General features: G+C 40.3%; 49 protein-coding genes and 1 pseudogene (1 of these 50 only partly in view). 19 read left to right on the forward strand and 31 right to left on the reverse strand.

From position 1 onward, the window contains the following. The 5 genes from DZC72_RS09040 to DZC72_RS09060 form a co-directional block, all read right to left on the reverse strand. Positions 1–576: the 5' portion of a TPM domain-containing protein gene (locus DZC72_RS09040; RefSeq protein WP_125222497.1), read on the reverse strand. Its footprint begins 288 nt before the window's first position; the window shows 576 of its 864 coding nt (coding positions 1–576); the start codon lies at positions 574–576; its stop codon lies beyond the left edge, outside the window. Continuing rightward, the gene (locus DZC72_RS09045) at positions 557–994 is read right to left on the reverse strand and encodes a TPM domain-containing protein (RefSeq protein WP_125222498.1); all 438 of its coding nucleotides are present in this window, start codon (positions 992–994) and stop codon (positions 557–559) included. Before DZC72_RS09045 ends, DZC72_RS09040 begins: the two co-directional genes overlap by 20 nt. Positions 995–1,001: 7 nt before the next feature. Then, the gene (locus DZC72_RS09050) at positions 1,002–1,601 is read right to left on the reverse strand and encodes a LemA family protein (protein ID WP_125222499.1); all 600 of its coding nucleotides are present in this window, start codon (positions 1,599–1,601) and stop codon (positions 1,002–1,004) included. 67 nt (positions 1,602–1,668) lie between these two features. Continuing rightward, positions 1,669–1,998: a MerR family transcriptional regulator gene (locus DZC72_RS09055; RefSeq protein ID WP_125222500.1), complete on the reverse strand. Its 330-nt coding sequence runs from the start codon at positions 1,996–1,998 to the stop codon at positions 1,669–1,671. After that, positions 1,998–2,975 carry a M23 family metallopeptidase gene (locus DZC72_RS09060; RefSeq protein WP_125222501.1) on the reverse strand — a complete coding sequence of 326 codons (978 nt, stop codon included), beginning with the start codon at positions 2,973–2,975 and terminating at the stop codon, positions 1,998–2,000. Before DZC72_RS09060 ends, DZC72_RS09055 begins: the two co-directional genes overlap by 1 nt. 104 nt (positions 2,976–3,079) lie before the next feature. Between DZC72_RS09060 and alaS the strand changes: the two genes are divergently transcribed. The 3 genes from alaS (at position 3,080) to DZC72_RS09075 (ending at position 7,369) form a co-directional block, all read left to right on the forward strand. Continuing rightward, a complete protein-coding gene (alaS, locus tag DZC72_RS09065; protein WP_125222502.1) occupies positions 3,080–5,692 on the forward strand; it encodes an alanine--tRNA ligase in 2,613 nt (870 codons plus the stop codon). 97 nt (positions 5,693–5,789) lie between these two features. After that, the gene (locus DZC72_RS09070) at positions 5,790–6,761 is read left to right on the forward strand and encodes a GSCFA domain-containing protein (protein ID WP_125222503.1); all 972 of its coding nucleotides are present in this window, start codon (positions 5,790–5,792) and stop codon (positions 6,759–6,761) included. Further along, positions 6,758–7,369, forward strand: coding sequence for a DUF4230 domain-containing protein (locus DZC72_RS09075; protein ID WP_125222504.1), 612 nt, complete (start codon positions 6,758–6,760; stop codon positions 7,367–7,369). Before DZC72_RS09070 ends, DZC72_RS09075 begins: the two co-directional genes overlap by 4 nt. On the opposite strand, the gene DZC72_RS09080 is transcribed toward DZC72_RS09075, so the two are convergent. Then, the gene (locus DZC72_RS09080; protein ID WP_125222505.1) at positions 7,356–9,110 is read right to left on the reverse strand and encodes an aromatic amino acid hydroxylase; all 1,755 of its coding nucleotides are present in this window, start codon (positions 9,108–9,110) and stop codon (positions 7,356–7,358) included. The two genes, DZC72_RS09075 and DZC72_RS09080, sit on opposite strands and share 14 nt — an antisense overlap. A gap of 176 nt (positions 9,111–9,286) precedes the next feature. Here DZC72_RS09080 and DZC72_RS09085 point away from each other — a divergent pair, with 176 nt between their 5' ends. Then, positions 9,287–9,751 carry an Lrp/AsnC family transcriptional regulator gene (locus tag DZC72_RS09085; RefSeq protein WP_125222506.1) on the forward strand — a complete coding sequence of 155 codons (465 nt, stop codon included), beginning with the start codon at positions 9,287–9,289 and terminating at the stop codon, positions 9,749–9,751. A 59-nt stretch (positions 9,752–9,810) separates the two neighbouring features. On the opposite strand, the gene DZC72_RS09090 is transcribed toward DZC72_RS09085, so the two are convergent. Beyond that, positions 9,811–10,395, reverse strand: coding sequence for a DUF4136 domain-containing protein (locus DZC72_RS09090; protein WP_125222507.1), 585 nt, complete (start codon positions 10,393–10,395; stop codon positions 9,811–9,813). Between the two features lie 71 nt (positions 10,396–10,466). After that, positions 10,467–10,625, reverse strand: a complete 159-nt coding sequence (locus DZC72_RS17765; protein ID WP_165869293.1) for a DUF5522 domain-containing protein — start codon at positions 10,623–10,625, stop codon at positions 10,467–10,469. 228 nt (positions 10,626–10,853) lie between these two features. On the opposite strand from DZC72_RS17765, the gene DZC72_RS09095 reads away from it, so the two are divergent. The 4 genes from DZC72_RS09095 to hemL all read left to right on the forward strand — a co-directional run bounded on the left by DZC72_RS09095 (position 10,854) and on the right by hemL (position 14,332). Then, positions 10,854–11,189: a hypothetical protein gene (locus DZC72_RS09095; protein WP_125222508.1), complete on the forward strand. Its 336-nt coding sequence runs from the start codon at positions 10,854–10,856 to the stop codon at positions 11,187–11,189. Between the two features lie 5 nt (positions 11,190–11,194). Next, complete coding sequence (locus DZC72_RS09100; protein ID WP_125222509.1) at positions 11,195–12,100, forward strand: 1-aminocyclopropane-1-carboxylate deaminase/D-cysteine desulfhydrase; 906 nt, start codon at positions 11,195–11,197, stop codon at positions 12,098–12,100. A 99-nt stretch (positions 12,101–12,199) separates the two neighbouring features. Then, positions 12,200–13,045 (forward strand): glucosaminidase domain-containing protein, encoded by an 846-nt coding sequence (locus DZC72_RS09105; RefSeq protein WP_125222510.1) that lies wholly within the window; start codon positions 12,200–12,202, stop codon positions 13,043–13,045. Positions 13,046–13,048: 3 nt separating this feature from the next. Next, positions 13,049–14,332, forward strand: coding sequence for a glutamate-1-semialdehyde 2,1-aminomutase (gene hemL, locus DZC72_RS09110; RefSeq protein ID WP_125222511.1), 1,284 nt, complete (start codon positions 13,049–13,051; stop codon positions 14,330–14,332). A gap of 2 nt (positions 14,333–14,334) precedes the next feature. Here the strand turns inward: hemL and DZC72_RS09115 are convergent, their stop codons facing one another. The 12 genes from DZC72_RS09115 to DZC72_RS09170 all read right to left on the reverse strand — a co-directional run bounded on the left by DZC72_RS09115 (position 14,335) and on the right by DZC72_RS09170 (position 26,373). Next, entirely contained in the window at positions 14,335–14,571 is a 237-nt protein-coding gene (locus DZC72_RS09115; protein WP_094997610.1) for a DUF1059 domain-containing protein, read from the reverse strand. Between the two features lie 28 nt (positions 14,572–14,599). Then, entirely contained in the window at positions 14,600–14,842 is a 243-nt protein-coding gene (locus DZC72_RS09120) for a hypothetical protein (RefSeq protein ID WP_243641686.1), read from the reverse strand. A 152-nt stretch (positions 14,843–14,994) separates the two neighbouring features. Continuing rightward, on the reverse strand, positions 14,995–15,759 hold the full coding sequence (locus DZC72_RS09125; protein ID WP_125222513.1) for a DUF6090 family protein: 765 nt from the start codon (positions 15,757–15,759) through the stop codon (positions 14,995–14,997). Between the two features lie 6 nt (positions 15,760–15,765). Beyond that, positions 15,766–16,866, reverse strand: coding sequence for an adenylate/guanylate cyclase domain-containing protein (locus DZC72_RS09130; protein ID WP_125222514.1), 1,101 nt, complete (start codon positions 16,864–16,866; stop codon positions 15,766–15,768). A 110-nt stretch (positions 16,867–16,976) separates the two neighbouring features. Then, on the reverse strand, positions 16,977–17,894 hold the full coding sequence (locus tag DZC72_RS09135; RefSeq protein ID WP_125222515.1) for an NAD(P)-dependent alcohol dehydrogenase: 918 nt from the start codon (positions 17,892–17,894) through the stop codon (positions 16,977–16,979). 44 nt (positions 17,895–17,938) lie between these two features. Next, the gene (locus DZC72_RS09140; protein WP_125222516.1) at positions 17,939–18,448 is read right to left on the reverse strand and encodes a hypothetical protein; all 510 of its coding nucleotides are present in this window, start codon (positions 18,446–18,448) and stop codon (positions 17,939–17,941) included. Positions 18,449–18,701: 253 nt separating this feature from the next. Further along, complete coding sequence (locus DZC72_RS09145) at positions 18,702–19,142, reverse strand: hypothetical protein (protein ID WP_125222517.1); 441 nt, start codon at positions 19,140–19,142, stop codon at positions 18,702–18,704. Positions 19,143–19,302: 160 nt separating this feature from the next. Beyond that, a complete protein-coding gene (locus DZC72_RS09150) occupies positions 19,303–19,482 on the reverse strand; it encodes a hypothetical protein (protein ID WP_125222518.1) in 180 nt (59 codons plus the stop codon). 173 nt (positions 19,483–19,655) lie between these two features. After that, positions 19,656–22,145: a zinc-dependent metalloprotease gene (locus DZC72_RS09155; protein ID WP_125222519.1), complete on the reverse strand. Its 2,490-nt coding sequence runs from the start codon at positions 22,143–22,145 to the stop codon at positions 19,656–19,658. A gap of 241 nt (positions 22,146–22,386) precedes the next feature. After that, on the reverse strand, positions 22,387–23,817 hold the full coding sequence (locus DZC72_RS09160; RefSeq protein ID WP_125222520.1) for an SLC13 family permease: 1,431 nt from the start codon (positions 23,815–23,817) through the stop codon (positions 22,387–22,389). Positions 23,818–23,910: 93 nt separating this feature from the next. Then, positions 23,911–25,602: a lysine--tRNA ligase gene (lysS, locus tag DZC72_RS09165; RefSeq protein WP_125222521.1), complete on the reverse strand. Its 1,692-nt coding sequence runs from the start codon at positions 25,600–25,602 to the stop codon at positions 23,911–23,913. 39 nt (positions 25,603–25,641) lie between these two features. Beyond that, on the reverse strand, positions 25,642–26,373 hold the full coding sequence (locus tag DZC72_RS09170) for an SGNH/GDSL hydrolase family protein (RefSeq protein ID WP_243641687.1): 732 nt from the start codon (positions 26,371–26,373) through the stop codon (positions 25,642–25,644). 152 nt (positions 26,374–26,525) lie between these two features. On the opposite strand from DZC72_RS09170, the gene DZC72_RS09175 reads away from it, so the two are divergent. The 3 genes from DZC72_RS09175 to lipB are packed head-to-tail and all read left to right on the forward strand — an operon-like array spanning position 26,526 to position 28,177. Further along, positions 26,526–26,681 carry a YqaE/Pmp3 family membrane protein gene (locus DZC72_RS09175; RefSeq protein ID WP_010518549.1) on the forward strand — a complete coding sequence of 52 codons (156 nt, stop codon included), beginning with the start codon at positions 26,526–26,528 and terminating at the stop codon, positions 26,679–26,681. Positions 26,682–26,692: 11 nt separating this feature from the next. Then, a complete protein-coding gene (locus DZC72_RS09180; RefSeq protein WP_165869294.1) occupies positions 26,693–27,430 on the forward strand; it encodes a hypothetical protein in 738 nt (245 codons plus the stop codon). A 33-nt stretch (positions 27,431–27,463) separates the two neighbouring features. Continuing rightward, entirely contained in the window at positions 27,464–28,177 is a 714-nt protein-coding gene (lipB, locus tag DZC72_RS09185; protein ID WP_125222522.1) for a lipoyl(octanoyl) transferase LipB, read from the forward strand. A 32-nt stretch (positions 28,178–28,209) separates the two neighbouring features. Here lipB and DZC72_RS18030 read toward each other — a convergent pair whose 3' ends face one another. The 4 genes and pseudogenes from DZC72_RS18030 to DZC72_RS09205 form a co-directional block, all read right to left on the reverse strand. After that, positions 28,210–28,902: a collagen-like protein gene (locus DZC72_RS18030; RefSeq protein ID WP_165869295.1), complete on the reverse strand. Its 693-nt coding sequence runs from the start codon at positions 28,900–28,902 to the stop codon at positions 28,210–28,212. A gap of 123 nt (positions 28,903–29,025) precedes the next feature. Beyond that, positions 29,026–29,574, reverse strand: a complete 549-nt coding sequence (locus tag DZC72_RS09195; RefSeq protein WP_125222523.1) for a collagen-like protein — start codon at positions 29,572–29,574, stop codon at positions 29,026–29,028. Between the two features lie 779 nt (positions 29,575–30,353). Further along, a pseudogene (locus DZC72_RS18105) lies at positions 30,354–30,773 on the reverse strand (hypothetical protein); the annotation flags it as partial. Between the two features lie 11 nt (positions 30,774–30,784). Then, positions 30,785–31,138, reverse strand: coding sequence for a hypothetical protein (locus DZC72_RS09205; RefSeq protein ID WP_125222525.1), 354 nt, complete (start codon positions 31,136–31,138; stop codon positions 30,785–30,787). A gap of 228 nt (positions 31,139–31,366) precedes the next feature. Between DZC72_RS09205 and DZC72_RS09210 the strand changes: the two genes are divergently transcribed. The 5 genes from DZC72_RS09210 (at position 31,367) to DZC72_RS09225 (ending at position 35,708) form a co-directional block, all read left to right on the forward strand. Beyond that, positions 31,367–31,936, forward strand: coding sequence for an RNA polymerase sigma factor (locus DZC72_RS09210; RefSeq protein WP_125222526.1), 570 nt, complete (start codon positions 31,367–31,369; stop codon positions 31,934–31,936). A 2-nt stretch (positions 31,937–31,938) separates the two neighbouring features. Next, positions 31,939–32,655: a tetratricopeptide repeat protein gene (locus DZC72_RS09215; protein ID WP_125222527.1), complete on the forward strand. Its 717-nt coding sequence runs from the start codon at positions 31,939–31,941 to the stop codon at positions 32,653–32,655. 98 nt (positions 32,656–32,753) lie between these two features. Next, a complete protein-coding gene (locus DZC72_RS09220; protein ID WP_165869296.1) occupies positions 32,754–33,224 on the forward strand; it encodes a T9SS type A sorting domain-containing protein in 471 nt (156 codons plus the stop codon). A 66-nt stretch (positions 33,225–33,290) separates the two neighbouring features. Further along, positions 33,291–33,458 (forward strand): hypothetical protein, encoded by a 168-nt coding sequence (locus tag DZC72_RS17775; RefSeq protein ID WP_165869297.1) that lies wholly within the window; start codon positions 33,291–33,293, stop codon positions 33,456–33,458. Between the two features lie 159 nt (positions 33,459–33,617). Then, a complete protein-coding gene (locus tag DZC72_RS09225) occupies positions 33,618–35,708 on the forward strand; it encodes a hypothetical protein (RefSeq protein WP_125222529.1) in 2,091 nt (696 codons plus the stop codon). On the opposite strand, the gene DZC72_RS09230 is transcribed toward DZC72_RS09225, so the two are convergent. The 6 genes from DZC72_RS09230 to DZC72_RS09255 all read right to left on the reverse strand — a co-directional run bounded on the left by DZC72_RS09230 (position 35,705) and on the right by DZC72_RS09255 (position 44,364). Next, positions 35,705–38,473: a CHAT domain-containing protein gene (locus DZC72_RS09230; RefSeq protein ID WP_125222530.1), complete on the reverse strand. Its 2,769-nt coding sequence runs from the start codon at positions 38,471–38,473 to the stop codon at positions 35,705–35,707. The two genes, DZC72_RS09225 and DZC72_RS09230, sit on opposite strands and share 4 nt — an antisense overlap. A gap of 33 nt (positions 38,474–38,506) precedes the next feature. Beyond that, complete coding sequence (locus DZC72_RS09235) at positions 38,507–39,085, reverse strand: hypothetical protein (RefSeq protein WP_125222531.1); 579 nt, start codon at positions 39,083–39,085, stop codon at positions 38,507–38,509. A gap of 20 nt (positions 39,086–39,105) precedes the next feature. Next, a complete protein-coding gene (locus tag DZC72_RS09240; RefSeq protein WP_125222532.1) occupies positions 39,106–39,804 on the reverse strand; it encodes a TapB family protein in 699 nt (232 codons plus the stop codon). 14 nt (positions 39,805–39,818) lie between these two features. Beyond that, the gene (locus DZC72_RS09245) at positions 39,819–41,144 is read right to left on the reverse strand and encodes an OmpA family protein (protein ID WP_243641688.1); all 1,326 of its coding nucleotides are present in this window, start codon (positions 41,142–41,144) and stop codon (positions 39,819–39,821) included. Positions 41,145–41,273: 129 nt separating this feature from the next. Next, on the reverse strand, positions 41,274–43,742 hold the full coding sequence (locus DZC72_RS09250; RefSeq protein WP_125222533.1) for a ribonuclease HII: 2,469 nt from the start codon (positions 43,740–43,742) through the stop codon (positions 41,274–41,276). A gap of 28 nt (positions 43,743–43,770) precedes the next feature. Further along, positions 43,771–44,364: a ribonuclease HII gene (locus tag DZC72_RS09255; RefSeq protein WP_125222534.1), complete on the reverse strand. Its 594-nt coding sequence runs from the start codon at positions 44,362–44,364 to the stop codon at positions 43,771–43,773. Positions 44,365–44,577: 213 nt separating this feature from the next. Here DZC72_RS09255 and DZC72_RS09260 point away from each other — a divergent pair, with 213 nt between their 5' ends. From DZC72_RS09260 to DZC72_RS09270, 3 genes are all read left to right on the forward strand, one after another. Beyond that, on the forward strand, positions 44,578–47,391 hold the full coding sequence (locus DZC72_RS09260; protein ID WP_125222535.1) for a TonB-dependent receptor domain-containing protein: 2,814 nt from the start codon (positions 44,578–44,580) through the stop codon (positions 47,389–47,391). A 15-nt stretch (positions 47,392–47,406) separates the two neighbouring features. Continuing rightward, positions 47,407–48,825 carry a hypothetical protein gene (locus DZC72_RS09265; RefSeq protein WP_125222536.1) on the forward strand — a complete coding sequence of 473 codons (1,419 nt, stop codon included), beginning with the start codon at positions 47,407–47,409 and terminating at the stop codon, positions 48,823–48,825. A gap of 111 nt (positions 48,826–48,936) precedes the next feature. Continuing rightward, complete coding sequence (locus DZC72_RS09270; protein ID WP_125222537.1) at positions 48,937–50,943, forward strand: putative porin; 2,007 nt, start codon at positions 48,937–48,939, stop codon at positions 50,941–50,943. A gap of 201 nt (positions 50,944–51,144) precedes the next feature. Here the strand turns inward: DZC72_RS09270 and DZC72_RS17885 are convergent. Then, positions 51,145–51,342: hypothetical protein (locus tag DZC72_RS17885; RefSeq protein ID WP_207891721.1), on the reverse strand; the 198-nt coding region annotated here is incomplete at its 5' end.

Genomic DNA, 51,342 nt, shown 5'->3' on the forward strand with positions numbered 1-51,342 from the left:
CTTGAATTCACCTGTAAGAACATCGAAAATAGCATCCGCTCCAAGATTAAGACCACTATAATAATCCCCTTTTTTAAACTCAGGAATGATGACATTTTGAATAATTCTTCGAGACATGGCATCCGTTAAGGAACTTTCCACACCATAACCCGTATTTATCGCAATTTTTCGATCGTCACGGGCTAGTATAACCAAAATTCCGTTGTCCTTTCCACTTTGTCCAATACCCCATTTTTGGCCCCATTGTGCACCTAAGTAATTAATGTTTTCGCCCTCTGTACTGGCAATTATGGCCATCACGATTTGTGTGGACGTACTGTCTGAATACCGTATCAGTTTCTGCTCCAATGCCTTTTTCCGGCCTTCGGGCAACAGGTTCACATAATCATAAACACTCGTTTGCAAGGAAGGTTTCGGCGGAATCTCAAATTGCCCCCAGCCTAAATGGGTAATAAGGAATATAAAAAGGACGGATAAAATTTTTCTCGAATCCGTAAGGATTAGGCGATTGAGGCCCTTCAATATTCTCCTCTCCTTTGGGGAGGCCGGGAGGGGATTATCCTTTTGAAACCTCATTGCTCAGTTCGTTTGTGTCATTGGCATGCCATGGAAAATGTACCTTGAGTTCTCTTCCGGCCTCCAGGATTCCGGCTACCAACCCTTCTTTAAAATGCCCTTTTTTAAAGTGTGTTTCAATGATGTGCTTGGTAGAGTCCCAAAAGCCTTTGGGAACAACATCGTTGATGCCTTTGTCCCCACAGATGACAAATTTCCTATCGTGTACGGCAACGTAAATTAAAACCCCGTTGCTTTCCCTGGTATTGTCCATCTTTAGTAAATGGAAAATTTCCCTGGCACGGTCATAATGGTTTTCCCGTGTATGTGCTTCTATGTGTACACGGATTTCCCCGGAAGTATTTCTTTCCGCTTCCAGAATGGCCTCAACAATTTCTTGTTCTTCGGCCTGGGTCAAAAAATCCTCTACTCTGGACATTGGGTTATCAATCAAATTCGAAATTTACATCGGGAGCTTGTTCCGAACCTGCTTCGGATTTAAAATAGGCCAGTTCATCAAAATTGAAGAACCCTGCTAAAATAGAGTTTGGAAATTTTTTGATATGAAGATTGTAAGGTTCTACGGTCGCATTGAAACGGTCTCTCGCTACGTTGATCCTATTTTCCGTTCCTTCCAATTGGGATTGTAGTTCCAAAAAGTTTTGGTTCGCTTTTAAATCTGGATACCGTTCTACGGTAACCAACAATCGGCTTAAGGCACTACTAAGGCCACTCTGTGCTTGGTTGAAATTCGCCAATTGTTCAGGAGTGATATTTGTTGGGTCGATATTTACCGAGGTTGCTTTCGCCCTTGCCTCAATAACATCAGTTAAGGTGCCGCGTTCAAAGTCTGCCGCGCCTTGTACGGTTTTCACCAAATTTCCTATGAGGTCGTTTCTTCTTTGGTAGGCGCTTTCTACATTCGCCCACGTTTTTGTGGAAGTTTCCTTTAGGGCAATGGCCGTGTTGTTAAAACCTACGGCCCATTGATAAATCCCAAGAGCGAGTACGCCCAGTACTATTAAAGCAATTATTCCTTTTTTCATTGTCAATAGTTTTAGTGTTTATTATGGTTATCCAGTTAGTATGCCAAAGAAGCCTTTTGTTACGTTTTTAGAGCTGTTCCTTTATTTTGATAAGCTCTGCCTTTACGCGCTCCAATTTTTGAATGATTTCAAAATTGGACAGGGTCTTTTGTTTTTCTTCCTTCAAGTGGATTTTGGCCCCATCCAATGTGAACCCCCGTTCTTTTACCAAATGGTAGATCAATTGCAGGTTTTTGATGTCCTGTGGAGTGAATTTCCTGTTTCCCTTGGCATTTTTTTTGGGCTGTAGCACGTCAAATTCCTTTTCCCAAAACCGAATAAGGGAGGTGTTGACCCCAAAGGCGCGGGCCACTTCGCCAATCCCATAATATCTTTTTTCAGGAAGTTCTACTTGCATTAATCCAGGGATTGGTTTTCTTGGTTGGCGTATTTCAACATGTTCTCAAATTCCTCTGGAGATAAACTTCCGTAGTAGAAATTAATAGGGTTGATACGGTCACCGTCCTTCCAAACCTCGTAATGAAGGTGAGGTGCTTCTGAACGGCCAGTACTACCAACGAAACCAATTAGGTCCCCTCTTTTTACCTTTTGTCCCACCTTAACATTATACTGACTTAAATGTCCATAAAGACTTATGTATCCATAGCCATGATCGATACGTATATGTTTTCCATATCCGGATGAATTATTGTCAGCCCTTGTAACTTCTCCGTTCCCGGATGCATAAATGGGCGTTCCCTTAGGTGCGGTAAAATCCATACCGTAATGCATTTTTCGGGCCTTGGTAAAGGGATCTGAGCGCCATCCGTAACCGGATGCCATACGGGTAAGATCCTCATTGTTAATGGGCTGTATGGCAGGTATGGACATCAATAATTTTTCCTTTTCTTCCGCCAATTTGGTAATCTCGTCCAAGGATTTGGACTGGATGGCCATTTGTTTTTTAATAATGTCCAATCGCTGCGTGGTAGCTATTACCATTTCGGAATTATTGAAGCCTTCCAAGGATTTATAGCGGTTAATACCTCCAAAACCTGCGCGTCGTTGCTCCTCTGGAATTGGATTGGCTTCAAAATACAAACGGTATATATTATTGTCTCTATCCTCAATATTGGCCAGAACATCCTCAATCTGTTCCATTTTTTTGTTCAGGAGCTCAAATTGAAGTTCGTAGTTTTTCACCTCCCTTTGTAAGGAAAGTTCACGGGGTGTATTGATGATATTCGTATTCAAAAGCAAAACCAATCCGAGCAGGCCAAAAAGTAAAGACCCCAAAAAGAAAAAGGCGATATTTCTGTATCGCTTGGATTTTTCGGGCTCGATTTTTCGATAGGAAAGCGTATCCGGATCGTAATAGTACTTTACTTTAGACATGAAGGGATTTTATCCTATTTTTGTGGTTTATTTTTAACATAACAAACAAATATAAAAATTGTTTTCCACAAACAGTTAAAATTTGTAAAAGCTTAGCATTTTAGATGAATTCCAAGGAAATACGAAAGCAGTTCTTAGCATTTTTTGAAGGTAAAAAACATAAAGTTGTACCCTCCGCCCCCATGGTCATAAAAGATGACCCCACCTTGCTTTTTACCAATGCGGGAATGAACCAATTTAAAGAGTTTTTCCTGGGTATCAACCAACCCAAAAATACCAGGGTGGTAGATACGCAAAAATGTCTTCGTGTGAGTGGAAAACACAATGATTTGGAAGAGGTGGGGAAAGATACTTATCACCATACCATGTTCGAGATGCTGGGTAATTGGAGCTTTGGGGATTACTTTAAGGAAGAGGCCATCACCTGGGCATGGGAATTATTGACCGAAGTATTCAAAATAGACAAGGACAGTCTATACGTTTCCGTTTTTGAGGGAAGCGATGATGCGGATACCTTGGAAAAGGATACCGAAGCTTATGCCATATGGAACAAAATAGTTCCTGCGGATCGAATTATCATGGGCAACAAAAAGGACAATTTCTGGGAAATGGGCGATCAAGGACCCTGCGGACCTTGTTCCGAAATCCATGTGGATTTGCGTTCCGATGCCGATAAAAAGAAAGTTTCAGGGGCAAGTCTGGTGAATAAGGATCATCCGTTGGTGGTTGAAATCTGGAATTTGGTATTTATGCAGTATAACCGAAAGGCAGACGGTTCCTTGGAACCCCTACCGGCCAAGCATGTGGACACGGGAATGGGTTTTGAGCGTCTTTGTATGGCCTTGCAAGGTGTAAAATCCAATTACGATACGGATGTATTTACACCATTGATCAGGGAAATAGAAATAATTACGGATGCAAAATATGGGAAAACCGAACAAACGGATATTGCCATACGTGTCATCGCGGACCACATACGTGCGGTCGCTTTTTCCATTGCAGACGGTCAATTGCCTAGCAATACGGGGGCCGGCTATGTCATCAGAAGAATATTACGCCGTGCGGTTCGGTATGGGTTTACCTTTTTAGAAACCAAAGAGCCTTTTATGTACCGCTTGGTAAATGTGCTTACCCAAAATATGGGAGAGGCCTTTCCGGAGCTAAGGGAGCAAAAGCAACTCATTGAAAATGTCATCAAGGAGGAGGAACACAGCTTTTTAAAAACCTTGGACCAAGGATTGGTCCTGCTGGATTCCATCATTGAAAGAACAAAAGGGAATATGGTGGATGGAAGAAAGGCCTTTGAACTCTATGATACCTACGGATTTCCTATAGATCTCACCGCATTGATATTAAGCGAGAAAGGACTTTCCTTGGACGAGAATGGTTTTAATGTTGCCATGCAGGAACAAAAAAATCGTTCCAAAATGGCTTCGGAAACTTCCAAGGGAGATTGGGAAATTTTGTATTCCGATTTAGAACAGGAGTTTGTGGGATATGACCGATTGGAGGCCGATGTAAAAATAGTAAAGTATAGAAGCGTCGAGTCCAAAAAGCAAGGGTTGCAATATCAACTGGTTTTTAACCTGACGCCATTCTATGCAGAAGGTGGTGGACAAGTAGGTGACAAGGGTTATTTGGAATCCCCCGATGGTGATGTGGTCTACATCATCGACACCAAAAGGGAAAATAACGAGATCATTCATTTTTCGAAAAACCTGCCTAAAAAATTGGAAGGTACCTTTAAGGCTGTTGTGGATAGTGAACAACGCCGAAGAACCGAGGCAAACCACTCGGCTACCCATTTACTGCATCAGGCGCTGAGAGAGGTTTTGGGAACCCATGTGGAGCAAAAGGGATCTGCGGTGCATTCCAAATATCTACGTTTCGATTTTTCCCATTTTTCAAAAATGACAAAAGAGGAACTGGAAGCCGTGGAATCCTTTGTGAATTCCCGTATTTCAGGACAATTACCCTTGGAGGAGCATCGCAATGTACCTGTGAAGGAAGCTTTGGATAATGGGGCAATGGCCCTTTTTGGTGAAAAATATGGGGATGCTGTAAGGACTATCCGGTTTGGAAAATCCATTGAATTATGCGGCGGGACCCACGTAAAGAACACCTCGGATATTTGGCATTTTAAAATCAGGTCGGAGGGAGCCGTGGCGGCCGGGATTCGTAGAATAGAGGCAATTACCAGTGATGCCGTAAAAGACTTTTATGCCGAGAGCAATAAATCATTGACCGATATTACCGAAGCGCTGGGAAATCCGCAAGATGCCGTGAAAGCTGTAAAGAGTCTGCAAGATGAAAATTCAGATTTAAGAAAACAGATTGCCGCGCTTTTAAAGGACAAGGCAAAAAACCTAAAAGGTGATTTGCAGAACGAATTACAGGAGAAAAACGGGGTACGATATCTAATCAAGAAACTCGATTTGGATGCCGCTGGCATCAAGGACCTCAGTTTTGAAATGGGACAAAACCAATCCGACCTCTTTTTACTTTTTGCCACCGAACAGGATGGAAAGGCACTGCTTTCCTGTTATATTTCCAAAGAATTGGTATCGAACAGAAATCTGAATGCAGGTACTATTGTTCGGGAATTGGGCAAGTTCATCCAGGGAGGCGGTGGCGGTCAACCTTTCTTTGCCACGGCTGGAGGGAAAAATCCCGCTGGAATACCGGAGGCTTTGGAGAAGGCTGTGGAGTATTTATAAATAGGCAGGGTGTTGAAAATTAAAGAACCCTAAAGGTTTTTTAAAGCCTTTGGGGTCTCGATTACCGATTAAAATACTGGAAATCAAACTATAAAAAATGAAACTCCAGACCCAAATACCTTTATCAAAAGCAAATAATCCCATTGATTATTACAGCAAGATCTTGATGTTAGGGTCCTGTTTTTCCCATAATATGGGAGATAAATTGGCGTATTTCAAGTTTCAGATTTTGCAAAATCCCTTTGGGATTCTATTTCATCCCTTGGCCATTGAAAATTTGGTCCAAAAGGCGGTCGACCAATTTGAATACACGGAAAGGGATATCTTTCAGCTTTATGGACGCTGGCATTGCTACGATGCACATTCTGAATTAAGTTCTGGAAAGAAGGAAGAACTTTTGATACGTTTGAATTCGGCCGTGTATGAGACCAACAAACTTATAAGGGAAGCGACCCACATTGCGATTACCTTGGGTACCGCTTGGGTCTATCGGCATATAAAAAGGGATATGTTCGTGGCCAATTGTCATAAAGTACCTCAAGGCGAATTTCAAAAAATTCTGCTCACAGAAAAGGACATAACAACCTCGCTTATCTCAACAGTCAATAATATCAAAGCCTTAAATCCGGAAGCACAGATTGTTTTCACCATTTCCCCCGTACGCCATTTAAAGGATGGTTTTGTTGAAAACCAACGAAGTAAATCGGTACTCATATCAGCCATTCACGCAACGCTTCAAGTTCCCCCTTTGGGGGCTAGGGGACTTTATTTTCCAAGCTACGAAATCATGATGGACGAACTTAGGGACTATCGATTTTATACTGCGGATATGATACACCCCAATGAAATTGCGATCGATTATATCTGGGAAAAATTTCGGAACGCTTGGATTTCCGATGAGGTTGAGGAAACGATGAACAAAGTGGAGGAAATTCAACGAAGTTTGTCCCATAGGCCTTTTGATGCCGAGTCGCCAGCACATCAAAAATTCCTGAAAACCCTCGGTCAAAAAATTGCGTATATTAAGGAGAGATATCCCTTTATGAATTTTGAAAGCACCTCTTCATGAAACGTTTTTTTGCAGGTATTCTGATTACTTTGGCCGTTGTTTTCATCTTTAGGTCCTGCAGGGACGAAAAGAGCTCCAAAGCTATTTTGGAAGAGAATTCCATGCTTATACAAAAACAAATTGAAAATGTTTCCAAGCTCATTGTTACAGAAGGTCACTTTGCGGAAGTGTACAACTATAGGGATTCAAAAGAGCTTTTTGGCCCTTTGCTTACCGCTGAAAAGAAAGCATTGGTCGTAGTAAATGCAGATGTGAGTATTTCCTATGACTTGAGTAAGGTTTCATTTGAAATGGACGAACCCAATAAAACCCTCAAAATAACAAGCATCCCGGAACCCGAAATTAAACTAAACCCCGATTTTGAATATTACGATGTTACCGCCGATTATTTAAATCAGTTCGATGCCGGGGATTACAACACCATAAAACGAAATGTGAGGAACTCCTTGCTCAAAAAAGTGGAAGCTTCCACGTTGCGGACCAATGCCAAGAACAGGTTGTTGAGCGAGCTTGAAAAATTTTATGTGCTAACGAATAGTTTGGGTTGGACCTTGGAGTATCAGGATACGAAAATTGAATTCGCAAACGATATCCCTATTTTACCCTAGCAAATTCCTTTTCCGTCAGCCCAATGCCGTCATCGATCAGATGGCCAAACTTCGGATTTTCCAATTTAACCGAATTCAAATGGGCCTTTATATCACTGGCAAAATCCAAATCCTGGTTTCCTACTGCCAGTTCATATAATTCCACAGAAAGCAGCCAATCCAAAGGATATTTCTCAGTAAGTACCTTAAAAACCTTATTCCTTGAAATGGTCGTGTTTTTGCCGTTTCTATAATCCCTAATTTGTTGGTAAAGATTTTCCAGTTCCCCATCTTTGGAACTTGTCGCTTTTGGATTGGAACTGCTTAGTTCATGGTCCAGCAGATCAAAGCTCTTTAAATCTGCAGGGCCATGAAAAGCGGAAACGATTCGCTCCCCAATGGCCATGTTGTAAAGGGAATCATTGGACTCGAATAAAACCTTTTCATTATACGTTACTTGACAGTTTTCAAAGGTAATCAGGATAATTTGTCCTTGCAGGTTTCGGGTACCGGTTACGATTTTACCGCTGATATTGATACCGCCTTCAAAGTCTAGAGAGACCTCATTTCCCTCATAAATATTATATGCCTTTAAATCCCTTGGGCTCATATCCTCTATGGCTAGATTGATTCCTTTTAACCTGCCAACAGGTGAACCAAAACCAGTAACGTGTTGATGAATGTCCTGACCTACCAATTCTTTTTCCCTGAATGCCAAGGCCGATTTTCCTTTGGTCTGAAAATAAATAGGTTCTCCATTGTGTGAAATGACACTTTCAAAATTACCTGATACCTGCAATCCTGTACTAAGTTCAATCGTACCTAAATCTTTTGAATCAATAAGTTTTTGTAGTCCGCTCAGGCCCCCGGTCCTAAGTGCCATCGTGTTGGCAAAATCCTCCAAAACCTGACTTAGAAAGGCAAAATCTGGTGTTACATATAGTTGGGGTTGAGGTTTTGTAATATCAAATGAGGTATGTGCCGCTTCGATGGAGTAAGGTACCTTTTTAACCTTGTCCGTCATACACCAGGCACTCTCCCCTATACTGGATAAAAGCCCTGCGCCATATATCTTTGGATTTTCCAAGCTGCCGATAAGCCCGTATTCCACGGTCCACCAATGCAGGTTCCGTATTAAGGCCATTTCACTGGGTTCACCCATATTTTGTTGGAGTTCGTCCACCCGTTTTTCCGCTTTCTCGATTTCTTTGCTCGTTGTTCCTTTTGCCTCCTTTATAATGGACAAATGCCTAACGGCCTGATAAAGTTCAAAATCCTTGGCGTTCGAGATGGCCTTGCTACCAATTTCCCCAAATCTTCTGAGGTAGGCCGCATATTCCGGATTGGCAATAATGGGAGCGTGTCCAGCGCCTTCATGGATGATATCCGGGGCAGGGGTGTATTCAATGTTTTCCAGTTGCCTGATGTCCGAGGCAATGACCAAAACATTATACGCCTGAAATTCCATAAAGGCTGCAGGAGGAATGAAGCCATCTACGGCCACTGCGGCCCATCCCAAATCCTTTAGAATCCTGTTCATTCCGTACATGTTGGGTATGCTATCTATGGAAATCCCGGTTTTTTTCAATCCCTGAGTATAGGAATCATGGGCTACCTTACTTAGGTAGTCCACATTCTTTCGCATTACATACCGCCAGACAGCTTGATTGATGGCCGTGTAGTGTTCATAATTTTGTGGCTTTATGTACTGCTTTAAATGTTTGGGCAGTTTGTCCAGTATGGGATTGCTTTCGTAGCTCATTTCTATATCCTTTAGGTAATTGTTTCGTAAACTAAGGTGTCTTATAAATTTAAGGATAATAGTCTATATTTCTATTAAAATTTAATTATAGGTAAATAATTCCTTCAAATTGTATATTTGATAGGAATTAGTGTTTTTATAGTAGTCTATTTAGGACAATAAAAGGAAAAAATAAAATGGAAAATTTGGACGAGGTTGACAGAAAGATTTTAAGAATATTGGAAAGGGATGCCAAAACTGTGGCCAAATCCATTGCCGATCAATTGGGAATGACCAAAACGCCTGTGTATGAGCGTATAAAACGGTTGGAATCAGACGGATTCATCAAAAATTACAAAGCGGTGCTGGATACGTCTAAAATTGAACCCAGCATTACGGTTTTCAGTTTTGTGTCCCTGGATGCCCAGAAGGGTAGTTTAATGGATGATTTTCTGGATAACATTGCGCTTTTCAATGAGGTTACGGAATGCTACGTTGTAGGCGGCGAGTTCGATTTTCTTCTAAAAGTAACCGTAAAGAATTTGGATGCCTATTATGATTTTGCAAAAATGAGGATTGCGACTTTGCCAAATATTGGTGCTGTAAAAAGTGCCTTTGTTTTAAATGAGGCAAAGAACAGTCAGCATTTTCCCCTGTTATGAAAAAACCCTTTCAAATACTTTTATTTGAAAGGGCCTTGGTTTTAAAAATGAAATAATTCCTATCTAACTGCCACCGAATTAGGTGGATATTGTTCCAAAATCTGTGAAACAAACTCTTTAATTCGCTGTTCTTTCTTTTCGATGTTTTTGGTATTAGACAATGTTCCTTCGCCTTTGCCCTGCCATACCAATTCCCTGTTTTTGGTATCTATAAGATCTATGTATAAGGAGCCTTGGGTTCTTGTACTTACATTTGGGCCCCAGCCTCCCCAGCCCCAGCCCCATCCTGGACCCCAGGCCCATGCAGGTCCCCAGCCCCAGGCACCGCCCCAACCCCAACCAAAGTTGTTGTTGTAGACATCAACGCGTTCCTCTTCCTTGGTGAAGATGCTTATCAGTAAATCGGGATTTTCGGATTTTACGAAGCCTCGTGAGGCCATTTCATCCTCAATGGCATATAGAATTCTTTTTTTATCCAAGTCCGATATTTGGGCCTTATCTATCCCGGTCTTATAGAAAGCATAGGATTTATATTGGTTGAAATTGGCTTCCTGGTTATAGTCCGAGAGTACCCTAACCGAAGAGCATGAGGTCAAGACCACCGAAGCTAGCGCTATCAGCGATAATATTTTAAAATTTTTCATAGCTGTCAATTTATATATTTTAGGAATTATTCATCAATTTTAAATTCTCAAAAATCATGCCGAAGAGCCTGTTATTGACTGTTCGTTTTTACATCATATCCGTAGGGACAGTGCCTGCAACCACTTTCGCAGCAATAGCCCCTCTTTAAATGGTACTGGCGCGTAAAAACCCTATAGCCTTCGTCCGTCCAATAATAATCACCATCTTCAATAGGAATAATTTTTTTCATTCAATGGGTAAAAATTAGCTTATCAATGTCTGATTAGTAATAAACTATCTATCATAAAATTAGAATATTTCTGTTGATAACCGGAGTCATTAGAATTTATATGTCCTAGTTTAACGGGGATTTGGCTTAAACCCATTGAATCGTATGGTTGTTGGCAACAAAATTCCGTATACTTTATAATTTAAAATTTTAACGGCTATCTTTGAGTATAGAAGATTTGAATTGCCTATGATATTGGTTTTTAAGCATTTGTTTTATAGAAATTATGTGGGTCTCTCCCTTTGGCCCTTCATTATCCTCAAAACGCATACGCTTAAAAAGGACAAGGAGTTGATTAATCATGAAAAAATACACTTGAGACAGCAACAGGAACTTTTAATTCTACCTTTTTACGTATTGTATGTTTTGGAATGGGTTGTAAGGTCGCTTCTTTATTTGGACACCTATAAGGCCTATCAAAATCTTAGTTTTGAAAGGGAGGCGTACAGGAATGAGGGAACATCGGATTACTTGAAAAACCGAAGGCCCTTTAGTTTTATGAAATACCTTTTTCATAACAAATAGCCACTTTGCATAGTGAAAACCAATATCTGGAACTTCCGCTTCTAAAAGAAAAGGATGTTCGTATTGCCCTAAAGCGCGAGGATTTGCTTCACCCAATGGTTTCCGGGAACAAGTATAGAAAATTAAAGTACAATTTAAAGGAGGCCCAACAATCAGGATACCGCAATGTATTGACTTTTGGTGGCGCCTACTCCAACCATATTGCCGCTACAGCCTCCGCCTGTAAAATGCATAAACTAGGTTCAATTGGAATCATTAGGGGTGATGAACTATCTGGTCGTTGGCAAGAAAATCCCACTTTAAAAATGGCTCATGAAAACGGCATGCGTTTCAAGTTTGTAGACCGGGAAACCTATAGAAAAAGAGAGGAATTGGATTTTTTGGTTTCCCTGCGTGAAGAGTTTGGTGAATTTTTCTTAGTTCCGGAAGGTGGCACCAATGCTTTGGCCATTAAGGGCTGTGGGGAAATTCTTGAAGAGGAGGATAAAGTATTCGATATAATCTGTGTTTGTGTGGGTACCGGCGGTACCATTGCAGGATTAATCAACACCGCGAACAATAATCAACAGGTTTTGGGGTTCCCTGTTTTAAAGGGGGATTTTTTGGAAAACGATATAAAGGAACTTACCGAAAAACGAAATTGGAGTCTTGATTTGAACTACCATTTTGGGGGTTATGGTAAGATTAATGAAGAACTTGTTGCGTTTATAAATCAATTTAAGCAGCAAACCGCTATCCCCCTAGATCCAGTCTATACCGGAAAAATGATGTACGGGTTGTTAGATAGGGTCAAGAATGATAATTTTGTACCCGGAACACAAATACTGGCCATACATACTGGAGGAATTCAGGGAGTACACGGCATGAATAAGGTGTTGTTAAAGAAAAAATTACCTTTGTTGGATATATGAAATTGGCCATAAAATTAGAGGTTTCCTGCCGAGATGTCCCGATAGCTATCGGGATGGCGAATTGCATCTAACCTGTTTAAAAGAAATGATTTTGAGTAGATGAAAAAGAAAATTTTAGTGCTTTTGTTGTTGGCCATTGGTGTCGTTGGATGTAAATCCAAAAAAGCATATTCCGATAGACTCCGCACCGAAAATGTAAGGGCAGAGAGCAGAAAATCCAATGGGGAAACCAAATCCTCCATAACGAAAGGAGATACTTCCATGCCCGAAGATTCCGGGAAATTTATAAAGTTTAGGATAGAGACTATTGAGGAATATATAGATACGTTTTCGGAAATTGCGCAGCTTGAAATGAAGGCCTATGGTATCCCCGCCAGTATTACCTTGGCCCAAGGACTACTTGAAAGCGGTTATGGTAAAGGGGAATTGGCACTTAAGACCAATAACCACTTCGGGATCAAATGCCATACGGGATGGGAAGGAGATTATGATTTTCATGATGATGATGCCAAAGGAGAGTGTTTTAGAAAGTATAACCACCCAATGTATTCCTTTAGGGACCACAGTATTTTTTTAACGACTCGAAGTCGGTATGCCTTTCTTTTTGACTACAAGCCCACGGATTATAAAAGTTGGGCACATGGACTTAAAAAGGCAGGATATGCTACCGATAAAAGATACCCCCATAAATTGATCTATTTGATAGAAAAACACCAACTTTATACCTATGACGGTGGCAAATTGGATACAGGTTATGTTGATGATAGGGTCGTTGTAACCGATTCCGATGCAGTCCACATCGTTAAAAAGGGCGATACCCTCTATTCCCTTTCTAGAAGGTATTACGTATCCGTGGACGAATTGATGCGGATGAACAATCTAAGGGATGCTGGACTATCCATTGGTCAAAAGCTATTGGTAAAATCCACTTCCATAAACAAATAACAGATGATTTACAAAAGAAGTAGTGCACTCTTTGCGGAGGCAAAACAATATATACCAGGTGGAGTAAACTCACCGGTTAGGGCCTTTAAGGCGGTAGGGGGCGAACCTATTTTTGTAAAGGAAGCCAAAGGTGCCTATTTGTACGATGAGGACGGAAATAGATTGATAGATTATATCGCTTCTTGGGGACCCCTAATTTTGGGACATGCCTATGAGCCGGTTTTAAATGCCATTATCGATAAGGCCAAGAAGGGAACTTCCTTTGGTATGCCTACGGAAATTGAGACCGAACTGGCAAAGTTGGCCGTTTCCATGGTACCCAATATCGATAAAATCCGATTTGTGAACAGTGGAACGGAAGCCTGTATGAGTGCCGTACGATTGGCAAGGGGGTACACAGGTAAGGATAAAATTATAAAATTTGCCGGATGTTACCATGGGCATTCAGACTCCTTTTTGATTCAGGCAGGTAGTGGGGCGGTAACCTTCGGTAGCCCAAACAGTCCTGGGGTTACCCAAGGCACTGCAAAGGATACCTTGTTGGCCGTTTACAATGATTTGGAAAGTGTTTCACAACTTATAAAAGCCAATAAAGGCGAAATTGCTGCGGTTATCATAGAGCCGGTTGCCGGAAACATGGGCTGTATTATTCCTACTGATGGATTTATCCACGGCCTTAGGGCACTTTGTGATGAAAACGATATCCTTTTGATTTTCGATGAGGTCATGACCGGATTCCGATTAGGAAGGGGAGGGGCTCAGGAGGTCCTGGGCATAAAAGCGGATATTTTATGTTTTGGAAAGGTTATTGGTGGCGGACTTCCCGTAGGCGCGTTTGCCGCTAATAATGAGATAATGGGATATTTGGCACCCGATGGACCAGTATATCAGGCCGGAACTTTAAGTGGTAACCCATTAGCCATGAGTGCCGGGTTGGCCATGTTGACCGAACTCAATAACAATCCGGAGATATTTACCAGCCTTCAGGAAAAAACGGCCCATTTGCACATTGGCCTTTCCAAAGCTCTTGATAAAAAAGGAATTCCGTATCAAATTAACCGATTTGGAAGTATGATTTCAGTTCACTTTACAGATGAACCTGTTATGGACTTTGCTACTTCGGCAAAAGGGAATAACGATACATTTAAGAAGTATTTCCACGGTATGTTAGATCAGGGAATCTATTTGCCTCCATCCGCTTTTGAAAGCTATTTCCTCAATGACGCTTTATCCTATGAAGATTTGGACGCAACTATTGAGGTGGTGGACAATTTGGACCTAAGTTAGTATTATTCCTCAGGAAGTGCGTTAAATTCCTCTCGTTTACTTTTAAACCAGTTTTGCATAGCTTCGGGAGATTGCATCATGGACTTCATATTCTCCATGGCCTTCAGGTGTGGTTCATCACCCTTCAGAAACATTTCTGTTCCATGTTTTTTGCTCAGTTCAGCCATTTCCTCAAAATTTTCAGCTTGGAATTTTTGCTCACAAGCGCCTCCCAATTGTCTGCATGTCATAGTTTTCATAGCAATAGATTTACGTATTAAAAAAGGTCTAACTTCCTGCGAAAGGTGTACCAAAAACACCCACGGCCAACTCTGCCCAAACCATAAGAAAAAGTACGAGTAGGGCTATTATAAAAGCAACACGAAATTTTGGTCCTATTTTCAGAAGAATAAAATTGATTCCTAGTCCTACGGCGAATAAAAGTAGGCCACCTATTACAAAATCACTCAGGCTCCAAGTAACTTCGTTGGAAAATTGCATACCAACAAAAGGAACTAAGAGTAAAGTCAATGGGGCTAGCATGTTTAGGAGTTGTTTTTTTGGAAGCGTCATCTTAGATTACTTTATATCTAAAGTATAAATTTTTTCTTTTGGTCAGTTTGTCTGGTGCACAAAACTATTTAATAAAATTATTGAAAATCAATTAGATACAATAATATTCTCTAGTCCAATTCCTTTGAAATAGTATCCAAAATAGAATCCAAGTACTGCAGTAGGGGTTGATAGTGGATATCCCCAGTGGCACGACTTGTAACTATAAACATTAAGAGTTTATTTTCAAATTCCCTGGAGGACAGTAAACCTAGATTGGACTTAGGTTCGTCTCCTAGGGCCAAACCCATTTCAGCATAAATACCGACGTCCTTAAAAACGGTCTCCAGACTATATTGGTTGGTCCTGAACATATCCAGCAAATTTTCCCGCTGTAGCAATAAGTCCTTTTCTTGCCTAGAAATATCCTCAAGGGTAGCAAACCAATTGGTAAGCATAATTCTTAGGTCGGTATTCTTGATATTTTTTAGATTCCCAGAGTTGATAATTTCGTTTAGCAGTGAGTTGTTAGGGTTAAAGGCAATATCAGAAACAAATGTTTGAAACAGAAGTTTGGAAAATTCCTGTTCTGAAGGAAGCGAGTCCTTCAAATTCGTTAGGGCCAATAGTTTTTTAGCGCCTTCAATATTCTGTTCGTTAATGGTCAGGAGTTCCGTTAACTTGGACTTACTGGTCAAAAATTCTTCTTTTAAGCCTTGAAGGTAAGTCTGTTCCGTTTTTTTCTCTAGGTTTTTTTGGTTTTTATTATTGATGGCCAGAGCAATAAGTATCCCAATGACCACAAGTACAATTTCCCCCAAAGCATAGGCCAGATATCGACCTACCTTCTTTTCTGTCAATAGTTTTTGTCTGGTTTTTCTAAAGAATTTTATCATAAGTAATTACTTCGGATTAATTTTTTGGACCTTGACCAAGGTTAAGGATTCATTCTTTCCTTTTAAGGAAACTTCCCCAATTTCCGAAAAAACAAAGCCTTTATCAAAATCAAGAAGTTTCGCCAATTCCTGGGAAAGCAATAAATCTGAATTATAGGTATTGCAGGCATCTTGTATTCTTGCCGTTGTATTCAAAACATCCCCTGAAAAAACGATTTCCTTTTTTAAAGCCCCTATTTCCCCTGTGGTTACTTCCCCATAGTGCATACCTCCCTTAAAACTAGGGATATAACCATAGTTTTCAAGAAAGAATTCGGTATTTGCCTGAAGAGCCTTTTTCATTTCAAAAAAGGTACGAAGGCAGTTATTTTCCTTAATTCCTGTTTTATACGCCCAGGTTATTACGATTTCATCACCAATATACTGATACACATCCCCGCCAAATTTTATAATGGGGTCTTCCAGGCAATCATAATAGTCCCTTAAAAAGGAAAAGTACTTCTTAGTCCCCAGTTTTTCTGCTATGGCAGTGGAGTCCTTCATATCCGTAAACAAAAATATGCGATGCTCTTCCTTTGGCCTATGGTATTTTCCTATTATGAAGTTTTGCAATACTCCATGGCCTAAGTTGTCACTTATCTCGGCATAAATTAGCGAAATAAATAAGGAGGCCGATAGTTGGACCAAAGTACTTAAATGCACCGTGCTGAATAGGAAATCCATATAGCGTTGCCAAATCGTAGCTGAAAATAAATGCACACCAAGCTCTATACTCGACGCAATGGGGTATAATACCAACATGATCAGTGAGAATAATATCAGGTAAAAAAATAATTTGAACAAGACCTTTTTGTAGAAGGGTTTTCTAATAAATAGTTTGTTCAAAAAGGTCAGTTCCAGATACCCAACGACCATCCCGACCAAGAAAACGGCCAAACTAGCAAATAAAAAAATTTTCGGGGTTACCTCAATAGCCTCTTGTTGCGAAGCCTTGGCATCAATGAGTGCCGTTTGTTCAATAAATAGAAATAGCCACCCCAATAGTGTCCAGATAATACCAAAGGATAGAATTTTTCTAGATTTTCGTTTGGTTTTATAGGAAAGCAAATCTGGTAATTTAGGATGATGTTGGTAAAACTGAAATCCCTTTCAATTTAATGATTCTTTTGGAATAGGATATATGGAGCCTTAGGGTATGAGTAGGAAGTTTTACTATTTCACCCTATTAACAGCACAACATTTCCCTTTTTGCGACCTTGTTCCACATAACGGTGAGCTTCTATAACTTGGTCCATGGGAAATACTTTATCTATTGTGGCATCGTACTGTTCCATTTCAAATAGCTCTTTCAGTTTTTCCAATTGGCTTCTAGCCTCTGAAGCAACTTCCATACCTTCAACGGTCTTGAAAACCCCATCCTTCTCCAACAAGGACCTACACTTTTTCTTTGAGGCCTTTCCAACTGCATCAAAAACAATATCGTATTTGGATGTATGTTCCTCGAACTCCCCTTGGTCGTAGAAAAGCACTTTGTTCACGCCCAATTTTTCTATGAATGCTATACCCCGGGTGCTGCACACCGCGGTAATATCGGCATTGTGAGATTGTGCAATTTGAACGGCCGCTGTTCCAACAGAGCCGGTCGCCCCATAAATTAGGACTTTTATGTTAGACTTTTTTGCTATTCCCGCTTTCTCCAAAAAATAAATGGCAGATTGCCCGCCAAAAATAATGGCAGCGGACTCTTCATGCGTCGCATTCATGGGGGCCAGGGTTATATTGGCTTTTTCATTTATGACGATATACTCCGCATTGGTGCCAAACTTTAATCCAGTCATTCCAAAGACATTTTCGCCAATCTTAAAGTGGGTGACCTTACTACCAACCGCTTCAACCCTACCCGAAAAAACGGTTCCTAAAATAGGTTTTCTGGGTTTGGTGAAACCAATGACCATTCGCATGACCAGTTTCATGATCCCTTTTACTTTGAGCCCTCGTATCCTAACATCTGCCGAATTGATTGCAGTTGCCATTATTTTGACCAGAACTTCATCGTCCTTGGGAACAGGTTTGGGTAAGGTAACTGTTTTTAATACCTCCGGCGGTCCATATTTTTGACAGATTATCGCTTTCATCCTGTTGTCATTTTTTATATAGGTATTTTTTGGCTCTCCATTTTTCAGAACAAGAGTTTTAAGATTCGCACGAATTTGTAAATCAAAAAACATAGAAGCATTAAAACCAAACCGACAATAATAGGCAGTATACCTCCAAACGTAAAAAGCATTCCAATTACAAAACCCAACAGGTATTCCGGTAAATGGAGCCGTTTAAAAAGAGCAATGGGAAGGGGCAAAAGAATATAGTATTGGAGGAATTCATCCAACTTGAATTCCCATAACAAGGAAGCTAGAGCCCCAAAAAGGAAGGCTGCCAGAAAACGACGTATTACCGTATTTTCGATTCCTTGGTTCTTGTTCTGTCTTTCTAATATTACGGAAAGGGAAATCCATGCTAAGGTAGGCAGGGTCAATAAACCCCACCAATTGGAAATACCTGGCAAATCCTTCCTTGCCAGCAAATGGTGCGTAATCACTCCGCCATTGTACTTTTCCCAAAGTATACAAAGTAATGCGAGAAGACCTGTGCCCAATACTACTTTGAACTTGTTTTTTCGTAAAAGAATCATGTTTGTTTGATTGTTTGATTGTTTGATTGATTGATTGATGAATTTCTTATAGGACGTAAACAGGGCCTTTTTGTTACGTTTTTGTATTAAATCCTTGGCTTATATTTAAGCGCACCTTTACGGCCAGGTTCTTTTGAACAATGATTTGAAAAAGAGTTTCAAAATATCATAAACTTTTGTTTTTGTATATCCACAAAAAAAGACCCTGCTATTAAAACAAGGTCTTTTCCTAACAATCAACTAACTAAACAACCTATTTTTTCTCCGCCCTATATTTGCGGTCCTTTCCTTTTGCATGTTTTCCCCTTTTGGCACGTATTTTTTCCCATTTGGCATATTGTGCGTCATCAAGGATCGCTTTCATTTCCTCCTTATGGGCGATCTGATTATCCAGACGTTCGTTTTGTAGGGCGAACTTCTCATCATCTGATAAAGATTCCCCGCTTTCCCTTCGGGCTTTGTGGGCCTCCATCTTGGCCTTCCTCTCGGCCGCATTTTTGGCGAACATTTCCTGTAATTTGGATTGCTGGTCTTCGGTAAGGTCCAAGGCCAAAGTCATTCTTTTGGTCTGAAGTGTTGCCATTTGCTGAGGAGTTAAATCCGCCATATGTCTCCTACCTTCTTTTCTGTTCTGTTCTTGCGCCATGGCAGTAATGCCTACCAATAAAAGGGCCGCTAATACAACTTTTCTCATCACGTTATTTTTTATGGATTTTGTAGATAGGACAAATTGCAACTCGAAAGGTTTAAAATGTGGTCACCATTTAAGAGGAATTTAACTACACTTGTACGATTGGGGCAAAAAAAAAGCGCGACAAATAAAGTCGCGCTTTTATATATTTTAGTTGATGTTCTTATTGGACAGCTTCGTTGCTGATATTTTCAGAAAAAGGTTCTACAACGATATCAGCTTTGGCCATTTCTTCATTTTGAGGTACCAATTGACCGGATTCACCATTAATTTGAAAATGATAGAACACGGCAGCGATGATAAAACAACTTAGGTAGATTAGGCTTTTGATTTTATTATTCATGATTTGGGGGTTTTGATAATTTTGATTCTAAACTATAAAATAAGAACGTACAAAAAAGCCCATTGTTGTGAAACGGGCTTTTTTTGATGGCAAATACAATTCTAATGTGGTAAAACGAATATTTTCGTCGGATTTTTTGGTATTTGGTCGATGATGGCAAAAAACACCATTTTTTATTCCGGGTCTAAAATGTGGTCAATTCGCTCGGTAACATCCTCTAAATGATACCTGCTCATTCTATCGGAAGTTTTGCCAATGGCATTTCTAATATTTCTTTTTAACAGGTTCAATTCTGCCCTTGCAACGGAACGTATATCGGACTGACTGGTATTCACTTCGGTAGATTTTCTATAGCCGCCAAAGTCCGATAACTTTTTCTGGTTCTCGGCCGTCATCAAATAGGCCAAACGGTCCACATGGGCCTTTTGTAGGTTTCTTCGATACGTATCTATGGATCTTCCCGAAGATAATTCAGACCAAATTCCCTTTCTTATATCGTCCATCATTTCCACCAAGGTATACGCATCGTCCCCATTGGCCAACTCGTTTTCGACCAAGCGCGCCATTTTACCAAGACTCATAATGTTGTTCAAGGTACGTTCCTGTAAGGAGCGGATACGTTCCACGAATCCGGAATACTGTATCCTTCCAAAAATATCCTGATCTAATAACCATTCAGGGGTTTGGAACAATTCCTCCTGTAGGAACTCCATACAGTTTTCCTGATGCTCCGCAGCTACATGGGTATACACCACGCCCTCTTGGTCGTAGGTTTTATGATATTCATAGACCCCACCAATGTTGTTCGAAACATGGCCCATGTACCTGTTGTATTGAGCGATGACCTGTCCGTAGAGTATTTCTAGGTCGTCATAGTTCTTACCGTCTTCTTGGGTCCACTCGATCAATTTTGGAACGATTCTTTGCAAATTGGCTATGCCATATTGGCTCGCCTTGATGGCATTATCGCCCAAATCCTCCGTTTGGGAACTGGGATCTACGATATCGCCCACCTGCTGATGGCCAAACCTGTACAGAGGGTCACCTGCATGCTCCAAAATCCATTTGTCCAAGATGGGTTTTTCCTCGGTCGCTGATTTATCCATAATAGGCCTATAACCCCATTTAATGGCATATTTGTCATAGACACCAATGCCCGGCATTAGTGCAACGCCCTCATCACCGGGTTGGGCCACATAATTAAAACGGGCATAATCCATTATGGATGGTGCCGTTCCAAATTTTTTAGTAAAACTTGCTGAACGTAATGAATCCACCGGATAGGCAACACTACTACCCATATTATGGGGCAAACCTAATGTATGACCGACTTCATGCGAAGAGACAAAACGGATCAACCTGCCCATCACTTCCTCATCGAACTGCACTCCTTGTGCGGACGGATTTATCGCCGCTGTCTGTACAAAGAACCAGTTGCGTAAAAGGCTCATAACGTTGTGATACCAGTTGATGTCAGATTCCAAGATTTCACCACTACGCGGATCGCTAACATGCGGGCCATTTGCATTGGGAATGGGAGAAGCTAAATACCGAACCACGGAATAACGCACATCCTCCGGGGACCAATCCGGGTCCTCTTCGGGTGTTGGAGGGTCCTTTGCTATGATGGCATTTTTAAAGCCTGCTTCTTCAAAGGCCACTTGCCAGTCTTCTATACCCTTTTTTATAAAAGGTACCCATTGCTTGGGTGTTGCCCTATCCACATAATACACAATCTGTTTTTTAGGTTCTACTAGCTCCCCTCTCTTGAATTTTTCCATGTCCTCGTCTTTCACTTCCAAACGCCATCGGTCCAAAAAGGTGATGGTTTTGCTCTCTTGGGCATTCAGTCCATAATCCACCTGTCCCCTTGCGAACCAACCAACCCTTCGGTCAAAATATCGCCTTTTCATAGGTTCCTTTGGCAGTAGTATCATGGAATTGTTTATTTCTATGGATATGGAACCCAGACTTCCATTGCTGGGAGGTTCTCCTGCCAAGTATGTTTTTACATGTCTGGCCTCCACGTTCAAGGGATAACTTTTTATGCTTTCGATAAAACTTCGACTATCATCCAAGCGAGAAACTTTATAGCGTTTTCTATAGGATTCCGGCATTCCAAAGGCCTTGGTATCTTTGGTAAAGATGTCATTCACTTCGATTACGGTTGCAGGGTTAAGGGAATCTTTCTTGAAGGCCTTGATATCAAAAGCATACAAAACAGGTTCAAAGTTTGAATTTACGACGGCTTCATGTACGGGTAGGGAATCGGCCGCAACTACGTCGTGGGATACGACACGTAGGAGCACTTTTTTGTCCTTTTTCTCCCATCTCAGTACTTGGGTATTTATCTTTCCACCGCCAAAACCTATTTCAGAAGCGGTTTTTGCAATACGGCTAACCATCAACATTTCCCTATTGAACAGGGAATCTGGGATTTCATAGTAATGCTTGTCGTCAACTATATGGACATCGAAGAGCCCTGTATCCGTTTTCGCCTCCTTTGTAATGACTTTATCATAGGGTTGTATTTTGTCCTTGCTGGGCTTCTCTGCCGGTGTATCAGTATTCTTGTTTTTCTTTTTGAAAATTTGTGCCTCGGAAGTTTGAAAACTAAGCAAACAGAACGCTGCGAGCAGTGGAAACAGTAATTTTTTATGCATTTATTTTTGGAATTTGGTCAACTTTTCAAAGAACCGAAAAATTAATTTAAGGTCTTGTTAACAAAATCATAAGCCTATTTTGTAACAATCTTGATTTTTCAGCGTCTGTTATATAGGCAATATCATTTTTAACCCGATAGCCATCGGGACTGAATTAGTTAGGTATAAAGCCTTTGCGCCAGCAAGGGCTTTATCTTTTTGGAGTATTTTCAAAAGTTTCAGGTTCTTTTAGGTCAAGTTCCTAAAAAAGCATGGGAAGGATAAATTGAAACAAACCAACTAATAGTAGCACTGCGATTAGGTTTAGAACGATGCCTGCTTTGGCCATTTCATGGACCTTAATATATCCACTGGCAAAAACAATGGCATTGGGTGGCGTAGCCATGGGTAGCATAAAGGCGCAACTACTTGCCATCGTAATAGGTATCAACAAATAAACAATGGGTAGTCCCAGACCTATGGCGATTCCAGCAACTACCGGAGCCAATACGGCCACCAGTGCTACGTTGCTCATTAGTTCCGTCATGAATAACATCAAAAATATCAAAAGGGCGGCGGTAAATAGCACACTTACCTCACTTTCTGCGATGGTTCCCGCGACAAGGTCAACAATCCCCGTAACGGACATGGCCTCCGCCAGGGCCAATCCCCCACCAAAAAGTATGAGTATGCCCCAAGCCAGTTTCTGGGTATCCTTCCATTCCAAGATGAAATCGCCTTTTCTTAGATTAAAAGGAAGTGCAAAAAGCGCGATTGCGGCGAAGATACTGATCATGGCATCGGACAAGCCCAGAAACGGAAAAATGGAGTTGATGACGGTCCTGAAAACCCAAAGGAAAACGGTAATCCCAAAAATGACCAATACCATTTTTTCCTTTGCCGATGTAGGTCCCAGCTTTTTCAATTCACTGTCTATAATACTTTTGGAAGCATTGAATTTCAGGGCACCGTTGGGGAACATGAATTTTACCAAAACGAAATAGCAAAGGGCTATCATAATCACCGAAAAGGGTAGCCCGATGACCATCCATTTCAAAAAGGATATTTCAATATCGTATTCATTTTCCAACAACCCGATGAGTACCGAATTGGGTGGGGTTCCAATGACCGTTGCGATGCCGCCTGCATTTGCGGAGAATGCAATGCCCAACATCACGCTTAGGGCAAAATTGCGGTCGCTCTTGGTGAATCCATCGGCATCATCTATCAATAATTGTATGACGGACATGGCAATGGGCAGCATGACCACCGTACTCGCCGTATTACTGATCCACATGCTCAACGTGGCAGTGGCGATCATAAATCCCAAAATGACCTTGTTGGGTGTAGTACCCGTAATGCGAATGATAGAGAGTGCTATACGTTTGTGGAGGTTTACTTTTTCCAGAGCCAGAGCCATGACAAATCCCCCAAAAAACAGGAAAACGATCGGACTTCCATAATTGGCCCCAACATCCTCCATGGGCATGATTTTTAGGATAGGAAACAGTAACAACGGGAGTAAGGCCGTAACGGATATGGAAACAGCTTCCGTAATCCACCAAACAATCATCCAGAGGGCAACGGCGATTACCGCATCCGCTTGTTCCGAAATTAAAACAACGGGTAGGTTAATCACAAGTAAAAATAGAATGGGGCCCAGAATAAGCCCCCATTTTTTGCCTAGTCCCATGGGTTTTTTCAAATTGGGTCTAAACTATGATTTTTTTATGTGAATTTTTAAGAATAATTGTTCCGAAGAATTTACATGATAAAATAAAAACACTTATTCCATTAATAACACCAATAACTCATCATTTTCCTTTTGGACCTTCGCCAATTTTTGACTTGTCAAACCCTTGATTCCCTTATCCCAAGCTTTGTTGCTTAACCCGGATTGGGTTTTTAGGCTATCCAGGGACATGCTTTTTTCTTTTTTGAGAATGTCGAAAATGGCCTTCTCATTATCCGAAAGTTGAATGGGTTTTTTCTCCGGCCGCATCTGCGGAAAGAACAATACCTCTTGGATGGATGAGTTGTTGGTCATCAACATCACCAAACGGTCTATGCCAATTCCTATACCCGAAGTAGGTGGCATTCCATATTCCAAGGCCCTTAGAAAATCCTGGTCAATGAACATAGCCTCATCGTCCCCTTTTTCTGAGAGTCGCAATTGATCTTCAAAACGTTCTCGTTGATCAATAGGGTCGTTCAGCTCAGAATAGGCATTGGCCAATTCCTTACCGTTTACCATCAGCTCAAAACGCTCCGTAAGTCTAGGATTTGTTCTATGTTCCTTGGTCAACGGGCTCATTTCCTTGGGATAATCCGTAATAAAAGTGGGTTGTATATAGTGGTGCTCACATTTTTCGCCAAAAATCTCATCGATCAATTTACCAACACCCATGGTGTCATCCACTTCAATGCCCATTTTTTTGGCCGTTTCCCTCAATTCGTTCTCCTCCATTTGGGAAACATCGACTCCTGTGTGGATTTTTATCGCTTCCAAAATAGGCACTCTGGGATACGGCGCCTTAAATTCGATTTCGTGATTACCCACTGTAACTTTTGTGGACCCGTTGGCATCCATGGCTACTTTTTCCAGCAATTGCTCCGTGGTAGCCATCATCCAATTGTAATCCTTGTAGGCCACATACAATTCCATTACCGTAAATTCCGGGTTGTGGGTACGGTCCATACCCTCGTTCCTGAAATCCTTGGAAAACTCATATACCCCGTCAAAACCACCAACGATCAATCTTTTTAAATACAATTCGTTCGCGATTCTTAAATATAGAGGGATGTTCAATGCATTGTGATGGGTCAAAAAAGGCCTGGCGGCTGCACCGCCCGGAATGGGCTGTAAAATGGGCGTTTCAACCTCCAAATACCCTCGGCTGTTATAAAACTCCCGAATGCTGTTGGTAATCTTGGTCCGTTTAATAAAGGTTTCCTTTACTTTTGGATTTACTACCAAATCAACATATCGCTGGCGGTAGCGCAATTCGGGATCATTGAATTCGTCGTACACCTTTCCTTCGGAATCCTGTTTTGGAAGGGGAAGGGGTCTAAGGGCCTTGCTCAACATTTTAAAGTTCTTGACCATGACCGTTTTTTCTCCCACTTGGGTGGTAAACAGTTCCCCTTCTATACCAATGATATCACCTATGTCCAACAGTTTCTTGTAAACCTCGTTGTATAGGGTCTTGTCCTCACCGGTACAAATCTCATCCCGATTGAAATAAACCTGTACACGGCCCTCACTGTCCTGAATTTCCGCAAAGGATGCTTTTCCCTGTATCCGCCGCGACATCAGCCTTCCTGCAATGGTAACCTTTTTGCCTTCTTTAAAGCCATTTTTGATTCCTTTTGATGTGGTATCAACAGGATACAATTCGGCGGGATAGGGATTGATGCCCAATTCCCTTAATTTCCCCAGCTTTTCTCTTCGTATTACCTCTTGTTCGGATAATTGCATGTTGTTTTATTTAAAGGCGCAAATATAGGTAAGAATGCGCTAATCTTTAAAATGTTCCAATAGCAAAGGAAGGATGCGGTCCACAAATTTACCGTATGCTTCCCCCGATGGATGTAGACCGTCACTGGCTACAAGTTGGGGCTGCTCCAAGCCCATTCTGGTAATATCCGTAATTTCAACAAAGCGAACCTCATTTTCAACTGCAATGGACCTGGCAAACTCGTTATACCTATCTATTTCCCTTGATATTTTGTCCACATCCCTAGATTGGCCAAATGGGGTAAACGCATAATCCGGGATGGAGATGACCAACACCTTTTCAGCATTACCTTCCACAAAGTCAAGGGCAATGCCCAGTAGTTCTGGAAACTCCTTTTCATATTGTTCAAAAGGTTTGTCTTGGTATTGATTGTTGACGCCAATCAAGAGGGTGACCAAATCTTGAGGTTTGTCTATTCTTGTATTCGAAATACCGTTTTGAAGGTCATCTGTTCTCCAACCGGTTCTTGCAATTATCTTTGTTTCGACACTTGTATTTAATTCACTTTCAATTCTTTCAGATAGTTGCATAGGAAAGTTTTGATTTGAAGAAACGCTTTCTCCAACCGTATAACTATCGCCCAATGCCAGATAATTGAATACTTTCTGCTCTTTTGAACCTATCTCTCCAGAGCCCACTAAAAATTCGTTCTCATTTGCCGTGCAATTAAGAAATAATAAAATGAGGGCTATAATCTTAAAAGTGTTCATTTTCCAAACTTCTATTTTCATATACTAGTTACGAAATATATGGATTATGGTTTCATTTTTATTGGTATATAATAAATAAAAGGTGTCATTTTTTGGTTTAAGAAAAGACTTGGTTGTAACAAATCATATACTTTAGCAACTAATAGGTACATCAATCAAAATCAAAAATCAAAATGAGTTTAATACGGGTCTTATTGGCTATCTTGTTTCCTCCCTTGGCTGTAATCGGCAAAGGGTGTGGATCCTTTCTAATTGTATTGCTTTTAACTTTTTGTGGTTGGGTGCCCGGGGTTATCGCTGCATTGGTTATCTTGAACAATCCAAACTAAACAAGATTAATATGGGATATAAAAGTGTATTATGGGCCATTTTGCTTACGGTGTTTTTGGTGTCGTGCAATTTTACCGAGGAAATTTATTTTAATGGGGACGGCTCAGGGAAATTGAGTATTGGTTTTGACGGCAGTGAAATGATGTCAATGATACCGGAATCCGATAGCCTTGAAACAGAAAAGGTTATTGATTCCACGTTGGTTTTTAGGGAACTTTTACGTGAGAAAAAAGATAGTATTGCCCAATTACCCTTGGAGGAACAGGAAAAGCTCAAAAAATTGGAGCCTTTTAGCTTGCACATGGTGGTAGATGCTCCCAATGGAATCATGAATTTTGAAATGTTCTCTGATTTCAAGAATGTTTCCGATGTTAATGATGCTTTCAACGCATTTCAAAATGCCAGTACCATGGGTCCTTCGGCAGGTAATCAACCTGTTCCAAGCAACACAGGAAATGATGCTACCGAGGTTTCCTATTCCTTTAGCGGTAGCCGCTTCTTTAGAAATACAAAAATCAGGGATAAGGAAATGTTTCAAAAAAGTTTGGATAGCCTGCAAAGCGCAGAAATGTTTTTGGGAGGTTCCACCTACACTTTTAAATATCATTTTCCGCGAAGGGTAAAATCCACCAATGTGGAGGATGCCACTTTTTCCATGGACGGGAAGACCATGATCTATGAGGTGAATTTTTTGGATATGCTAAAAGACCCGGAATCCATCAATATTGAAGTGGAGCTGGAAAAATAGGATCGAACCTATTCCTATTCGTATCTTTGCACCATGAACAAAACTGTATTTTTGGAGGACTTGGGCGTCAAGGATTACAAGGAGACTTGGGACTACCAAGAACATTTGTTTCAGCAAATATTGGATTTGAAAATCAAGAACAGGAGGGAGGAAGCCGCATTGGAAACCCCCAACCATTTCATTTTTGTGGAGCATCCCCATGTATATACGCTGGGGAAAAGTGGAGATATCCAAAACCTTTTGGTAAACGAGGAGGACCTCAATGAAAAAGGTGCAAAATTCTATAAAATAAATAGGGGCGGGGATATTACCTATCATGGCCCGGGACAGATTGTGGGCTATCCTATTCTTGATTTGGACAATTTCTTTACCGATATACACAAATATCTAAGACTTCTTGAGGAGATGGTCATTCTCACTTTGGCGGAGTATGGTTTGAAGGCCGAACGTTCCAAAGGTGAAACAGGGGTATGGTTGGATGTTGGAACGCCCTTCGCCCGAAAAATCTGTGCCATGGGCGTTCGTGCCAGTAGGTGGGTGACCATGCACGGATTTGCATTGAATATAAATGCGGACCTAGGCTATTTTGATTTGATGATTCCCTGCGGCATTAAAGATAAAGCCGTAACTTCCTTAAACGTAGAGTTGGGAAAGGTAGAAGTCGATATGGATGAGGTTAAGGGGAAATTGCTAAAACATTTTGCTGCACTTTTTGAAGCTGAGATAACAAAAAAAACCGAGGTTTAAGCCTCGGTTTTTAGCAAATTCAGATTTGAATCTTAGTATTCTAATCCAAAATAGTCCATGACGGCACGGTAGTCATTGATATCGACTCCGTTTGTCTTTAGTTCTTCCCTAAGACTTTGTCTTTTTGATTTCCCGGCAATTGTACTATTTGATTCGGCCACGACAACTTTTAGGTCGCCCAGTTCAACGGAAGAAATGGGGTTAAAAGTTTGGGTGCCTACTTGGTAAAAATGAACCCAAAATTTTCCTACGGCAATGTCAACGGCAACATCATAGTATCCGCCTGTTCCATTGGGCCAAACACTTGCCGGTATTGCATAGTATGTATTGCTCTGTGAGTTTCGCAAATACCCGATGATCAAATCGTTGTCAACGACATCTTGCGTTAATGCTGAAATATTTATTGGTATTGAATTACCAGATTTGGATGACATGTCAAAGGTATAGGTCGTAACATTGGCATTTCCGTCGGCGCCGTCAGCACCGTTCGCTCCAGTTGGTCCTTGAGGCCCTGCGGGTCCCTGCTCTCCCTGTGGTCCTGGCACGCCCAAAGCTTCTCCGTCTTCACCAGCGGGCCCCTGTGGTCCAACAGGCCCTTGAATACCTTGCTCGCCTTGCGGTCCTTGTGGTCCGATCGGGCCTTCGATACTATCCTTGTCACAAGAGACAAATAATATGGCTAGGGTCATCAATGAAATTGTCAAAAAATTAGTCTTGGTTTTCATAATTTTAATTTTTAATAATTGTTTTTCAATTGATGTAATCAGTTAAAAAAGGTTAACACCGTCATATAAAAAAACCTCGGTGAAGCCGAGGTTTTTTTATATGTAATGATTTTTAAATCTCTTTCAATAGTTCAGTCCTAGATATTCCATGGCTTCCCTGTATTCCATTTTCGTAATATCTTGCATAATCGCTTTGCCGGAAAGGGTGCCCTGTGGTACTATTACATATCTTATTTCGACAAAAGTATTGAAGACAAGGTTATTACCGCTGCCCGAGGTGCCTTGACATACAAAATCGTAAGACCCGTCCCCTTCTTCATCTTCTGCATAAAACTGATAGGTCCGTTCGCCTATGGTTACCGGTAGTAAATAGATTCTTTCTGTTGAACCTCCATTGACCAAGCGTTTGCCATAGGCCATGATTAATGCACTGTTCGCCATTTCATCAGTCAGTTCGGTCATCGGAACACTGAAACTGGTTAGAGTTGTGGGGGAGGAACTGAATTGGGTAGGGAACCAATCAGAGGCGATTACATTGGCATTGCCATCCTCACCATCTTGTCCCGAAGTCCCTTGAATTCCTTGTTCTCCTTGAGGTCCTTGTGGGCCAATGGCTCCGTCTTCGCCATCTTCAGCGGAACAAGAAATTACCAATGCCGCACTAAGTGTCATTATCAAAAGTTTAAAATTTAAAAATATTGTTTGCATAATATTATTTTTTAAGGATTATTTTCATTTTATGTAATCAGTTAAAAGAGGTTAACACCTTTTCAAAAAAAAGTGGTGAAATAATTTTTTAATCTACCTGCATATTATCTCATACTCCATATAGAACTACTGAGGACTGACGAACGGTCAGATTGTTGATGGTACCCGCCCAAAATCCAAAGTTCATCCCCATATAGTAAACTAGCATGAGAGCTTAGTGTAGCTGATTTAGGTAGATTCCGATGTTTTTTCCAATATTTCATATTGCTGGTGGACCATATCTCGTTTGAAAAATTGTTTCCCTCCTCCTTACCGCCAATAATCCAGACCCTGCCATTGTATTCAGTCATGGTATGTTCAATTCTAGGTGAAAAAATACGTTCTTGAGAGGGGTCGGGACTTGGTCCAGGAAGGTTTTTTCGCCAAAATATGCCATCATGACTAGCCCAAACATCATTGGAATACGAACCACTATCGCGATCCAATCCCCCAACAACGTATAAATAGTCTTTAAAAGCAATGGCTCTTGTATAATTGCGAACCGGGAATGCATTTGATGTTTCTAACCTCCAAATAGAACCGTCACTCGACGACCAAACCTTGGTTGTGACTTCACCCGAACCAATAAAAATATAAATCCTATCCTTAAAGATAACGGAGCTGTTGTTGGCAATGGAACCTATGGAGGTCCATCTTGAAATTCTTCTCCAGTTGATTCCATCGTTAGAGTTCCAAATATCGTTCAATTCATTACCTAGGTCATCTACACCTCCAATGACCCATACTTTGTTCTTGTAGACAAGGACCGAATGGTTTTGACGCGCTGGAAACGCATTATTTCGGACAAAATCCCAGTTGATACCATCTGAACTTGACCAAATATCGGAACCAGGGGTATAGGGTGGGGTACCAGAATTATCGCCTCCTATGGACCATATTTTACCTTTGAACAATACCACTTCGTGATTGGCAAAGCCACCCATTTCTGTATTCCTGCTCTCCAGGATAAAACCAGGTTCTCCATTTTTTATGATTTTTTGACTGATTAATGAAGTCGATTCAATTTGAACATCTTCTTCATATGAAAATGGTTCTTCCTTTTCACACGAATAGCAAGTGCAAAGAAGTATAAAACTAATGGCTATCAATTTTAAATTTTTCATCGTCTTAAGTTTTAATTGTTGTTAATCATTGCCTTTTGCATCTTTTTGTGAAGTGCTAGTGACAAGGAATCTTTTTGTTTTTGGGTAAGCTCCTTGGACTGCAGATAATAATAGTTCCTCCATTCCTTTTTTTGCTCTTCAGGCAAGTCCGATTGTTCCAGCAATTCTAAGAAGTTAAGTTGCTTACCATCTGGCGTTCCCGAGAGATCAGACCCAAAGAGGTCGGTCAAGGTATTCGTCTGGAGATCCATAAAATTTTCGGATTTAGGTGCCTCCTTTTTGGTTTCGTCCTTCTTGTTTTGCGACATTGCTGTGTATGCGATTAAAAAAGCAGAAATAGCAAACAGTGTATTGAGTGTTTTCATTATTCAATAATTTTTTGGATTATAGTAATTGATGTTACAAAACCATGAAGGTTAACAGGAACTAAAAAAAATTTCAGATAAAAAATGGGTAACGGGAACGCACTTGTAAGGCAAGTATTACATGGGTTTTTAAGGATATTGTTTTACCATAAAAGGCAAACTATTCTTTCATAAAAAGGTTAAATTAGCCATTGAAGGTGTTAACCTTTTTACTCATAGGTTATTAAAGTGCAGGAAACAGAGGGAAACAAAATACTCGTTCATTTACGTAGCGGTTCAGAGAAACTGTTACGTGAGATATATACGGACAATCGGGAGAAGTTCTTGAATTTTGCACGTAAATATCAATTGTCCGAAGATGATAACATAGACATTTATCAAGATGCTTATGTGATTTTTTACGACAACGTTATGCAGGGCAAGCTTACGGAATTGAATAGTAGTGTTTCCACCTATTTGTTCAGTATTGGTAAATACTTAATTTTTGACCGAATGAGAAAAAATAAGAAAACAGTCGGTTCGCATTTTCCAATGGAGGTTGTTGGGAAAGCTGATGTATCATTGGAGGAGCTGAGTTTGGGTGCAGAAGAACTTTCTGCCGAACAAAAACTACTTCAAAAATATTTTGCGACGTTGGGAACTCAATGTAAGGAACTACTGAACCTGTTTTATTATCGTGGGTTTACCATCCAGGAGATTGTAGAATCTGGAGGTTATAACAACGAGAATGTTGTAAAAGCGGCCAAGTCCCGCTGTATGAAAACTTTAAAGGAACGTATCAAAGCTGATGCAGATTGATTATGGAAAAAGAACTATTAATACAGCGCTATTTTTCAAATTCCTTGACCCAAGAAGAGAAGGCATTCTTCGATGACCTTATACAAAACGACAAGGAATTTAAAAATCAATTTGATTTTGAACTGGATCTTCAAAAAGTCATTGGTGAATCGCATCGAACTGAATTGAAATCCAAACTAAAGGGTTTTGAGAAAGAAGTTACCACTAGTTCCAAAAGTACCAAGAGTATTAAAACTTATAGAAAATGGTTGGTTGCCGCATCTATACTTATTTTAATTGGCTTTGGATATTTGCAGTTTTCCAATCCCAATTTGAATACCTTGTATGATGAAAATTTCCAAGTCTACCCCAATGCCGAAGTTTCCATAACCAGGGGCGAAGAAGCCGAGTCCTTGGAGCGCAAGGCTTTTATCGCTTATGAAACAGAGGATTATGAGCAGGCACTACAACTTTTTTCTGAAATGCCCGAGCAATTGTACATTGATTTTTACAAAGCGCAGTGCCATTTAAAATTGGAACAATATAGCAAGGCAATCGAACTTTTGAATTTGAACATCTCTAATAAGGCAAAATACATACCGGAGTCTTACTGGTACATGTCAATGGCCTACTTAAAAATGGGCGATAGGGAAAATGCCAAAAACTCACTCATGTATCTAGTGGCACATTTTGATTATCGTAAAGAAAGGGCCAAGGAACTTATCTCTCGTTTGGATTAGTCTAACCTTAGGTCTTAAACTTCATTTTCAATTACTAAATTTCCATATTCTCCTTGTTAACCTTTATTCGGGTTTTTCATTAAATGAAAAACCTGAGAATGAGAACACTTATTTATAGCCTCTTATTTATTGTTCAGGGAACAATAGCCCAAGAAATCACAAAAGCTGTCCTGGGCGCTAGTGGCCAACCAGTATCCGGCGCTTCAATTCAGATTAATTATACCATGGGCGAACCTATAGTAGGCACTATTGGTAAATCCCAGGAATGGCAACAGGGTTTTTGGTCGGGTTCACTGCAAGTAATCCCGATCAATGAAACACAAAGTTTGAACGGGCTCATGGTTTATCCGAATCCTGTACAAAGTGAGATTAATATTTCCACAGGCGGTTTACCTGTATTTGGAGCTGCCATATTCGCCATGGACCATAGAAAAATTATGGATACCGCCTTGCCCAAAAATCAATCATTGCATCAAATGAATCTGGAAACCTTGAGTAAAGGGTTTTATGTACTTCAAGTTTATGTTGAGGGTACGGAACCCCATTTGTTTAAAGTCATCAAAAAATAAGAGAAAAAGAAGAAAAACACTTTTCATAACAATAGTCAAATAAAACATTTTTAAAACCACAAAGTCATGAACACAATCACCGAAGTTTTTAAAATGTTCCCCATTCAAATAAGTCGTGTTTCCAAATCGGAAAGGCGGATAAAACAAAAATCGAAAACCATTACCTCGTGCTTTTCGGAAGGAATCGAAGAGGGTTGCATGGCCTTTACCAAAGAAATGGGCCATGATAGATAAGATGAAGAGAAAAAGGTAATGGCCCCCGCACGGGATCGGCCTATTGTGAGGGCCTATAAGTGCCCCATAATAAGGGTTGCGTACTTAGAATACACCTGAAAATACAGAAACCAAAATAGTTTCAACGCATAAAAAAAATAAATAGAAAATAGCACGATTATGAAAAATTACTACACACTTTTTATGCACGCCTTGCTTATGGCATTCCTTTTTATGGGCACTGTGGTCAAGGCGCAAGAAATGCCCCAACAGGGTTTTAACTACCAAGGGGTTGCCCGAGATGCCGATGGAGAGTTGCTGGTCAACACGTCAATGTCGGTAACCATTGCTTTGCGTTTTGGAGGAATGGGCGCACCGATTGCCTATTCAGAAGTTCATGATCTTACCACCGACCCGCAGGGCGTTTTTAGCATGGCGATTGGTCAAGGGGCTACCTTACAGGGTGGTTTTGACAACCTGCCCTGGGGCAGCACTTCGGCGTATTTGGAGACTTCCTTAAATGGTGAGTCCATGGGTATTACCCCGATCAGAGGGGTGCCTTTTGCCATGGCCGCAGGTAATGTACATTGGCAACGAAACGGAAACGAATTAATACATTCCCCCGTGGAAAAAGTACATGTAAATGGGTCGATACAAATCAATGATGGAGCCATTGTTGAAGATATATCTACTGATGGTACTTTCGCCTTAAACAGTGATGCAATTTTACCCACCCAAAAGGCCGTAAAAACCTATGTGGATGCCCATGCCGGTGTTGGGGGCGGAACGGACGACCAAAATCTGGTCCTTACGGGCGACCAATTGAGTATTGAAAATGGCTTGGGTACGGTAGATTTGGCGGCCTATATTAATGACGCAGATGCCGATCCCACCAACGAATTTCAGACCTTGAGTTTTGATGCGGCTACGAACGAATTGAGTCTTTCCGACGGCAATACTGTGACGATCCCCAGTGGGGGTACCGATGCCGATGCCGACCCGACTAATGAAATTGACGTGACCAATGAAACGGGCATCTTGTTGGGCGATGGCAGCGTGGTCACAGGTCTTGTGGGCACCGCCGACGGGCAGGTACCCAAATGGAATGCGACTATGAGTTTGTGGGAGCCGGGTACTGACGAATCAGGAATTGGGGGAGGAGTCTCTCTTTGGAGCCAAACAGGAAGTGATGTTTATTATAGCTCCGGAAAGGTAGGAATAGGAATTGAACCGTCGTCAATTTTTCATGTGCACGGACCAGCTTCGGCAAGCACACAGTATACTACCTTCAACTCGGGATCCGATTTATTTGATGGTGTTAAAGTTGGCATTACAAACGATTTGGACGGCTCGCCCATTGCATTTTTTGAAAACTTAGGGGATGGTCCTTTATTTTTAGGAACAAATGATATCACCAGAATGATGATATCCAGGACGGGTAATGTTGGTGTTGGAGTATTTCAGGCCGAAGAAAAACTACACGTTGACGGTACCATCCGCTCCAACAGTCTTTCTGGTGCCGGGGAACGTAATGTGGTAGCCGATGCCGATGGTAATCTGGTGATTGGAGCGGGAGGAGTTGGCAGTTCATTGTGGAGTGAAAACGGTGAAAATGTTTATTACGATTCAGGCAATGTTGGCATTGGTACCACAGCACCAAACAATACATTACATATTTCAAGTGATAACGTCAGCCCGGTAAGAATAGAGTCCACAACCACTGATAATTTTACATCATTTTATACAAGTAGTGGATATAAAGGTTACCTAGGTATTTTTTCTGGAGACGATGATATGGAGATAGGAACGGGTTTTGGAAATAGTACGGGCAAGACGCACTTGACCACCTTTGCTTTACCTAGATTAACTGTAGCCGCAAATGGTGATATAGGAATTGGTACAACAAGTCCAACTGAAAAATTGGAAGTGCACGGAAACATAAAAACAATTGGCGAAGTTCATTCCGCAAATACCGGAGCCGCCAATATGATACCCATTGCTTACGGAATTGTCGCAGATGATGGTACTATACTATCGGGCACTGGCAATTTCACCGCTTCTAGAGTAGATATTGGCAATTTTACCATTAGAATTCTTGGTGAAACGGAGAATGACGATTTTATAATAACGGCAAATTCATATACAACAGGGGGGGTGATGTGTACCATAGGTAGATATCCCAATGGTCAAGGTAGATTCGCAGTCAATCTGTGGAATTTCTCAGGAAGCCGTGTAGATTCTAGATTCTCTTTCGTTGCTTATCGCAATTAGGCTAACCCCGTTTGACCTTTTTTTTTGCCAAAAGTAAAAACAGCTACAGCCAAAAGAATAATAATGGGTAATACTAAAAACCACCATGCGCCCCCAGAAGCAATTTTAACCGGGTTGCCATGTAAAATAAAACCTGACCAATAATAAGGGTGGGCCAAGGCGTTTTCACGATTTAGGTTAAGAAAATCCTTTTGCGCCATCTGAAGGGCAACGGCCTTGTTCTCGCCCCGGGCCAGATATTGGTAATAATCGCCCATCATTTTGGTGGTCGATGCGTCGTTTACGTTCCAAAGAGAACTGGTAATACTTTTGGCACCGCTATAGAAAAAACCACGTGTCAAGCCAATGAGTCCTTCACCCTTTTTTAAATCGCCCAAAGCGGTTTCACAGGCACTCAAAGTGACCAAATTCGCATTGATCTGTAAATTGTACAAGTCCTTGACGTATAGCAGAAAACTATCGGTATTTGGGCTAAAGGCCAAATAAGAAAAATCTGGCTGGTCGTTATTATAGACGGCGTGGGTGGCCAAATGTAAAATTTCATAGCTCTCGGCTTGATCTAGAAAATTTTGAAGACTGGCCTCATTCTGTACAAATATGGAACCGTCAAATAATTGGCTCAAGGCCATTACCTCGTCCTTATTGTGGGGCAAGGGTGAAAGACTGTTTCGAGTGATTCCGGGCTCTATGGTCTGCCCTTGAAAACTGGGGGCAAAGGCCAACAGTTTGCCATTGTTTACATTTCGTTTCAACAATTGCATGAATAAAGTGGCACTATTGATATGCGAAACAGCTTTGGACAGAACTAAAAAAGAATCCGGTTTTTCAGGATCAATAAGCGCACTAAAGGGAATATAGTTCAAGGGTCCATCTGGGGCAATGATCAATTTTTTACTTCTTTTTGGAAGTACCGGTGCCAAAAGACTTGCATATAGTCCTGTCGCAACTTTTTTAAGGGCATCAATATCCGACTTGGGGTCCGCAACCATCTTTCTGAATTCTTCAATGGATTTTTCTAGTGTTTGATCCAATTCAATTTTAGCCAATTGGGCCTGGTTTTTACTAATGGATATTCCATAAATAGCCCGTTCCCCATAGAAGTAGGAAATAAATGCTTGATCAAGATCAAGTACCTTTTGCAGAACATCAATAGAAGTGGTTTGAGTATTATATTTTAACTGATGGTATTTGGGATACTCTTTTTCCACTCTTGCAATCAATTGCTGGTATTCTTCTTTGCGCTGGAAAAGTTCTTGAGTGCTTTCAGAGGAAGAATCCGTATTTCTTTGTACGGCTTTTTCTAAAATTAGAATTTGTCCTTTCAATAATTCCTCCTGTTCGATCAACTGTTCCGGGATTTGTCCAAATCGGGTTGCATTGGTCGCCATCAATGATTCTAAAGAAACCACGGATTTGCTTTTTTCCATCAGGTGGAACATGTTACTTGCTAAAGAATCACTTGGTGCCAAAACGGTCAATTGGTAATAAGCCTCCAATCCAGATTCAAATAAGGGAAAGGCATTTTCAATGAGCTGAAATTTATCTTCGCTTCCCGTAAAACTGGGCCTCAAGGAATCAATTAGATTTGCTCCCCTCCAAGCGGTCTCTATACTTTTTTGATAGCCGTCAGCAGATTTCTGTTCGTTATATATTTCTGCTATTCTCTTGTAGATAGCCAAAGCATTAATGGCCTCGGCTCCTGATGTTTTAAGCGTTTTTAGGGAAAGTTTATAATTTTCAAGGGCACTTTCTTTCTTGCCAATTTGTCGATTTAGATCACCAATTTTTAGATAAATTTCATGTTCCCTAGTGAAGGTTTGGTCATTTAAATTGGTGAAAGACGTGAGTGTGCCTTCCAATAAGGAGAGTGCCTCATCATATTTATTCTCTGCTTCCAAAACATCTGCTTTACGAAGTTGGTACAAAGAATTGAAAACAGGATTTTTTTGTACTGTGGATTCAATCTTGTTTAAAAAAACAAGGGCACTATCTGGTTGAGATAGGTTTAAATAACTCTCCGCTAGGTAAAACCCTCCATAGACCAAAGAGTTTTGGTTATCGTTCTCGAGATTGTACCTAAAATTCCGTAGGAGATAGTTATTAGCTTCGTGGTACTTTTTTTCTTTTAGTAATACTTGTGCCAAAAGATTATAGTGGTCATAGAGAGATTCTTCATTGCCTTCCATATTCTCTGAAAGTTCGCGGATATTTCGCTCATAAATTTCCTTGGATCTTGCATATTGCCCTTCAAGCATATACATTTTTCCTAAAAACCCATAGGCAGCGGTCATTAAACCGTTCATTGTAGGAGTCCGTTCAGATATGGGGACATTTTCTATATCATCAATCAGATTTCTAAAAATTTCAATGGACTTGTTATTCTGGTTTAACTTATATAAATAATCTCCTTTAAAGTATTTTAGATAATTTCTGTTTTCAATAGAGCTTATCGTATTTTTTTGGTGTGAATTGAATAATAACGAATCCAATTTTCCCAAAACAAATACCGTTTGATGAAGATCCGCATGATAACTGGCCACTCCTGCTAGATTAAAATAGGTTTCCAACATGCCATCCAGATCTTTCTTTTCTTTTTGAATCTCTAGGATTTGGAAATAATAAAAATTGGCAGAATCTTTCTCGGAATAATAATAGGATTCGGCTTGGGTATTTAGAGAGGCGATTTTGCCCAATGGGGACTGTTGTGCCTGTAGGTAGACAACTAAAAGAAAGTTTAAAAATATCAGAAAAAAAAAGGCCTTCATATCTGAAGGCCAATATAATAAAATTGATCTTTCCTATTCACCAAGTTTTTGGAAATAAACTGTTTCCATTCCTTTGGAATCGATTTTTACAATACTAAAGTAGAGAACCCCGGATTCTTCTGGCACTGAAATTTCAGTATACTTATAGCCATCCAAATCGGGCATCGGACTCAATTCATTTGTCTCTGCGACAAGCTCTTGGTTAGCATTGAAAACTTGAACAGATATTTCTTCCGTCCCTAAATCCGTCAAAATATATCGTAGATTCTTTGGTACGCATTTGTTATTGGGCATATCGCAGGGAATTGGAGGGACAATGCCGAACAATACTTTTTCCAAACCTTCTAAAATACTTATTCTTTCGCTGGTTTGCTCTTTTTCCAGGAGTAAAGCATCAACCTCGTCAGGATGCAATTCGTCTTTTTGATTTAAGTGGTCATCGATTTCCATAATGCGATTTTCGAGGCTGTATTTTTCAATACTTCCCTCATAAAGATAATTTTCCGAGGTTAACTCAATTTCTTCATTGCCGCCACCACCTCCATAATAATCTTTGATACAGGAGGTGAGGAAAAGAAGGAACAATCCTGCTATGGTTAATTTTGCTTTCATATTTATTGTATTAATGGTTGTTATTTACTAAATTTTGTCAATTCCATGCGGCTCATCAACTTTCCATTTTTACCATAGGTTTCCTGTTTTATCATGCCTACACCTTCTGAAATCCAAACCTTATTGCTCATTTCCATATTGGCCATCATCACCTTGGATTTACTATTCTCTGTAATTAAATAGCAATCAAAGGTACCCGCTGGAGTGGTAACCGTTTCCATTTTCTCTACTTTGCGGTCAAAGGTATCCACGTTGATCTTCATCTTCATCGCACCCATATCCATGGTAACGCTTATATTCGCATCGTCCAAGGTCTGCCCAGCGGAGAGATCATTTGGGATTTCGATATCTGTACCGGTAATCTGCATGTCCATTCCCATGTCCTCATATTGCTTTTTCATTTCAGAGGGAAACAAGCTCTCATAGTCGATTTTCACACCGTTTCCGGTACAGGTTATATTATAATCTGACTCAATAACATTTTTCCCTTTGTCATCGGTATAGGTCAGTTTCATGGTTGCTTTGGTATTGCCCCCATCATTTTCTACGTTGGAAACAACATAGTCCGTGACACCTTCTACTTTGTCCTTTTTGTCGTACATGGTGTATTGAAAAGTACTGCCCTCTTCCATGGGGTAGTATTTACTACAGGCATTTTGGCCGAACATAAGTGAAGTGCCATAAAGGAAGATAAAGAAAAAAAGGAACTTGATTTTCATTTTTTATAGTTGTTTTAAAGTTTGATAAATTCTACTCTTCTGTTTTGCGACTTGCCATCGCTTGTTTTGTTGTCCCCTACAGGTTCTGATTCTCCCTTTCCATCTGTGGAAAGCCTACCGGCATCCACTCCATACACGGAAACAAGGGCTTTTTTTACGGCATCTGCGCGACTTTTGGAAAGTTTTATGTTCGCATCTTCGGCACCATCGCTGTCCGTATGACCCACTATTTTAAGGTTGATGCTGGAGTCTTGCTCCAAAACCTGGAATATTTGCCGAATGACACCCATGGACTCCGGCTTTAATTGATCAGACCCAGAATTAAAAAGGATGGCGTTGGTGGATATTTTTCCTTCGGACAAAAGCTTTCTCCTTAAGTCCTCACCGCCTTTGGCAACTTTTAGATTGGTAATAAATACTTGTTCCGTGCCGTCATTAAAATTATTGGCATGAAACTTTAGAGTGCGTAATTTTTCCAGCGGAACGGCCTTTGGAACATCTATATATTTGGTTTCATTGACCCAAAGACGAAAACGTTCATCGTTCACCGCAATAGAGATATGGGCACCTTCCGTAACAGCCTTGCGCAAATCCGCCTCGACCGTACTGTAAATTTCTCGTTTATTGTTCCTTCTGTTTTCTACGGTTACCCCAACCGGTGTATATTGACAGAAAGGTATGCTCGCCTGAACGAAGTTTTCTCCTTCATCAAATTTGCCGTCCTCACTGAGGTCTATTCTTAAACGGGCCGTTGAGGATGATTTTTCCATCCCAAGCCCTCTAACATCAAATTCTATCGTATAGTCATTTGGTAGATTGGGCACATTGGGTATAAAAAAGATATTATAACCAGACTTTAACTTAAACCATTTTTCAGAGTCTTCCCCTAGAATAACCACTTCGCCTCCAGCATTGGTGTTCCACCTTGCCGGAAAGTCGCCTACAAAGTCATTGGCAAAATCATCAAAGAACAATTGTTCGTCTCCCGGAACAAAATCAAACTTGCTGTAGACCTCCAAACTTTTAGGACCTTCTGAACTAACTTCAGGTGGGTTTTCAGAAGTACGTTTGTTTTCTTTGGAGTTTACTTCGGGTTCTTTGTTATTGGGTACTTGAAGGTTACCTCCCTTTTTTGAACCAGGTTCTAAAATACTGTCCAAAACCTGATCGGTTTTTTCCGTGGCCTCTTTGTCCACCCTTCTTTCTACAGCCCTTTCCGCAGCTTTTTCGGCTCTTTTTCCCAGCTTTTTTAGGAGTTGTGCGTTAGCTGTTGATGAGAAGGCTAGAAAAACCATAAAGGGCAACACAAATCTTCTTGCCGTGTTATCAATTTTCATCATTTAAATTTTAATGTCTTCGTAGCTTAATATAGTCAATATAAAAAGGTTAACACATTTGTTGATATAAAATCTTATTGATAGTATAAAAACCTGTATGCCAGGAGTGCCAAGATGTATAAATTGCAATGTCTATTGTATTTTATAAACAGTAATGGAGTTGTCCTGTTCTTTCAACAAAAGTTCTGGTTTGTTGTCATTGTCCATATCTGCCATATCTATGCTTGAGGCTCCAAACACAGGAAATCCAACTATGGGTTCTGCCTGGCTATCGAAAAGGTAGGTCTTTAGATTTTGTATATCTGTTACCGATACATAAATCTTATCGTTCAAATAGAAAATGGCGGGTTTTGTATAGACACCAAGCTCCAATTCCACTTTTTTTCCTCTAATTGACAGAACGTTGTCGTCCATGATTACCAAAGTTCTTGATGTGGCATCAAATCCATGATCTGCATTGAGCTGCAAACTGGATTTTCCAATTTTTCCCGTGGGTTCTATTTCGTGAAGCAAACCGTCTTTGGAGGTTACTATGAATTTATTCTGATGAACCTTAACCTCGTTCTCCGAAAAGGAAATTTTTTCCTTAACCTTTATCCTGTCATTTCCAACTCGGTCTAGAATTTTTAAAAGTCCATTGGCCAATTTGAAAACCAAATAATCCTTGGTTCCAATTACAAAATGCTGGGGAGCCCCGGTAATGGTATCTTCCGCGTTGGTATACTTAAAGCCGCTAACAATTTTCCCTTCGTTATTATACATATAAACCTTCGTACCTTGTGTGACCACAAATCGATAGTTCTTGTTGTTTGAATAGTCAAAGACCGCCAAGGGATTCAGGTTTCCTCCATCATATTTAAAGGTAAATGGTGCCACTTCCTTACCATTCCTGTCAATGATGTAAAACCGGTTATTGGTCGTGAAAGCCAATTGATATTTCCCGTTCCTATAAATGTCCACTTCGTGGATTTTGCCCTGAACGGCACTTTCGAGTTCCTTTTTCCAGATAACCTTTCCTTTGTTTGTAATCAAATAAAGCACATTGTCTTGGTCTTGCACAACGATGTCCTTTCCATGGGTTCTGTGATTCGTGAAAAATTGCGGATTTAGGTAGATATCGGAGTCCAACTGGACCCTGAACATCTCCAAAGTACCAGATTTATTCCCGGTAGCGTTTATCTTTTTTATTAAATAGTTGGTGTGCAGAAAACCGGCATCTGACACTATCTGTGAGCTAAATAGAAAATCGGTCAAGTCGGTATTTTTAAAAAGATGGGATAAGCTTCCCAGTCCTGTTCGGTTTAAATTGTCCTCAATACCTTTGCTATTGGCTACCGATAATAGCGTGGACTCTTCAGTGATTAAATCTTTGATGTTTTCAAATAAGAGAGATTTGTCAAAGGTCTGCCCAGATTTGTTCATATCAATAAACCTTTCCAATCCTTCCCGTGACCCTGAAAATACGAAGGTGTTTTCCAGAACGCATGCAAAATTGGGATCAAATTCTTGGACTAACGGATAGAAACTTTGACGAAGCAGGCTATCCTTTCCTAATTCTATAATCTCGCTACCCTGATATTCCATCGAGTTGGTCTGGATACTCTGTATATAATCCGAAATATTGGCTGTTCCATACGCTTTTAGTAGCAATACCCTATTAGTGTCCATTTGGCCAATCCCAATTTCCTCCACGGCCGTGAATAGGGAATCCCTTTTTCCCGTATCATCAAAAAAACGTTTTTGGTTCTTGATGAAATCTTTAAAGTCGGTAAACGTATAGGAAATAAAAGAATCCAAACCATTTGGTGCAAGGGTGTTCGTTTTATTGGACAAAGGGCCGGTATTCGAGAATAGACCCAAAAAGGAAGGTAGTGAATCATTTACTATAGCTAAGCCATTTAGAAGGAGCGCATCCTTGTCCAGCGACACATCAAGCGAAAGCCAGTCAGAATACTTCTCTTTCCCGGTTTCGCTTTCCACTCCAAAGACCCTATTCAAAAGATTCCGACCATTGTTTAGGTCCAACCAGATTTGTGCCGATTTTGCAGGGTTTCCAATCTTGTCGAATTTAAGGAACTGCCCTTTAACAGGTGTCTCATTTTCCACGTGCTTCCAGACCGACTCGATGGCGGCTTCCGATGACCCCACTACTTCCTTGTTTTGGATGACCGAAGTATAGAAAGTACTACCATCTACCTCGTATCTAATGAAATTTAAATCCCCTTTTGATATGCTTTCAACACTTTTGTTCAGAGTACTATCCAAAGCGACCTGCGGAATACTATCCACGGGAATATATACAAAACTAAAACTGTTATTTCCTTCTTCCATGAGTCCTAGATACCCTCCCAATGGAGATTTTATATATCCCAAAGGTTTGAGCCTGTCGATCAATTGGGAAATATCCTTGGAATTCCGAAGCTTCTGTAGTATCTCATTCCCATCTATTTCAGATAGGAAGGTATCCATGTCATTTATTTTAACGATTAAAGGAACGTTCCCAGGTACAAGGACCAAAGAGGAAGCATTGGTATCCTTTTCAGTAGAACAATTGATAAATAAGATGGAACCTAGAATTGTAAGCAGTAGCTTTACCTTCATGAAATGCCTTTTCGCAAATTTATGATTTTTAAAGATCTAGCGTAAGTTGTTCAGGCAATAGCCTAAAACTTTTTCTATGGTACTTGGTTATTCCATACTCCCTAATGGCGGCCCTATGTTCTTTGGTGGGATAACCCTTGTTTTGTTTCCAATTGTACATTGGGAACTCCTTATGGATTCCTTCCATATAGGCATCCCTAGCCGTTTTGGCCAATATGGAGGCCGCAGCAATATTCATGTATTTTGAATCCCCTTTTATGATACAAGTATGTTGAATATTTTTGTATGGTTTAAACCTGTTGCCATCAACAATAATATATGGTGGAATTTCTTTCAGCTGGTCGATTGCCTTGTGCATGGCGAGAATGGAGGCGTTGAGAATATTGATTTCATCAATCTTTTTTGGGTGAATATGAGCGACACCATAGGCCAGGCTTTGTGTTTCAATAATAGGTTTTAACAAATCCCTATTCTTACTGGATAAAAGCTTGGAGTCGTTCAACGTTGTATTGACAAAACCCTCTGGCAATATCACCGCAGCTGCCGTAACCGGTCCGGCCAAGCAACCCCTTCCAGCCTCGTCTGTTCCACATTCGTTAAAAAAAAGATAAAAATTTTCCAAATATTAGTATTTTGTTAACAAAAGTATCGATTTTCTATAGATAATTTAAAAGTTAAATATTTGAAATTTTTCTGTTAAAAAATGCAAAAATTATAAAAAGTTGATAATTGCGCACTTAGATTTTAACAGTTTTAGTTTATGGGTTAAGAATCACTTTGGAATAGTTCCTTTTTTTGGAGAGTTTTGCTGCTTGCTAATTCAAAAACTAAATCTATGAAACAGAAGTTTAAATGGATGCTTTTGCCTTTATTGGTGTTAAGCATAACATTTTCCTACGCGCAGGAAAAAAATGTCACGGGAACCGTGACGGATCAAACCGGTCTTCCTTTACCAGGAGTCTCAATTGTTGAAGTGGGGACCACAAACGGTACTCAAACAGATTTTGATGGTAATTTTTCGATTAATGTAGAGGAGGGAAAGCAGCTTAGGTTTTCCTACATCGGACAAAAGACCGTGACAATGCCAGTTGGATCGGGAAATGTAATTAATGTCCAAATGCAGGAAGATGCACAGGCCTTGGAAGAAGTGGTGGTTACTGGTCAAGGATCTGGTATAGCACGTAGAAAGCTTTCAACTACAGTGGATGCTTTGGATTCTGAGGATATTGATAAATTGCCAGCCAATCAGATTGACCAAATTTTGCAGTCTACAACTCCGAGTGCACAGATTAGGCTCAGTTCAGGACAGCCTGGTACGGCTGCCATCATTAGAACGAGAGGTCCAATTTCCGCAGCAACGTCTGCAACACCGGTAATAATTGTTGACGGTGTACGCGTTGATAATTTGAACTCAAATCCTCAACTAGGTATTGCCACTGGTGGCGCCAATGTGTCTGCACTGGCGGATATCCCAGTTGAATCTATAGAAAGGATTGAATATATTAAAGGTGGTGCGGCAACCACATTATATGGTGCCGATGCAGCAAATGGTATAATTCAAATTATAACCAAGAAAGGAAAGGATGGTAAAAGCTCTGCTTTTTTTGAAAGTAACGTGGGTGTTATCAAAGCAACGACTGATTACTTAAGATATGATAGAACGGCCGAGGCAATTTTTGAACCTGGTTGGTCCCAGGAATACAGAGTGGGCCTTAACGGAGGTTCAGAAAAGTTCTCATATAATTTTGGGGGTAGTTTGTACAAAGATGACAGTTTCAATGACATCAATGAACAAATTAGAAGGTCTTTTACTTTTGGTCTTACCGCTAAGGTGACGGATAAATTACAATATCAAGGTTCCTTTTCTTATGTAAATTTCGAATCCAATTTGGATTACAATGCAAATACAAGTTTTTCTAGATTCTCTAACTTAGAAGGTTCTGCAAGAGGTGCGACTGATGAATTTACGGATGAGGAATGGCAAAGTGAGTTGGCCAGATATAGGAATATAGGTCAGTTAGTGGATATTACGAGTAGTACCAACAGGATTACTGCATCCAATAAATTTATCTATGACATAAACGATGCACTTCAGGTTAACGCTACAATAGGTATTGATAATAGAAATACGGTTCAAGAGGAACTTCTAAGTAATACCTTGCAGGTAGCGCTAGGGTCAATTGCAGAAGGAACTACAGACCAAGGTTCATTGACCAGGGTGTTAAGGTCCGCCTTTACTTTGACAACTGACTTAAACTTAACGCATAGAGCAAATACAGAAAACTTTTCTTTTGTGTCTATCCTGGGAGCTCAATTTTTTAGGACTTCAGATAGACAGAATAGATTGAATGGTTCTGGAGGTGTGGACGGAACACGTTCTTTGAACAACTTCTCAGAGCAAACTTTCTCTGATTTTGTCCTTGAAAATGCCAACTATGGTCTTTACTTTTTAGAGAATATTGGAATTTATGATGTGGCTTTCTTGGAATTTGGTGGTCGACTAGATCAAAACACAGCATCTGGTGCCAACACAGATCCATTATTACTTCCTAAAATTGGTTTGACCTATAATTTTAGTGACCATGATTTTTATATAAATTCTGGTTTTAAGGATATTCTTTCTACCATTAAGTTGAGGGCAAATTATGGTGAGGCAACAAATTTTGCACAACCTTTCTCGCAGGATAGAACATTTGCTCAAAACCCATTCTTAGGTGGTCCTTCATTTACATTTGATAACCAAGGAAACGATGAATTGGTTTCAGAGCGAGTTAAGACAACTGAATTTGGCGTAGAACTTGGGTTTTTCAGCAACAGGTTGTTCTTGAGCGGTACGAGGTACATCGGAATAACCGAGGATGCCTTGTTCACGCCACAAGATCCACCATCATCTGGACAGGCGAACCAAATCCAGAATATTGGTGAAGTTGAGAACAAAGGTTATGAGTTTGCTTTAACGGCTACGCCAATTCAAACAGAAAAACATAATCTTAGTATAAATCTTTCATATAATACGAACGAGAACATAGTTACAGATGCTGGTGGCGCACCTGCATTTGTAGTTGGTGGATTTACAGTATTGGGCTCCGTAGTTGAGGAAGGACAAAGTTTGGGTTACCTTAGGGGTACGGTCGCAGTTCTACAAGATGATGGAACATATACATTTGAACCAAATACAGCTTTGGGAGATACGTTTGCCCCTAATTTCGGTTCTATGGGATTCAACTATACATGGGGTAATTTTAATCTTTTTGCTACCGCAGATTATCAATTTGGAGGACAAATAACAGATTTAAGTTTCTTATTGAGACATTTGAGAGGTACGGACGATACTGGTATTCCAGAAGATTTGATAGGTACGACATCACCTTTCAATTATGTTAATTTCTTTGTCTTTGATAATGATTTCTTAAAAGTTAGGAACATTGGGGCATCTTATAACCTAGGAGATATTGCAAAACCTTTATTCAGTAATATTAGATTGGGTCTTAACGTAACAAACCCATTTAACTGGACAGCGGGTACATTTGATCCAGAGACCACAGGTTCTGGTATTTCAGCTCAAAATGGTTTTGCTAGTGGCGGATTTGCCTATGGTACAGAATCTGCACCAAGAACGTATATTGCCTCGATGAGGTTTGAATTTTAATAAAAAATTGAAAAGATGAAAAAACTAATAATATCATTTACGGCTATTTTAGTATTTAGCTGTACCGGTGATTTTGGGGATGTAGTAGACTTTAAGGAAGTTGAAAACCCTAATCTATCAGAAGCCTCAGTTGTTGGGCAACCTAACTCTGCCTCCATTTGGCTTACAGGTCTGGAAAGGCAGCTAGCTTTGGTTTTTCAGGAAACACTAACATTAGCTGAATTAGGTTCTGATAATTACGTGAATACACAAACATTTTTTAATCAATTTATGGATGGATTGGAAATTCAGATTACCGATCCGGATATGAGAGATACGCAACGCGATATTCAAAGGTTAAGGGAGCTTGCCATTTTTGGCATAAACGAGGTTGGTCCAGGAGATCCTAACTATGATGCGGCAACCGAGGCCGAATTCAATTATTTCGAAGGGCTTGCCTATTTGTTTTCAGGCATGTACTTTTCCGCATTGCCTGCGGAACCGGTGGGTGTTCCAATATCGTCAGAGCAACATTATTTAAATGCCATTGCAGCATTTGATGTAGCTATTTCTATTAGCGCTAAACCGGAGTATCATTTGGCAAAAGCTAGGGCCAATTACTATTTGGGTAATAAAGCTGAGGCTGTATCAGCTGCACAAGCGGCTTTGGCCTTGAATCCATCTTTTGATAGAACTGTAAGGTTCGATGAATCCAATGGACCAAGTAATACCTTTGAGGACGCACTCTATGAGAGGGCAACTTTCGATGATTTACAACCGCTTCCAACACTTGATTTTCTGGATCCAAAATATTCGTTCTTAGATCCAAATGAGGATGCGCCAGTTCATTATATGAAAGCAGAAGAGGCTTATCTTATATTGGCGGAGGCAGCCTTGGCCGATAACGATATTGTTACTGCGAGAACTAATCTATCTTCTTTGTTGGACCTTATCGGTACTAGGGAGGTCCGTACTATTGATGATTCCATAGAACAAAGATCTCAGGTTGATGAAGGTTCAAGGCCAGATGACTCCTCCATTGTTGTTAATGGTAGAGAGGGATTGGTTTTAGATCGTCAATCTGGAGATGTAGATGTACCGTCAGTTTCTGGTACTTCATTAACAGAAGATGATATAGTTTCAATGCAAGATGATGATGCTGGCTTAGAGCTTTTATATAGAACTAGACAAGAAGTGTTTATTTCTGAGGGCATAAGATTGGTTGACATGGGAGTCAAACTTGTTATTGATGAAAATGAAATACTATTGAATGAAAACATTAATGAGGGCGACCCGGGAACAGTTGCTGTTATTCCTTCTTTTATAGAGGCTGTGGTTGATGATTTGGACGCTATTACTTATGAGCCCGGTTCTGGGGTTGCGACAACAATTATTGATTTGAACCAAATTTTAGTTGCGAACAAAAGTTCTGATTTGGTAGTTCCGTTCGAATAGAGAAAAGGATATTTTAAATATAAGGCCCCAATTTTGGGGCTTTTTTTTGTCTTAAACTTTCACATTTACTTAGGAACAAAAAAATTAACTTTGCGCTTGATAAAAGTATGCATGAAGTATTTCCTCTTAGTTTTCTTAAGCAGTCTTACTTTTTCCCTAAGTGCCCAGCAGGAGGAAGTCGATGGTAAAGTCAAAGATTCGATTTCCAAAACGGATTCCCTTTACACAAAAAGGAAGGGAAAGCCACTTCCAAAACCTAAATTGGCTAGGGACAGTATCAATGAGATAACCATAAAGGACTATAAGATCATATCATTTTCAAGGGATACTACCTATTTGGACACCACATTAACAATTAAAAAAGAGTATAAGTACAATTATTTAAGAAGGGATGATTTTGAATTGATGCCGTTTTCCAATATTGGACAAACGTATAATAACCTTGGTTTGGATTTTGAAAGGGCCACTTTGTATCCAAACCTGGGCGCAAAGGCCAAACATTTCGACTATTGGGAAGTGGAGGACATTCATTATTATAACGTACCTACTCCCATGACCGATATACTTTTCAAAACGACCTTGGAGCAAGGTCAATTATTGGATGCTATGCTTACATTCAATACTTCTAGAAGGTTGAATTTCTCAATTGGCTATAAAGGCCATAGGTCCTTGGGAAAATATAATTCCAACCAGATTCAATCCGGGAATTTTACAACGACTACAAATTATCAATCCAAGAATGGAAGATATATTCTAAGGGCCCATATTGCCGCCCAGGATATCAAATCCCAAGAGAATGGTGGACTCATAGAAAAGGAACTTCAGTTTGAAGCAGGCGACCCGGAATTTAGGGATAGGCCCAAAGTGGATGTTCGCTTCGATGATGCAGATAATATTGTACTGGGTAAACGCTATTATTTGGAACACGCCTATAAATTGATTCGTAGGAACAGGGATTCTAGCTATGTGGAAAGAACCTCTTTGTCCTTGGGCCATACATTTGGGTATGAAACCAAATATTACCAATTTTTACAAACGTCTGGGGATGCCTATTTTGGAGATCTTATCCTATCGCCCGTAAACGACAAGGCAAATCTTAAGACAACGTATAATCAAGTACGCCTTGAGTTTTATAATAAGACCTTGGGAAGGTTGCAGGGCAATGTAAACATGTTCCACTACAATTATTTTTTTAATAGTGTGTTTTTTACCGAAGGCGGACAGGAAATCGGCAACCAACTTAATGGAACGGAATTGGCCCTAGGTGCCGATTATGAAAAGACAATTGGCGGTTTTGAACTCCAAGGTGCTTTTAGGTATAATCTATCAGGTGATTTATCGGGCAATATATTGAATGCTTCGGCGGGCTACAGATTAAACGAGAAGAATCGGTTTAAAGTTCATTTACATTCATCTTCCAGGATGCCCAATTTTAATTTTCTCTTGTATCAAAGCGAATACCTAAATTATAACTGGCAGAATACGGCAATTTTTAAGAAGGAAAGGGTCAATAGTTTGGAAGTTGCCCTTGACTCGGAATTATTCGGTAATATATCCGCCAAATACACAAACTTGGACAATTACGCATATTTCGCGGCAGACCCCGTGATAGAAGTTACGGAAGGAGCGGAACAAGCTGCCATAAGGCCTTTTCAGGAAGATACGGGCATTTCCTATTTAAAGCTAAAGTATGCCAAAGAATTCAGGCTTGGCAAGTTCGCGTTGAACAATACGGTCATGTATCAAACGGTATCGCAGGAAGCCAATGTTTTGAACGTTCCCCAACTGATCACAAGGAACAGTCTCTATTTTTCCTCGGATGTTTTTAAAAAGGCCATGTATTTGCAAACTGGGGTGACATTTAAGTACTTTACAAAATACAATATGAACGGCTATAATCCTGTTTTGGGTGAATTCTTTGTTCAGGATACGGAAGAATTGGGAGGTTTTCCCTTATTGGATTTCTTCATAAATGCCAGGATTCAGCAAACTCGGATTTTTTTAAAGGCAGAACATTTCAATTCATCCTTTAGTGGATATAATTTTTATTCAGCTCCAAATTATCCATATCGAGACTTTGTGATTAGATTCGGCCTTGTTTGGAATTTCTTTTCCTAGAAAACACGCATTTTAACTAGCTGTAATATAAGCTCTTGTGCTTGTGCCGAATTAACGATTTTCAATAGATAATTGATATACAAGGCTTTATCGGTTTATGATAATCATAGTCATTTTTTCAAAATTTAAAAAATTGAAAATCAGATATTTATAAAAATAATTAAAATAATTTTATTTTTTTTTGATTTAGTTATTGTAGAATTAAAAAACGGTCATACATTTGCAGCCCGTTAGCCGTTGGAGCTTTTTTTTGGCGGCGTTCGGGAGCACATGGTGCGAACGTTCATTGATGTTTTTTGTCTTGCCGTTGGGCCTGAAAAAAAGTTTTTTTTTCTTCCCAAAAAGTTGCCGGGTAACAAAACAGTCGTATATTTGCACCCGCTTAGCGAAACGCTGGGC

The organism is Maribacter algicola, assembly GCF_003933245.1.
GTDB classification, from domain to species: Bacteria; Bacteroidota; Bacteroidia; order Flavobacteriales; family Flavobacteriaceae; genus Maribacter; species Maribacter algicola.

Bases quoted from the DNA above. Each gene is read 5' to 3' on its own strand.
- DZC72_RS09045 (WP_125222498.1), bottom strand. From the start codon at position 994: ATGTCCAGAGTAGAGGATTTTTTGACCCAGGCCGAAGAACAAGAAATT.
- DZC72_RS09050 (WP_125222499.1), bottom strand. From the start codon at position 1,601: ATGAAAAAAGGAATAATTGCTTTAATAGTACTGGGCGTACTCGCTCTT.
- DZC72_RS09055 (WP_125222500.1), bottom strand. From the start codon at position 1,998: ATGCAAGTAGAACTTCCTGAAAAAAGATATTATGGGATTGGCGAAGTG.
- DZC72_RS09060 (WP_125222501.1), bottom strand. From the start codon at position 2,975: ATGTCTAAAGTAAAGTACTATTACGATCCGGATACGCTTTCCTATCGA.
- alaS (WP_125222502.1), top strand. From the start codon at position 3,080: ATGAATTCCAAGGAAATACGAAAGCAGTTCTTAGCATTTTTTGAAGGT.
- DZC72_RS09070 (WP_125222503.1), top strand. From the start codon at position 5,790: ATGAAACTCCAGACCCAAATACCTTTATCAAAAGCAAATAATCCCATT.
- DZC72_RS09075 (WP_125222504.1), top strand. From the start codon at position 6,758: ATGAAACGTTTTTTTGCAGGTATTCTGATTACTTTGGCCGTTGTTTTC.
- DZC72_RS09080 (WP_125222505.1), bottom strand. From the start codon at position 9,110: ATGAGCTACGAAAGCAATCCCATACTGGACAAACTGCCCAAACATTTA.
- DZC72_RS09085 (WP_125222506.1), top strand. From the start codon at position 9,287: ATGGAAAATTTGGACGAGGTTGACAGAAAGATTTTAAGAATATTGGAA.
- DZC72_RS09090 (WP_125222507.1), bottom strand. From the start codon at position 10,395: ATGAAAAATTTTAAAATATTATCGCTGATAGCGCTAGCTTCGGTGGTC.
- DZC72_RS17765 (WP_165869293.1), bottom strand. From the start codon at position 10,625: ATGAAAAAAATTATTCCTATTGAAGATGGTGATTATTATTGGACGGAC.
- DZC72_RS09095 (WP_125222508.1), top strand. From the start codon at position 10,854: ATGATATTGGTTTTTAAGCATTTGTTTTATAGAAATTATGTGGGTCTC.
- DZC72_RS09105 (WP_125222510.1), top strand. From the start codon at position 12,200: ATGAAAAAGAAAATTTTAGTGCTTTTGTTGTTGGCCATTGGTGTCGTT.
- hemL (WP_125222511.1), top strand. From the start codon at position 13,049: ATGATTTACAAAAGAAGTAGTGCACTCTTTGCGGAGGCAAAACAATAT.
- DZC72_RS09115 (WP_094997610.1), bottom strand. From the start codon at position 14,571: ATGAAAACTATGACATGCAGACAATTGGGAGGCGCTTGTGAGCAAAAA.
- DZC72_RS09125 (WP_125222513.1), bottom strand. From the start codon at position 15,759: ATGATAAAATTCTTTAGAAAAACCAGACAAAAACTATTGACAGAAAAG.
- DZC72_RS09135 (WP_125222515.1), bottom strand. From the start codon at position 17,894: ATGAAAGCGATAATCTGTCAAAAATATGGACCGCCGGAGGTATTAAAA.
- DZC72_RS09140 (WP_125222516.1), bottom strand. From the start codon at position 18,448: ATGATTCTTTTACGAAAAAACAAGTTCAAAGTAGTATTGGGCACAGGT.
- DZC72_RS09145 (WP_125222517.1), bottom strand. From the start codon at position 19,142: ATGAGAAAAGTTGTATTAGCGGCCCTTTTATTGGTAGGCATTACTGCC.
- DZC72_RS09150 (WP_125222518.1), bottom strand. From the start codon at position 19,482: ATGAATAATAAAATCAAAAGCCTAATCTACCTAAGTTGTTTTATCATC.
- DZC72_RS09155 (WP_125222519.1), bottom strand. From the start codon at position 22,145: ATGCATAAAAAATTACTGTTTCCACTGCTCGCAGCGTTCTGTTTGCTT.
- DZC72_RS09160 (WP_125222520.1), bottom strand. From the start codon at position 23,817: ATGGGACTAGGCAAAAAATGGGGGCTTATTCTGGGCCCCATTCTATTT.
- lysS (WP_125222521.1), bottom strand. From the start codon at position 25,602: ATGCAATTATCCGAACAAGAGGTAATACGAAGAGAAAAGCTGGGGAAA.
- DZC72_RS09170 (WP_243641687.1), bottom strand. From the start codon at position 26,373: ATGAAAATAGAAGTTTGGAAAATGAACACTTTTAAGATTATAGCCCTC.
- DZC72_RS09175 (WP_010518549.1), top strand. From the start codon at position 26,526: ATGAGTTTAATACGGGTCTTATTGGCTATCTTGTTTCCTCCCTTGGCT.
- DZC72_RS09180 (WP_165869294.1), top strand. From the start codon at position 26,693: ATGGGATATAAAAGTGTATTATGGGCCATTTTGCTTACGGTGTTTTTG.
- lipB (WP_125222522.1), top strand. From the start codon at position 27,464: ATGAACAAAACTGTATTTTTGGAGGACTTGGGCGTCAAGGATTACAAG.
- DZC72_RS18030 (WP_165869295.1), bottom strand. From the start codon at position 28,902: ATGAAAACCAAGACTAATTTTTTGACAATTTCATTGATGACCCTAGCC.
- DZC72_RS09195 (WP_125222523.1), bottom strand. From the start codon at position 29,574: ATGACACTTAGTGCGGCATTGGTAATTTCTTGTTCCGCTGAAGATGGC.
- DZC72_RS09205 (WP_125222525.1), bottom strand. From the start codon at position 31,138: ATGAAAACACTCAATACACTGTTTGCTATTTCTGCTTTTTTAATCGCA.
- DZC72_RS09215 (WP_125222527.1), top strand. From the start codon at position 31,939: ATGGAAAAAGAACTATTAATACAGCGCTATTTTTCAAATTCCTTGACC.
- DZC72_RS09220 (WP_165869296.1), top strand. From the start codon at position 32,754: ATGAGAACACTTATTTATAGCCTCTTATTTATTGTTCAGGGAACAATA.
- DZC72_RS17775 (WP_165869297.1), top strand. From the start codon at position 33,291: ATGAACACAATCACCGAAGTTTTTAAAATGTTCCCCATTCAAATAAGT.
- DZC72_RS09225 (WP_125222529.1), top strand. From the start codon at position 33,618: ATGAAAAATTACTACACACTTTTTATGCACGCCTTGCTTATGGCATTC.
- DZC72_RS09230 (WP_125222530.1), bottom strand. From the start codon at position 38,473: ATGAAGGCCTTTTTTTTTCTGATATTTTTAAACTTTCTTTTAGTTGTC.
- DZC72_RS09235 (WP_125222531.1), bottom strand. From the start codon at position 39,085: ATGAAAGCAAAATTAACCATAGCAGGATTGTTCCTTCTTTTCCTCACC.
- DZC72_RS09240 (WP_125222532.1), bottom strand. From the start codon at position 39,804: ATGAAAATCAAGTTCCTTTTTTTCTTTATCTTCCTTTATGGCACTTCA.
- DZC72_RS09245 (WP_243641688.1), bottom strand. From the start codon at position 41,144: ATGATGAAAATTGATAACACGGCAAGAAGATTTGTGTTGCCCTTTATG.
- DZC72_RS09250 (WP_125222533.1), bottom strand. From the start codon at position 43,742: ATGAAGGTAAAGCTACTGCTTACAATTCTAGGTTCCATCTTATTTATC.
- DZC72_RS09260 (WP_125222535.1), top strand. From the start codon at position 44,578: ATGAAACAGAAGTTTAAATGGATGCTTTTGCCTTTATTGGTGTTAAGC.
- DZC72_RS09265 (WP_125222536.1), top strand. From the start codon at position 47,407: ATGAAAAAACTAATAATATCATTTACGGCTATTTTAGTATTTAGCTGT.
- DZC72_RS09270 (WP_125222537.1), top strand. From the start codon at position 48,937: ATGAAGTATTTCCTCTTAGTTTTCTTAAGCAGTCTTACTTTTTCCCTA.